The 57671-nt window shown below is 60.8% G+C and carries 50 protein-coding genes, 1 pseudogene and 1 riboswitch (1 of these 52 only partly in view); of the genes and pseudogenes, 22 read left to right on the forward strand and 29 right to left on the reverse strand.

What is annotated here, in order from left to right:
* Positions 1-5325: the 5' portion of a two-partner secretion domain-containing protein gene (locus M1E16_RS22565; protein WP_458128422.1), read on the reverse strand. Its footprint begins 780 nt before the window's first position; the window shows 5325 of its 6105 coding nt (coding positions 1-5325); the start codon lies at positions 5323-5325; its stop codon lies off the left edge, out of view.
* Positions 5326-5626: 301 nt separating this feature from the next.
* On the opposite strand from M1E16_RS22565, the gene M1E16_RS22570 reads away from it, so the two are divergent.
* The 5 genes from M1E16_RS22570 (at position 5627) to M1E16_RS22590 (ending at position 9806) form a co-directional block, all read left to right on the forward strand.
* Positions 5627-6031, forward strand: coding sequence for a DUF488 domain-containing protein (locus M1E16_RS22570; protein WP_458128423.1), 405 nt, complete (start codon positions 5627-5629; stop codon positions 6029-6031).
* 207 nt (positions 6032-6238) lie between these two features.
* Positions 6239-7741, forward strand: a complete 1503-nt coding sequence (locus M1E16_RS22575) for a hypothetical protein (protein WP_458128424.1) — start codon at positions 6239-6241, stop codon at positions 7739-7741.
* Positions 7742-8044: 303 nt separating this feature from the next.
* Complete coding sequence (locus tag M1E16_RS22580; protein ID WP_458128425.1) at positions 8045-9322, forward strand: colicin E3/pyocin S6 family cytotoxin; 1278 nt, start codon at positions 8045-8047, stop codon at positions 9320-9322.
* Complete coding sequence (locus M1E16_RS22585; protein ID WP_434655821.1) at positions 9319-9552, forward strand: DUF7683 domain-containing protein; 234 nt, start codon at positions 9319-9321, stop codon at positions 9550-9552. Before M1E16_RS22580 ends, M1E16_RS22585 begins: the two co-directional genes overlap by 4 nt.
* Positions 9549-9806 (forward strand): pyocin S6 family toxin immunity protein, encoded by a 258-nt coding sequence (locus M1E16_RS22590; protein WP_458128426.1) that lies wholly within the window; start codon positions 9549-9551, stop codon positions 9804-9806. The genes M1E16_RS22585 and M1E16_RS22590 overlap by 4 nt, the downstream gene beginning before the upstream one ends.
* An 85-nt stretch (positions 9807-9891) precedes the next feature.
* Here the strand turns inward: M1E16_RS22590 and M1E16_RS22595 are convergent, their stop codons facing one another.
* The 6 genes from M1E16_RS22595 to M1E16_RS22620 form a co-directional block, all read right to left on the reverse strand.
* Positions 9892-10593 carry a hypothetical protein gene (locus M1E16_RS22595; RefSeq protein WP_458128427.1) on the reverse strand — a complete coding sequence of 234 codons (702 nt, stop codon included), beginning with the start codon at positions 10591-10593 and terminating at the stop codon, positions 9892-9894.
* Positions 10594-10717: 124 nt separating this feature from the next.
* Complete coding sequence (locus M1E16_RS22600; RefSeq protein WP_305498941.1) at positions 10718-10954, reverse strand: Rieske (2Fe-2S) protein; 237 nt, start codon at positions 10952-10954, stop codon at positions 10718-10720.
* Positions 10938-11795, reverse strand: coding sequence for an iron-containing redox enzyme family protein (locus tag M1E16_RS22605; RefSeq protein ID WP_458128428.1), 858 nt, complete (start codon positions 11793-11795; stop codon positions 10938-10940). Before M1E16_RS22605 ends, M1E16_RS22600 begins: the two co-directional genes overlap by 17 nt.
* Entirely contained in the window at positions 11792-12595 is an 804-nt protein-coding gene (locus M1E16_RS22610; RefSeq protein WP_434655806.1) for a dihydrodipicolinate synthase family protein, read from the reverse strand. Before M1E16_RS22610 ends, M1E16_RS22605 begins: the two co-directional genes overlap by 4 nt.
* Positions 12585-13103 (reverse strand): DUF6190 family protein, encoded by a 519-nt coding sequence (locus M1E16_RS22615; protein ID WP_434655803.1) that lies wholly within the window; start codon positions 13101-13103, stop codon positions 12585-12587. The genes M1E16_RS22610 and M1E16_RS22615 overlap by 11 nt, the downstream gene beginning before the upstream one ends.
* On the reverse strand, positions 13096-14271 hold the full coding sequence (locus M1E16_RS22620; protein WP_434655801.1) for a pyridoxal phosphate-dependent aminotransferase: 1176 nt from the start codon (positions 14269-14271) through the stop codon (positions 13096-13098). The genes M1E16_RS22615 and M1E16_RS22620 overlap by 8 nt, the downstream gene beginning before the upstream one ends.
* 231 nt (positions 14272-14502) lie before the next feature.
* Between M1E16_RS22620 and M1E16_RS22625 the strand changes: the two genes are divergently transcribed.
* Positions 14503-15171, forward strand: a complete 669-nt coding sequence (locus tag M1E16_RS22625; RefSeq protein WP_434655798.1) for an acyl-homoserine-lactone synthase — start codon at positions 14503-14505, stop codon at positions 15169-15171.
* Here the strand turns inward: M1E16_RS22625 and M1E16_RS22630 are convergent.
* Entirely contained in the window at positions 15141-15869 is a 729-nt protein-coding gene (locus M1E16_RS22630; protein ID WP_434655795.1) for a helix-turn-helix transcriptional regulator, read from the reverse strand. The two genes, M1E16_RS22625 and M1E16_RS22630, sit on opposite strands and share 31 nt — an antisense overlap.
* A 210-nt stretch (positions 15870-16079) precedes the next feature.
* The gene (locus M1E16_RS22635) at positions 16080-16718 is read right to left on the reverse strand and encodes a glutathione S-transferase family protein (protein ID WP_458128429.1); all 639 of its coding nucleotides are present in this window, start codon (positions 16716-16718) and stop codon (positions 16080-16082) included.
* A 95-nt stretch (positions 16719-16813) separates the two neighbouring features.
* Between M1E16_RS22635 and M1E16_RS22640 the strand changes: the two genes are divergently transcribed.
* Positions 16814-17914: a transketolase-like TK C-terminal-containing protein gene (locus tag M1E16_RS22640; protein ID WP_434655790.1), complete on the forward strand. Its 1101-nt coding sequence runs from the start codon at positions 16814-16816 to the stop codon at positions 17912-17914.
* 10 nt (positions 17915-17924) lie between these two features.
* On the opposite strand, the gene M1E16_RS22645 is transcribed toward M1E16_RS22640, so the two are convergent.
* Positions 17925-18377: a MarR family winged helix-turn-helix transcriptional regulator gene (locus M1E16_RS22645; protein ID WP_434655787.1), complete on the reverse strand. Its 453-nt coding sequence runs from the start codon at positions 18375-18377 to the stop codon at positions 17925-17927.
* Positions 18378-18551: 174 nt separating this feature from the next.
* On the opposite strand from M1E16_RS22645, the gene aceE reads away from it, so the two are divergent.
* Complete coding sequence (gene aceE / locus M1E16_RS22650; RefSeq protein WP_458128430.1) at positions 18552-21221, forward strand: pyruvate dehydrogenase (acetyl-transferring), homodimeric type; 2670 nt, start codon at positions 18552-18554, stop codon at positions 21219-21221.
* A 343-nt stretch (positions 21222-21564) separates the two neighbouring features.
* A complete protein-coding gene (locus tag M1E16_RS22655) occupies positions 21565-22614 on the forward strand; it encodes a hypothetical protein (protein ID WP_434655782.1) in 1050 nt (349 codons plus the stop codon).
* Positions 22615-22683: 69 nt separating this feature from the next.
* On the opposite strand, the gene M1E16_RS22660 is transcribed toward M1E16_RS22655, so the two are convergent.
* Positions 22684-23397, reverse strand: coding sequence for a FadR/GntR family transcriptional regulator (locus M1E16_RS22660; RefSeq protein ID WP_458128431.1), 714 nt, complete (start codon positions 23395-23397; stop codon positions 22684-22686).
* Positions 23398-23493: 96 nt separating this feature from the next.
* On the opposite strand from M1E16_RS22660, the gene M1E16_RS22665 reads away from it, so the two are divergent.
* A complete protein-coding gene (locus tag M1E16_RS22665) occupies positions 23494-24237 on the forward strand; it encodes a FadR/GntR family transcriptional regulator (protein ID WP_458128432.1) in 744 nt (247 codons plus the stop codon).
* A gap of 124 nt (positions 24238-24361) precedes the next feature.
* Here M1E16_RS22665 and M1E16_RS22670 read toward each other — a convergent pair whose 3' ends face one another.
* The 7 genes from M1E16_RS22670 to M1E16_RS22700 form a co-directional block, all read right to left on the reverse strand.
* A complete protein-coding gene (locus M1E16_RS22670) occupies positions 24362-25084 on the reverse strand; it encodes an oligogalacturonate-specific porin KdgM family protein (protein WP_458128433.1) in 723 nt (240 codons plus the stop codon).
* A gap of 130 nt (positions 25085-25214) precedes the next feature.
* Entirely contained in the window at positions 25215-25982 is a 768-nt protein-coding gene (locus M1E16_RS22675) for an ABC transporter ATP-binding protein (protein ID WP_458128434.1), read from the reverse strand.
* 10 nt (positions 25983-25992) lie between these two features.
* Positions 25993-26832 (reverse strand): ABC transporter ATP-binding protein, encoded by an 840-nt coding sequence (locus M1E16_RS22680; RefSeq protein ID WP_458128435.1) that lies wholly within the window; start codon positions 26830-26832, stop codon positions 25993-25995.
* Positions 26833-26842: 10 nt separating this feature from the next.
* Positions 26843-27751: an ABC transporter permease gene (locus M1E16_RS22685; RefSeq protein ID WP_434628431.1), complete on the reverse strand. Its 909-nt coding sequence runs from the start codon at positions 27749-27751 to the stop codon at positions 26843-26845.
* Complete coding sequence (locus M1E16_RS22690; RefSeq protein WP_458128436.1) at positions 27751-28788, reverse strand: ABC transporter permease; 1038 nt, start codon at positions 28786-28788, stop codon at positions 27751-27753. Before M1E16_RS22690 ends, M1E16_RS22685 begins: the two co-directional genes overlap by 1 nt.
* Before the next feature lie 35 nt (positions 28789-28823).
* Positions 28824-30446: an ABC transporter substrate-binding protein gene (locus tag M1E16_RS22695; protein WP_458128437.1), complete on the reverse strand. Its 1623-nt coding sequence runs from the start codon at positions 30444-30446 to the stop codon at positions 28824-28826.
* 69 nt (positions 30447-30515) lie between these two features.
* A complete protein-coding gene (locus tag M1E16_RS22700) occupies positions 30516-31670 on the reverse strand; it encodes a mandelate racemase family protein (protein WP_434571916.1) in 1155 nt (384 codons plus the stop codon).
* Positions 31671-31920: 250 nt separating this feature from the next.
* Here M1E16_RS22700 and M1E16_RS22705 point away from each other — a divergent pair, with 250 nt between their 5' ends.
* Complete coding sequence (locus M1E16_RS22705; RefSeq protein ID WP_458128438.1) at positions 31921-32337, forward strand: VOC family protein; 417 nt, start codon at positions 31921-31923, stop codon at positions 32335-32337.
* 42 nt (positions 32338-32379) lie between these two features.
* On the opposite strand, the gene M1E16_RS22710 is transcribed toward M1E16_RS22705, so the two are convergent.
* A complete protein-coding gene (locus M1E16_RS22710; protein WP_305498907.1) occupies positions 32380-32751 on the reverse strand; it encodes a PH domain-containing protein in 372 nt (123 codons plus the stop codon).
* A gap of 199 nt (positions 32752-32950) precedes the next feature.
* On the opposite strand from M1E16_RS22710, the gene M1E16_RS22715 reads away from it, so the two are divergent.
* The 5 genes from M1E16_RS22715 (at position 32951) to M1E16_RS22735 (ending at position 39086) form a co-directional block, all read left to right on the forward strand.
* Entirely contained in the window at positions 32951-33946 is a 996-nt protein-coding gene (locus M1E16_RS22715; protein ID WP_458128439.1) for a TRAP transporter substrate-binding protein, read from the forward strand.
* Between the two features lie 126 nt (positions 33947-34072).
* Positions 34073-35068, forward strand: coding sequence for a C4-dicarboxylate TRAP substrate-binding protein DctP (gene dctP / locus M1E16_RS22720; protein ID WP_458128440.1), 996 nt, complete (start codon positions 34073-34075; stop codon positions 35066-35068).
* 66 nt (positions 35069-35134) lie between these two features.
* Complete coding sequence (locus M1E16_RS22725; RefSeq protein ID WP_305498904.1) at positions 35135-35767, forward strand: TRAP transporter small permease; 633 nt, start codon at positions 35135-35137, stop codon at positions 35765-35767.
* Entirely contained in the window at positions 35764-37047 is a 1284-nt protein-coding gene (gene dctM / locus M1E16_RS22730; protein ID WP_458128441.1) for a C4-dicarboxylate TRAP transporter large permease protein DctM, read from the forward strand. The genes M1E16_RS22725 and dctM overlap by 4 nt, the downstream gene beginning before the upstream one ends.
* Positions 37048-37178: 131 nt before the next feature.
* Entirely contained in the window at positions 37179-39086 is a 1908-nt protein-coding gene (locus M1E16_RS22735; protein ID WP_458128442.1) for an alkaline phosphatase D family protein, read from the forward strand.
* Positions 39087-39140: 54 nt separating this feature from the next.
* Here M1E16_RS22735 and M1E16_RS22740 read toward each other — a convergent pair whose 3' ends face one another.
* The 6 genes from M1E16_RS22740 to M1E16_RS22765 form a co-directional block, all read right to left on the reverse strand.
* Positions 39141-39641 (reverse strand): methylated-DNA--[protein]-cysteine S-methyltransferase, encoded by a 501-nt coding sequence (locus M1E16_RS22740; RefSeq protein WP_434571899.1) that lies wholly within the window; start codon positions 39639-39641, stop codon positions 39141-39143.
* A gap of 161 nt (positions 39642-39802) precedes the next feature.
* Positions 39803-42538: a LuxR C-terminal-related transcriptional regulator gene (locus M1E16_RS22745; protein WP_434655746.1), complete on the reverse strand. Its 2736-nt coding sequence runs from the start codon at positions 42536-42538 to the stop codon at positions 39803-39805.
* A gap of 211 nt (positions 42539-42749) precedes the next feature.
* On the reverse strand, positions 42750-44114 hold the full coding sequence (locus tag M1E16_RS22750) for a DUF1329 domain-containing protein (RefSeq protein WP_458128443.1): 1365 nt from the start codon (positions 44112-44114) through the stop codon (positions 42750-42752).
* A 25-nt stretch (positions 44115-44139) separates the two neighbouring features.
* On the reverse strand, positions 44140-45996 hold the full coding sequence (locus M1E16_RS22755; protein ID WP_434628401.1) for a DUF1302 domain-containing protein: 1857 nt from the start codon (positions 45994-45996) through the stop codon (positions 44140-44142).
* 287 nt (positions 45997-46283) lie between these two features.
* Complete coding sequence (locus M1E16_RS22760; protein WP_434571892.1) at positions 46284-47966, reverse strand: fatty acid--CoA ligase; 1683 nt, start codon at positions 47964-47966, stop codon at positions 46284-46286.
* A gap of 145 nt (positions 47967-48111) precedes the next feature.
* On the reverse strand, positions 48112-48741 hold the full coding sequence (locus tag M1E16_RS22765) for a LysE family transporter (protein ID WP_305498896.1): 630 nt from the start codon (positions 48739-48741) through the stop codon (positions 48112-48114).
* Between the two features lie 128 nt (positions 48742-48869).
* Between M1E16_RS22765 and M1E16_RS22770 the strand changes: the two genes are divergently transcribed.
* The 3 genes from M1E16_RS22770 (at position 48870) to M1E16_RS22780 (ending at position 51716) form a co-directional block, all read left to right on the forward strand.
* Positions 48870-49835, forward strand: coding sequence for a 2-hydroxyacid dehydrogenase (locus M1E16_RS22770; RefSeq protein WP_458128444.1), 966 nt, complete (start codon positions 48870-48872; stop codon positions 49833-49835).
* Between the two features lie 34 nt (positions 49836-49869).
* Positions 49870-50868, forward strand: coding sequence for a methyltransferase (locus tag M1E16_RS22775; protein ID WP_434571887.1), 999 nt, complete (start codon positions 49870-49872; stop codon positions 50866-50868).
* Positions 50869-50918: 50 nt separating this feature from the next.
* A riboswitch (yybP-ykoY riboswitch) is annotated at positions 50919-51041 on the forward strand.
* 90 nt (positions 51042-51131) lie between these two features.
* Positions 51132-51716, forward strand: a complete 585-nt coding sequence (locus M1E16_RS22780; protein ID WP_305498893.1) for a TMEM165/GDT1 family protein — start codon at positions 51132-51134, stop codon at positions 51714-51716.
* Positions 51717-51842: 126 nt separating this feature from the next.
* Here the strand turns inward: M1E16_RS22780 and M1E16_RS22785 are convergent, their stop codons facing one another.
* The gene (locus M1E16_RS22785; RefSeq protein WP_434628390.1) at positions 51843-52658 is read right to left on the reverse strand and encodes a M48 family metallopeptidase; all 816 of its coding nucleotides are present in this window, start codon (positions 52656-52658) and stop codon (positions 51843-51845) included.
* A 1393-nt stretch (positions 52659-54051) separates the two neighbouring features.
* On the opposite strand from M1E16_RS22785, the pseudogene M1E16_RS22790 reads away from it, so the two are divergent.
* Positions 54052-54108, forward strand: a pseudogene (locus M1E16_RS22790) (hypothetical protein); the annotation flags it as partial.
* A 201-nt stretch (positions 54109-54309) separates the two neighbouring features.
* Positions 54310-55014: a methyl-accepting chemotaxis protein gene (locus M1E16_RS22795; RefSeq protein WP_434700674.1), complete on the forward strand. Its 705-nt coding sequence runs from the start codon at positions 54310-54312 to the stop codon at positions 55012-55014.
* 175 nt (positions 55015-55189) lie between these two features.
* On the opposite strand, the gene M1E16_RS22800 is transcribed toward M1E16_RS22795, so the two are convergent.
* Genes M1E16_RS22800 through M1E16_RS22810 form a run of 3 tightly spaced genes read right to left on the reverse strand, consistent with a single transcriptional unit; the run spans position 55190 to position 56303 of the window.
* Entirely contained in the window at positions 55190-55813 is a 624-nt protein-coding gene (locus tag M1E16_RS22800) for an SOS response-associated peptidase (RefSeq protein ID WP_305498889.1), read from the reverse strand.
* 36 nt (positions 55814-55849) lie between these two features.
* Positions 55850-56110, reverse strand: a complete 261-nt coding sequence (locus M1E16_RS22805; protein WP_305498888.1) for a putative signal transducing protein — start codon at positions 56108-56110, stop codon at positions 55850-55852.
* A 10-nt stretch (positions 56111-56120) separates the two neighbouring features.
* Positions 56121-56303, reverse strand: a complete 183-nt coding sequence (locus M1E16_RS22810) for a CPXCG motif-containing cysteine-rich protein (RefSeq protein WP_434558602.1) — start codon at positions 56301-56303, stop codon at positions 56121-56123.
* A gap of 139 nt (positions 56304-56442) precedes the next feature.
* On the opposite strand from M1E16_RS22810, the gene M1E16_RS22815 reads away from it, so the two are divergent.
* Positions 56443-57609 (forward strand): 1-acyl-sn-glycerol-3-phosphate acyltransferase, encoded by a 1167-nt coding sequence (locus M1E16_RS22815; RefSeq protein ID WP_458128445.1) that lies wholly within the window; start codon positions 56443-56445, stop codon positions 57607-57609.
* The last annotated feature ends 62 nt before the right edge of the window (positions 57610-57671 follow it).

Raw genomic sequence — 57671 nt, forward strand, 5'->3', positions numbered from 1 at the left:
CGCCCGACCACCAACGCCGGTGGACACGGTCACGCCGGCATCAGCCTTCACATCACCGCCCGCGGCCACGCCCGCCGAAGCCGATTGGCCGGCGTTGAGCACGATCGCATCGGAAGCGTTACTGGTGGTGCTGACGTTCTCGGCCAGGGTGATGTTGCCGGTCGTCGTTACGACCTGGACCTTGCCGGTGTTGCCGATGCCGACGATCTGGTCCAACTGGGTGCCGTCCAGTGCCGTCTCGGTCAACCTGCCGACGGTGACGTCGCTGCGGTTGACGAAGTTGACGTCCTTCGCTCGGCTGGCGATATCGCCGACCCAGTTGCTGGCATTGCGCAGGTCGAAATCACCACCCTTGAGGGCCAGGCCGTCGGCGGTGATGTTGCCGTTGCCGTCCTGGGTGGTCTTGCCGCCGATGTTGAGGAACACGTTGCCGCTGGTGGCGAGCCCTTCGTTGATTGCCAGATTGCCTTGGGTGCCGATGCTCACGTCACCGCTGTTGTTGACGCCGGTGGTGGTCTTGACCACGTTGCCGTTGCCATCGGTTTCAGTCAGCGTGCCGACCTTCAGGTTGCCGGTGTTGTTAAACGCAACCTTGCCCGCCTCACTGGCGATGTCGCCGACCACGTTGCCGTTGTTGCGCAACTCGAAGTCGCCGCCGTTAAGCGCCAGGCCATCGGCAGTGATACTGCCGTTGCCGTCCTGGGTGGTCTTGCCGCCGATGTTGAGGAACACGTTGCCGCTGGTGGCGAGCCCTTCGTTGATAGCCAGATCACCTTGGGTACCGATGCTCACGTCGCCAGTGTTGTTCACGCCGGTGGTGGTCTTGACCACGTTGCCGTTGCCGTCGGTTTCAGTCAGCGTGCCGACCTTCAGGTTGCCGGTGTTGTTGAACGCAACCTTGCCCGCCTCACTGGCGATATCACCGACCACGTTGCCGTTGTTGCGCAACTCGAAGTCGCCGCCGTTGAGGGCGAGGCCGTCGGCAGTGATGTTGCCGTTGCTGTCCTGCGTGGTCTTTCCGTCGACGTTGAGGAACACGTTGCCGCTGGTGGCTAGCACTTCGTTGATTGCCAGATTGCCTTGGGTGCCGATGCTGACATCACCCGTGTTGTTCACGCCGGTGAGGCTGGTTTGCGTGCCGTCGGCATGGGTCGCGGTCAGCGTGCCCACCTTGAGGTCGCCGCTGTTGTTGAAGCGGACTTTGCCCGCCTCGCTGGCGATATCGCCGATCACGTTGCCCGAATTGTTCAACTCGTAGTTGCCGCCCAGCAGCACCAGGCCACTGGCATCCAGCTTGGCCCCGACGTCGCTGGACTGGGTGGTGTTGCCCCCTACTTCCAGAGTGATGATGTCGTCGGCACGGGTTTCGCCATTGTTGGCGTCATCCCGTGGGCCGTTTTCGATGGTGATGCCTTTGGCCAGCGTCAGGTCGTGATCGGTTTTCAGGGTGACCGCCTCATCGGAGGTAATCCCCACGGTACCGTCCACGACGCCCACCGTCAGGTCGCCGTTGCCGGCGAATTTCAGGCTGCCGACATCGGCGGCGATGACACTCACGTCATGCCCGCCCTTGCCCAGGTTGAAGTCACCTTCGCCGCGCAAGGCCAGTTCGTCCGCAGTGATGGTCGCGCCAGTTGCCTGGGTCGCGCCTTTGCCCGCGTCGACGCTCAGGGTCAGGCCCTTGCCGGTGGCGCCGTCCTCATCGCTGCCTTCGGGGTCCTTGAGCGCCAGATTGCCCAGCAGGTCCAGGACGCCGTTGGCGACCAGGGCCAGGTCGTCCTTGAAGGTCGCGCCTTCATCGTCGACGGTGATGTTGCGCGTCTTGTCGTTACCGATGACGACCTTGTCGAAGCCATCCTGGATATTGGCCAGGTCGGCGTCGGACAGCACCAGCGGATCGTTAGGCCCGGTGACTTCCGGATCGTCGCTGCCGCCCAGGTGGATATCCAGGCCATCGGTCTTCTGCTGCAGGGTGAGGCTGCCACCACCGGCGACGCTCGCGGCGAGATCGATTTCGTCGGCGGTCAGGCTCGTATCGCCCTGGGTGACCAAGGCCTGGCCGACGGTGAGGGTGTCGGAGACAAGGTTCAGATCACCGGTCTGGGTCATGCCGGCAACCGGTACGCCTTGCGGGTTTGCCGAAGTCTGGCTGTCGGGAATGGTCACAACGCCAACGGTCAGGTCATCGACATCGGCAAAGCTGACCGTGCCGGTGTTGCTGGCGATGGTATTGACGTCGTTGCCGGCGTTGTCCAGATCATGGACGGCACCGTTACCCAACAGCACCAGGCCATCGGCAACAATGGCGCCGCCAGCGGTCTGGTCGATCTTGCCGCCATTGCTTTGCAACGCCAGGACCGGAGCCGGTTTGTTGTCATCGTTACCGGTGCCCGGTGCGTCCGCCACGGTCAGTTGGTCATTGATGTTGATATTGCCGGTACCGGCATCGAGGACCAGGCTGTCATTGAAGCGGGTTTGCTCGATGACGTTGATGTCACCGGTCATGTCGGCGCCACCGATCTTGACGGAAGTGAACCCGTCGCTCAGCGCGCCGATGTCGGTGCCGGTCAGCTCCAACGCTCCGGGGGCATCGCCGGTGCTGCCGCCCACGGCAATGTTCTTGCTCGGGGTGTTGGTTTCAAGGGCGATGCTGCCGTTGCCGGTGACGCTGCCAACCCCACCGTTGAAGTTGATATCGTCCGCCTTGATGGCCAGGTTGTTATCGGTGCTGTTGAGGCTGCCGTTGAACGTGATCGAACTGCCCTGCAGGCCCTTGCTGCCCGAGGTGTTGGTCTTGATGTTGTCGACGTACAGCGAGCCACCGACCTGCTTGCCGGCGGTCTGGTCGAAGCTGCCGGAAACGAAGACGAACTTGTATGTGCCAGCCCTATCAGCCGTTGCCGTGCGGGTTTGCCAATTCACCGCGCCGGTACCGTTACCCGTTTCGTTCAGGATGATCTGGTATTCGCCGGTGTTTACGTTCAACAGATAGCCGAAGACATCGTAGGTGTCGCCACCAGCGACCGGTTTGTAATCAAAACTGACCGCTTCCCCTGCCGCCAGCGAAACCGTGCCCTCGCTCACGACCGAAGGGCCGCGCATGATGCAACCGGCGGGCGCGTTGAGGCAGTTGGAATTGTTCTCGGTACCCAGCAGCAGCGCAGCGCCGCCGTCCTTGCCCTGGCCAGCGGCGGCAACCGGGGTGAGCGGTTTGTAGTTCATGTCGCCCTGGTCGCCAGGCGAAACACTCGGCGCATTGCCGTTGGTTGGCGAGGTGGTCGGGAGCGTCGGGTCATCTGGCGATACCACGCCGTCGACCACGGTGACGCCGGTGAAAAACTGGGCGATGGACGTCTGCCAGCCGACCAGGCCGTTTTCGAAGTCGGCGTTCAGGAACTGCGAAGTGCCCAGCTCGACGGCGCCGGTGTAGACCTGCTCGCCGCTGGTGAAGACTTTCGCGCCGTTGATATAGGTTTTGCCGGCGCCACTGGTGGTCGCGTATAGCGAGCCCAGCGCGCTGTTACCGCCGACCATGTCACTGAAGATGATCGAACCTGAACCGGCATCGACGCGCAGTTGGCGGTTGTTGGCCACCGCGTCGGAGTCCACCACGCCGGCAAACACGACGTTGCCGCCATTACTTTTCAGGCTCACATCGGTGTTGAGCGCGACTTTGCCGTTGAGAATCAACGCGAGGCTGTTGCCATTGCCGGCGCCACTGGCGTCGATATCGCCATTGAGGAAAATATTGCCGAAGACGTAGCGGCCGGTTCCGCCGTCGTTGTGTCCGGACTGCAGGGTCAGCGTCCGCTCGCCGCTGATGCTCGACGGGGTGTAGTCGCCATTCCAATGGATGCTGTTGTCGGCCTTGATCGCGACGTCGGTGCCGCCGGCCAGGGCCGTATCGATCGCGTTGAAGCCAACCGTGGCTTCTGTCCCGTTGGCGCCGCCGGTCAACCCTCCGTTACCCGGCCCCACCGTGACGCTGTCCGGGTCGAGCAACCACAAGCCGCCCTTGCCGTTTTTAGCCGAAGCATCGGCCGCCTTGCTCACCGCCAGCTTCGCACCGCTGGTTTCGATCTTGCCGCCGTCGCCGCCCTTCGCGCCGCCGGTGGCTTTCAGGGTGCCGTCCACGCGGGTCACGCTGCCCGCTTTCTTGACATCCGACCAGGCCACCACGGTACCGCCCTTGCCGTTGTCGGTGGCCGATGCGTCGAGCACGGCACCTGCGGCGATGGTGGTCTGGCTGGCCTGTTTGATCGACGGGTCCTTGCCTTGCCAGCTGCCGCCCACATTGATTTCGCCACCGCCCTTCGCGCCGGTGGCGTCGAGCCCGGCGCCTGCCTTGATCGCCACGCGCTCGCCAGTCACGACGATCTTGCCGCCCTTGGCGGTGTCGGAGGACACATCGATACGCCCAGCGACTTGCACATCGCCATGGTCCCCCATCAGCGTGACCAGGCCGTTTTCACCGATGTCCAGGGAGCGTGCTTCGATCAACCCGGTGTTGTTGATGACGGTGCTTGCGAGGGTTTCCGCCGCACGGGCGGTCAGCAGGATGCGGCCGGCATCGGCACGAATGGCGCCGCCGTTTTCGATCAACGCTTGAAGCGCGCCTTCTTTCACTTCCAGTTGCACCGGCCCGCCCAGGTCGAGCGTCACGACACTGCCGGCGCCGAGCAGGACATTGCCCTTGTGCGCGGTGATATTGCCTTCGTTGACGATTTTTGCGGCGATCAAGGCAACGGTGCCGCCTGGCGCTGCATTGATGTTGCCCTGGTTGACCACCGAGGCGGCACTGTTGCCACTGAAACGGTAGTTGCCAGCGAGGAAATCTTCGGTGCTCAAGTTGAGCGTGGAGGCCACCAGGCCGCCCACATCAACCTGTGCGCCAGGGGTAAACAGTACGCCGTTGGGGTTGACCAGGAACACCTGGCCGTTGGCTTTCAGCGCGCCCTGGATTACCGACACATCCGAGCCCAGCACACGGTTCAAGGCCACCGACGCCTTGCCAGGCTGGACGAATTCGACGGTGTTGCCTTTGCCGACGGAAAAGCCCTGCCAGTCGATCGCGAGCTTGTCGCTGCCCTGGTGAATGGCCATGTTGTTGCCATTCTGCTGAATGCTGCCGTTACCCGCGACGATGTTCCCTCCGGTGGGCAACGCTCCCGCCGCCGCTACCGAGGCGAAAAGTCCGCCGCCCACGCCGATGACGAGGCTGAGCGAGGTACGGCTTTTATCCTTGCCGTGGCTCTTGACCAACTCGGATGCCACCTGCCATGCGCCCATCACGGCATTCCAGACGACTCGGTAAACTCTGTTCATTTTTGTTCACTCATCCTTAATACGGCGGGCCGTGCCATGACGACCAGGCGGTTCGCTGTCGACAAATCAAATGGAAAACCGCCTCCGGACGGACGACGGCTCGAAAATCCCCACAGTGCTCCGCGCCATCATCTCTGCCGCCTGCGGAGCGCACCTTTGCTTGAGCGCCCGCGGCTTTTGATTGAAGGGGTCGAGTGAACTTTTTTTCATAAAGGGTGGGTAAAGTGCGCTGGAAGGAGGCTGGTCGCCTCGTCGTGGGCGACCTATGCTGACGCGGTCCCACTTCGACAGGCAGACGTTGATGATCCGATGCAAGCGCGCCTACGAAACCGCCAGTGCCGAGGACGGCGTGCGGGTTCTGGTTGATCGCCTGTGGCCGCGTAATTGCCGCAAGGATGCGCTGGCATTCGATACATGGCTGCCAGAAGTTGGGCCTTCTCATGAGTTGCGCAAGGCGTTCAAGGCGGGGACGGTTTCGTTTGCCGAGTTCGATGTGGCGTATCGACGAGAGCTGGCGGCCCGGCCGGAACATTGGTGGAAGTTGGTGGATATTGCGAGGGACGGGACGCTGACGTTGGTGTATGCGGCCAGGTCGCCGGTTGAGAATAATGCAGTGGTGTTGGCGCGGTGGCTGGAGGACGAGATGGAGAAGCGGGCGGATTCGAGTTCGCCGGTTTGTTATCTGGGGGAGTTTCCGGAGCTTTGAGTCACTGAACTACCTGTGGGAGCGAGCCTGCTCGCGAAGGCGGTGGTACATCCAACACCTTTGCAAGCTGACCCACCGCTTTCGCGAGCAGGCTCGCTCCCACAGTAGTCTGTGCCCGACCAATCAATCAAAATCGGCTTATTGGCTTGCTTGAGGTTGGTGGTGTGCAGCTGGGATACGCAGAGAAACCACGAGGAAACAGGCGTGATGGCAGCTCGTTTTGATCCATTGGTTCATATCGATTGGAAAACACCGGGCAGCGACTTGCTCGGGCTGTTGCAGCATTACTATCCCGACGTCGGTGTGTTTGCCGGCCCGGAATTCGAGGCGTTGTTGGATGAGCTGTCCAACGAGATGCCCGAGGTCTGCTTCGAGGCGTTGGCACCGGTGTTGGCGGGTCAGGGTTATGACTTGTGGAACCTGGATGCCGGTGGCGACGATTATCGGCCGGTGATTTTTCCTTCCGATCAGCGTGAGGCGTTTGCCCAGCATTGGCAAAGCCCTCGCGGGGAGCCGAGGTTCACGGCGACGTTGATCGAGCCACCTGCGGTAAAAGCGCGCAAACCGGCCAAACCCATGCGCGGCAAAGTCAAGTGGTTGCAGGAAGTCCATGACTATCCCGGCCCCACCTATGTGCATGCATACAACTACCGCAACGGCTGGGCCGCGATTACCGAGCAGGACGAAGACCGTTGGCTGTGCTTCCTGATCGACTACAACCAATGGCCGCCCGCCGAACAGGACATGCTCGATCAGCGCGCCGATGGCGTGGACGGCGCCGATCTGCGGCTGATCGACGCCAACGCCCAGCGCAGCCTGTGGAGGCGCCAGATCAAACACGGCGATTACAGTGCGGATGATCGGTTCAAATACGAGGTCCTCCGGGGCGATGCCATCAAGGATTTCGGCCCTGCCGAAATGCAATGGCAGGCATTCGAAGAGCCTTGTGTCGTGATGGATGAGGAGATTTTCGAACGTCAGCGCATTTACCAGCCCGAGCATCTGACGCGAATCTGGCGGATCACGGGGGACAGCAGCGAGGTGATCTTCGAGGATTCGGAGGAGCTGACAATCCTGCCCATCGGCCCTCGTCGATTGCTGTTCATGCAGCACAACGGCAAGCGCTGCTGGGTCTGGAACCTGGACCCGCCGCACCGGGCCATCGCCGCCAAACCGATGCCAGCCGAGGCCTACAAGCTGCGGCCAGCCACGGCGCATCTGGGCGGTGACGAGATTCTGCTGTTCAGCGAGGGCGCGCGGCAGAACGTCGAGCATCCGGGGTATCAGGAGACAGTGTTGCTGGCGTGGCGCTTCAACTTCATCACCGGCGCCAAGACCCAGGCGACGCTGGACGGCTTCGGCAGTGAGCTGCGCCAGGACACCCGGCTGCTGGTCACCCAGCCCAAACAGGTGATCACGTTGCGCACGTTTCATGGACAACTACACGTCGCGCGTGGGCATGGCGACTGGTGGGTTTGGAGCTATCGCGCCAACACTTTCGGCACACACACGCTGGCGTGGTTCTGGAACCAACGGAGCAACCAGGTGCTGAAGCTGACGTCCAAGGACCTGCCGCGGATCAAACCGGAGATTCGTTATGTGCCGGCGCAGGATCGGTATCTGGCGTTCGAGACGGAGTTTGTGGCGCGCTTGCCGGTATTCAGCGACATGGTCGAGGCCAAGGGTTGCGAAGCGTTGAGCTTCGAGTGAGCCACCGCTGCCGCACCGTGATCCGTTGAACCACATTATTCCCGTGGCGAGGGAGCTTGCTCCCGCTCGGCTGCGCAGCAGCCGCAAACCTGCCAACCTTTTTTTCCTGACACACCGCCAGGGGGCTGCTGCGCAGCCCAGCGGGAGCAAGCTCCCTCGCCACGGGGGATATGTGCTGCCTAGCAACCCGCGAACCCGCGCGCCGGTGCGACTGGCCCGACATATGCCGCAACGGTCCTTGCATTGCTGGTCATGGAACGCCTCACCAGAATGGCCCGCCTACTTGAAACGCAAAGGAACGCAATGCGCTTGATAAGGTGGGAGGAAAAAGGCTTTGAGTCGACCGTGGCTGCCGATGTTGCCGCGCTTACGGTCGAGAGCGCGCTGATGAACGGCCTCACCGTCTATGGGCCGGATCAGTATCTAATACACTCGAGACTCCACGGAGGCATCGATATCGTCAAGGCCGTCAGGAACGGCGACTTGTTATTGGTGAGCATGGCGTTCGGCGGTTCAAGCGGCGGTTCCATGCCACGCCAGAAACCGGAACCTGAACCGGTTCGCAGGCCCCCGGAACGATGGCCGCAGCCCAAGCCACGCGAAGACCTGGTGTTCGCCAAATCCTGCAGCGCGGAAAACTGGTGCCGGACAGGCGCCGGCGTCATCCGCGAACCGGCCTCGAACTTCGGCCGGATCATGGTGGCGGGCGCCATGCTCATGCCCTCGGCGAGTACCGCCATTGCCTCGGCCCTTGGCGCTGACCTGGCGCTGGGTCGCATCGCCGGCGGCGGGATCATGCAACAGCGCCTGACCTGGGCGCTACGCGGCGCCGGCGGCCCAGCCAGCGTCTTCGTCCTGGGCATGCTCCCGGCCAAGATGAACGACGGCACGCTGTACACCGATGACCAGCTACGCCGCCTGAGCCACGCCACCACCCGCGTGCGCTTCCAATTGCGCCGCGATGCCGAAGGCGTGCTCCAGGTATATGGCATCCACAGCGGCCCATCCGGCGACGACTCGGTGCGCACCGTACAGGTGACTTGGAACGCCGACCAGACCGCCATGGAAGCCAAGCTCAACGACGTCACCCTCATCTGGACGCCACAGCAAACCCCGCATGGCTCGCTTCCGCCGCTGAACTATCCGGAGGATATTAGCAAACAGCTGGACACGATCTTCGTCCATCCGATAGAGGAGGATGTCGACAGCCAGATTGATGGGCTGCCCGGGGAAGACATCACGGCCGAAGACTGGATTCTGGTGTTTCCGGCAGATACGGGGCTGAAGTCGCTTTATGTGGTGCTTTCAAAACCCGCTCAAGGAGATCATAAATACTACCCACCTCCAAAGGGGCTTATTGCGTTTCCTGATGCAATAATCGCCCCCCGTAAGACGCCTATAAAAGGCGGAGGTGGCCTGCGGAAGCGATGGAAAACAAAGGATGGGACTATTTACGAATGGGATAGCCAGCATGGGAGAGTCGAAAAATACAATAAACGTGGAAAACACCTCGGGGAATTCAATTCCGTAACAGGTGAACAAACCAAAGAAGCGGACGATACACGCGAGGTGGAACCTTGAAATACATTGTTGAGGCTTTTGACAGATCGAGCGAGTTCTTGGCTTTTGAGGTTGAGCTCCCCGAAAACTGCGACGTACCACTGAAACAAATCATGGGGTGGACGGCGCCGCAGCGTGGCGATGAAGGTTATGACCTGAGCCCCAGCCAAGCCGCCGCTATTGAAGCACTAGTCGGCAAACCATTTTACGACCACGATCATATTTTCCAGCTCTCCTGCAACATTGATTGAAGAAATACGTACCGAGTGATTTGGAAATTATCGGCTTTTTTAATGAAGACCACGAGGACGATTTTATTCAGTTCGAACTCGACGTGGATTCCAAATTTGAGCCAGCGATCATGGATATTTTGGGCTGGGAGAGCTTGGCGAACGAGGTCGTCGGCGAGTTGCCCTTAAGCATTGCGCAGGTTCGACAAATAGAACGCGTAATACAGCAACCACTACCTGAAAATCTCGACTTGTTTATCGGGGTACGGCCATAACATTGGGGCTGCTGCGCACCCCAGCGGGAGCAAGCTCCCTCTCCACGGGTAACGGCAATCATGCCGGATCAGCTTTTGCCCACCACTACCGCACCGCCTCCCCCTGTGGATAAACATCACTGACATTCAGCGATAACTGCGCAGCCACTTCGTAGCCATCGGCCTTGGTGAAGTTCAACTGGAATTCCTGGTACGCGGGGCCCTTGGTCCAGCGGTTGACTTGCAGGTCCTGATACCGGGAGCTTTCTCCCGGCGCAAGCTGGCCGAACTGTGGATAACCCGCGTCGGCAAAAATCCTGTCTGCGTCGAACCAGTCCAGTTCTTTTCCGAGACTCACCGCGGGTCCCACCGCCGCCCACGCCTCTGGCGTGACTTTCTGGCCAACGTCGAGGAAGAGCACTTTGCTTTCTTTCGCAGCGATCAGGAATGGCAAGGTCATCGGCGTTCCCGTGGAATCGAGCAGCTTGGATTTCATGCCGATGTACTGCCCGCCGCCCTCCTCCCGGCGCTCCCATATTCGCCAGTCAATGACGCTTTCCGGATTGAAGCTATTGTTGGTGAGGATGATCTTGTAACGCTGTTTGAAGAGTACCGGGAAGTCGGCGTGGGGCTTGAAGAACGAGATTTTGTCGTGTTCAGCACCGACACGGACAATGATCGGTGTCTTGCGACTGGCGATGCCGTCCTGGTATTGCTGGTAGCTGAAGTAGGCGGACGCGATGGAGACGACCAAGGCGAGTGTTGCAATGACATCCGTTCGGGTGAGGGTCTTGAACCATTTGATCATGGGTGGGCTATCCGGGCATGGGCAATCGGTGGGCTGGCGCGCAACTGCCAACCTTGACGGAAACCGCCGCATCCCCAAGAGGACGCGGCGAACGACAGTAATACCGCACCGTCAACTCGGGTGCCTAACTCAAGCGCTTGACCTCAAGGCGCCCACAGGGCGGCCCACTGAGTTGCTCGCCCGTTTCCAGGCTGAACACCGAAAAGTGCAAGGGGCAGGTGATGCTTTTACGCTGCTGATTGATCACCCCGTGCTCCAGCCATCCGGCGCGGTGTGGGCAAGTATGCGGCACTTCAAAGTGCTGATCGTCGATTACGACGGCGAACGTGCCCGGACGATAGAATTCAGATGGCTCGCTCAATCATGCGCTCCTTGTCGAAGTGTTTTTGGCGCCTCGCCTTATCGACGGCCGCATCAAACGCGGCGTTAGTGATGTCACGTCCCATGCAGATGCCCTCCCACGCCTTGACAGGATCGAGGTCGCACGCCGTGTCCATCGCTTTGAGCAACCGCTGGCCTTCAATGGCGTGGAAAACATCAATATGGACATGCTCGGAATAGTAGGTGTGGGCTTTGATCTGCAACCGCGAGCAGATCGACGTGTAGCATTCAAAAAAGAATGGCACGACGGTTTCGAAGTAGGTGATGACGCCTGCGAAGTACGACGGATCATCCGCCCTCATCGTCAACCAGCAGAACATGTTGGGAAACGAGAAACCGGCCGGCGCGTTGACGTCGATGTAGAAGGCCAGGTCAGTGGGCATCTGCAACTCATTGAGCAGATCGATATACAACGTGGTGTGGGACCGTTTGAGGTTACCGGACCCGAACTCGTCGATCATCATGCGTAACATCGGCATTTGCGCGGCCAGGCTGAGACGGGGCATGAGGTGGTAAAAAACCTGCGCCTCGGTCAAGCCATCCAGGGCGAATTCCTGCACCAGGATCTTGAATTCCTCAAGGTTCATATGCTCGCTGACATACACCGCGCTGGGCGGCACCTCGCTGCGGTCCATCTCCACCAGTTCAGCCAGTTGCTTGCGTAACGTGGCGAGATCAGTCGGCGGATTGGCGGTCCGCGTCTTGTCGATGGTCGACTCGATCCAGTCACGCTCGAAGGCCAGGATATGGTTTTCCAATGGCTTGAGCTGCTTGATGCAGGCGCGATTCGCCAGGAACAGTTGTTTCTGCAGGTCGCTCATGCCATGACCTCCTGCTCTGCGAAGACACGGTCGGTGCTGATGACGCCGCGTGCCTTGAGTTCCTTTTTGACATGGGCGTACCAATCGTCCGCAGCCAGTTCGAATTGCTCATTGAGCGTCGCCACCAGGCCACCGACCATGGTTTGTCGGGCACCGATCGCCAGCCGGCAAAGCGCTGGCTCAAGATTGGCCAACGACACGACATTGCCGTCGGACTCCAGCTCTCTCGCCAACAGCATTTCCCAACCGATGAAGTAATCCAGCCCCTCGTTGCGCAGGCGCTCGATTTCACTCTGGACGCGCGGCTGGGAAGGTGAATCCTTGATGCCGATGACTCTCGGTAACTGGGCGATGGCAAGCAAGGTGTCGAAGCTTTTTTCATTACCTGAGAGGGCCGACTCGTTGTAGATGAAGATATCCAGTGAGGTGGCGTCATGGACCGCCCGGTAGTGATCGATCATGTCTTGCTGGCTGGTGCCTGAAGCGAAAGGCGAAGTGAACATGACCGCCTGGGCCCCAAGGGTTTGCGCCAACCGCGCATATTCGATGACTTCGGCGGTGGTCGCCCGTTCAATGCCGGCGATGACGGTTTTATCTTGTGCGTGCGCCAGCGTCAGCTCCAGCATGCGCTGCCAGTCGCGCTTTCCAAGCCGCCAGCCTTCACCGGATGTCAGGCACGGAATGTAGCCATCGACAAACGGCCGCGAGCTATGCAGCAACCTGCGCACGCTGGCTTCGCAGACATGCGAATGCTCATCGAGGGGCGTAATCAACGGTACATAGATGTGCTTAGCCGACATGTTGGAAGTCCTCCTGGCCGATGGTCATTTCCATGGACTGCTCATACAAGCGCTGAAGTTTTTCAGGAAATACGGATTGCGAAACCGAGGGAGGAAATGTCTGCAGGAATGGCTTGAGTAAACTGACCTCGCGCAGCGACTCGTCATGGGTGAAAAAAGGTTGTTGGTGCTCAACGACATGAGCCACCAATAACTTTTTTTCCACGCTCAGGTGCGCCCAGTCAGGCTCCAGGCAGGCGCGTTTCAAAACCTTGTTGCAATAGCCCTGACGCTGGATATCCATGTCCGTATGGAGGACATCCATGAAGGGGTAATAAACGTCCTGCAAGTGCCGGCTTTTTTTCCAGATGATGGCATCACAGATACCAATCTGACCGAAACTCATCTGCACCTGATGCGAATAAAACGCGCCGAAAAAACCCAGCGACCTGGCCCGAATCTCAGGGTCGCTATGGTGCATGCCCATGAAAACAGTAGCGTCGATAACCGCAATGGAAGCTTCAGCCATGATAGTTCTCCAAAGCGCGTGCGATGGTTTCGACCGCCTGTTCGAACTCCTCGGGCTTGCGTGCCAGTGCCAGGCGAATATATTTCTGCCCCGCCTGCGGCTGGCTCCAATAAAAGTACTTGCCCGGCAGGACGTAGACTTCGTACGCCATCAGGTAGGCCTGCAAATCATCGGCAGTAACACCGTCATGCAGGATCTCGAACCAGGCGACACTGGTTTCGATCTTGGGCGTCAGGTAATTCAGGAAGCTCCCCTGCAGATGGCGTCGGGCGGCAGCGCGGTTAACGTCAAGTACCGAACGCACCGATTCGAAATCATCATCACTGCTATCGCGAATGTATTGAGTCACGACATTCAGGATGAAGGGCGACACGTTCAACAATACGCTGGTCACGATGCTGTAGATGTCAGCGTTGATGGCCTGGCTGGACATGATCGTGGCGCATTTGGTGTCCTGTAGCGGCCAGGTTTTCCCGGTGTCTTCCATGATGATGTACTGGGTGCCGATGTCATCGAGGATGGCATAGGCATCAACGCGACTGCCCCCGGCCGCCTTGATAAACGCCGCGAAGCAGAAGTCCAGAATGAGCAGCTTGCCGTGGTCCTTGCAATAGCGCGCCACTTCAACAAAGGTGTCGGCGCCCTCGGCGAACATGCTGGTACCGGTCGGGTTGTTGGGATCGACCAGGAAAATCGCATCGACATTTACGGCCGCCAATTGAAGCTTCGCATAGACATCGGTTGACGATTGCAGAAGGGCTTCGTCCAGCGGCGTCAACGGCACTTCCATGTGCTTGAGCAGGTCATGCAGGTTGTCGAAGCATGGTTCGATCAAGCCGACACTCATGTTGCGTTTGCGCAGGTAGGTCGCGGTGATGTGCATCGCGATCGAGGCTGCGTAAACCAGATAGATTTCATCATGGCGCTTGAGCGCATGCTCCTGGCCATGAAAGGTAAAGAACGCCTGGATGAATTCCTGCTCGCTCTGGTACTGGCTTTGGCCTTGAGCGCGGTACCAGAGTTCGGGAAGCCGATTGACGATCTCCTGTTGGGTAACACTTTGGTCCTGATGGGTGTGGGCGTCAGCAAGATTGAAGCGTGTCTTCAAGGCAGAAATTTCATGTTGGGTGATATCTTCTTTATCATCCAGACGGGTCATGACACTCATGTTGTTATTCCTATAGGTGCTAAAGATGCTTATCCCACTTGGCTGGCTCACGGCGCCGTGGATAAACCCTGTTCTATAGTTAACATTGTTTTATTGTCCGACAACTGTACTTGGGTGCAGCTTTAATTTTTGCGCCTGTATCTAGGTACAGCTGCTTTTTTTGAATGATGTGCCATGCTCTGCGCGCGCTAACAGCTCAAATATCAAATACGCAAGGACATTGCAGGGCATATGGACAAGGTCAGCTTTCACGCCATCAACTACTCAGACGCCTCGGAAGACTTACTGGCTGACCTGTATGGCTTGAGGAAGGAAGTTTTTTCCGACCGACTTGACTGGCGAGTCACCACTCACCTTGGCAGGGAGATCGATGAATATGACACTGCCTGCGCAACTTACCTGGTAGGTTTTTACGCGGGCCGCCCCCTGAGTAGTTTGCGCCTGATCAATACGTTGAATCCTTATATGGTCGAAGGTCCATTCCGAAACTTCTTCAACTGCGAACTTCCTAAAGACCAGGCGATCGCCGAGTCCAGTCGTTTTTTTGTTGATAAGACCCGCTCCCGAGCCATGGGACTGAGTCAGGTGCCGCTCACCGAAATGCTGCTTCTGGCCATGCACGATCATGCTGCCCGGCAGAACCTGGATTCGATCATAACGGTGGTCAGCCACGCCATGTCGCGCATCGTCCAAAGAGCGGGTTGGCACTACGAGGTGTTGGATACCGGCGAAGCTTCCCCCGGCGAAAAGGTCCTGCTGCTCAACATGCCGGTGCGCCCCGAGAACGACTGGAGCCTCAGGCAAACGATAGAGGCAAGGCAGCGTCGTGGCGTATCCGCTGCCGAAAAACCGCCGCTGACCTGCCAGATTCAGACCAACCCCAGGCTGACCGCTTTGTAGACGGCTTGCTTGGCGTTGCAAACGCTAAGCTTGTCGACAATGTTCGCCATATGGAATTTCACGGTGCGCACGGAAATGGCATGAATGGCGGCGATTTCGCTGTAGGCCTTGCCCATGACCACCCATTTCAATACGCCAAGTTCCCTGTCCGACAGACCGGCCTCAGTCAACTCGGGAAACAGCTCGCTCAAGGAAAAACAATCAGTCAACCTGTGTTGAAACTGAATGAGCGTCATCTGGATCTCTGCCGCCCTGCGCATCATGGTTTGCTCAAAATCCTCACGCCGCTCGGTGTTGCTGATGCTCAGGGCAGCGAACAAGCCATTGGCATCATGCAAGTTGAACGTAAAGCCGTCGGATATCTGATATTTCTCCGAGGATGCGAATACCGCCTGGCCTTGATCCGTCGCCTTGGAGTCAAGCGCTTCATGCCAGAAGAAAGGTGCTATGCACTTCAAACCGTGCTTGATGACCGGGTCGACAAGATGATAATTCTCGGCCTTGTACACATCGAGCCAGCGTTTGGGGTAGTTGGAGAAAATCCTCGGCTTTACCTCTCGTCCCTTGTACATGACAAAGTAAGCATAATGGCATCCGTCCAACGGACGCAGGCATTTCTCAAATGTACTCTTGAGTCTTTCATCCAATTCAGACCCGGTATTTATGACTCGCCGGCCTTTTACAGCTTGACTGCTCATAAAAATTCCCTTTTTTATGGGTTACTTATTGTCTTGTTTTTCCTGTTGTCGCGTGATGGGAAACATTCAATCCAAGTATCAATTCGTAGTAAAGCCAAATCACTACTACATACTCGGTGATCCGAACGAAGCAAGACTTGAGGCTGCTCAACTCTGGGCGGAGTCACCTTTTCTTGCCGGTCAGGCGACTCGCTCCAGCGCAGCAAGCCATCAACTTGCAGGTGTTTCTCGAGACTCTGCCAGCCCGGCTTGCACAGCAGGGCGGGACTCGATCATTTTGAGCCAGCCCAGCACGTGAGGGAACGGCGTGATATCCAGTTCCAGTTCTTCAGAGGTGCGCAGCCAGGGGAACGCCGCGATATCGGCAATGGAATACTGGTTGCACGCCAGGTAGCTGCGCGCGGCCAATTGCTTGTCCACCACGCCATACAGACGCAAGGCTTCTTTGCGATAACGCGCGATCGCTTCCTCGTTATGCGTGGTGCTGCCGTGCAAGAACCACCAGAGCTGGCCGAGCATAGGGCCGATGGCCCCTACCTGGAAGAACAGCCACTGCTGGACTGCAAGCTGGTCGGCAGCGGTATCAGGCAGCAGGCAAGCGTACTTCTGCGACAGATACCCCAGGATGGCGGCGGATTCGAAAACCGAAACCCCAGCTTGGTGATCGACAATGGCGGGTATTTTCCCGTTGGGATTTATGGCGAGGAACTCCGGTGAATGCTGCCGTCCTTCAGCCAGGTTGAGCTTCACCAATTGGTAATCGATGCCCGCCTCTTTCAAGAAAATACTGATTTTCTGCCCGTTGGGTGTATCAGCCGTATACAGCGTGATGGGGGAAGCCGCGTTCATGAGGAACTCCATTCCAGGTCAATTTCATTGCATTTGCAATCATATTGAGCCGTACCGTATGGTGCAAGCACGACGGAACGCACGGAGATTTTGGAATGATCGGCTTTTCCAGCTTCAGTAAAACACCAGAGACCCGCCTGGCCGCTCAGGCCTGTATCGATAAGATCCGAACGCTTTCAGCGCTGCACATGGATGGTTTCTCCTCACCGCTCTACACCATGATCGACATCGCCAATCGCCTCGAAAGGGACCCTGGAACAGCCAGGCATGTCTGGGTGATCCGCGCCAACAAGCAACCCCAGGTCGAGCACTGTCACACCCGCATCAGCGCCTGGCCCCTGCGCCTGAGTCCCGACGCTCGTGCCAGTGAAAAACCGTTGCTTTACCTGACCAGCTCGGCAACATCGGCCGAACTTTGCGCGCTGTCGAACGAGTCCGCGAACCGTGGAATCTTGTGTAACGACATCGAAACCCTGCCCTCGCGATGGCCCAAGGGGGCTCACCCGTGGTTACCGCTCTGGCTGGCGGCCAACCCGCAATGCCTGCCGTTCGACCCGGCCAGCGGTGCCGAAGCGCACGCCATTGCCCTGGCCGCTTTGGAGAGCCTTTACGTGGAGGGCAAAGACGGTTTTTATTACATGGCGCTTCACGATGAGCCCAACGATTTCCTCGGCCCTGTTGGCAACATCAGTGCAAGCCAGGCGCTCAAGGGGATGTACAAGCTCACCGAGATCGAGACGGAGTTCGGGGCGCCCCAGGTTCGCTTGCTGGGTGCCGGGCTGGCATTGCAGTCGGTGGCGAACGCGGCGCAAATGCTGGCTGAACACTGGGGAGTGGCAAGTGAGTTGTGGAGTTGCCCCAGCTACACCCGCCTGGCCCGTGATGCGGACACCGCACGACGCTGGAATCGACTGCATCCCGAGAAGCCGAAGCGCTCGTCGCATTTGCTCGATTGCCTGGGCAAAACGGGCAGCCCGGTCGTCGCGGTGACGGGTTACGCCCAACACGTTGCCGATCAGATTGGCGCGCACGTCACGTCACGGTTCGTGGCACTCGGCGCCGATTCGGCCGGAGTCTCCGCGCAAGCCGTGGATAAACACTGGGTCGTGGTGCTGGCCTTGCAGGCGCTGGCTCAGGAGGGCGTCATCGAACAGGCCTGCGTCAAGCAAGCGATGAGTCGATACCTGCTGCAATGACAGCCCGCGCCTATTTCCTCCGACCACTGCTGCGCGCCGCTGTGGCCGCACGCTCCAGCGCTTCGCTGAAGACTCGCTGCTGGTCGTCGTCGAACTGCGCCAGGAACAATTCGTCCACCGCCTCTTCGTAGATTTTCCACATTTTCTTGCGCAGCACTTTCCCGCTCTCGGTGATGGCGGCGTACGCACCTCGGCCGTCATCACTGGCGCGGCTACGGGTGACCAGGCCTTCCGCCTCCAGGCGGTCCACCAGGCGGGTGAGGTTGTAGCGCTCGATGGCCATGACATCGGCCAGTTCGCTCATCCGCCGGGCGCCGTCGGGGCCGCTTTCCAGGCCCCATAACGCGTCGTACCAGGCGTAGGCCGGCAGCCCGGCGGCCGCCAGCCGACGCTCGATTTCGCGGATCAGGCAACGGTGGGCCCTGACGAATCTGAACCAGGTATCCGGCTCGCTGGATGACATGCAGCACCTTTCTCAAGAAATCGATTTAGTTGCAATTGTAGCGCGCGGCAGGCTAAGTTCTCGCACGTAGTTGCAAGTGCAACTACAAAATTCTCGAAGGTTGGCGTCGACCCACGCCCCTTAGTCAGGCACCAAACGACTCGGTGCTGCTGCACTGTCCAGGAGACGACAACGATGGCACAACAATCCATGTTTCTCGACGAGGATCCACAAGAGACTCGCGAATGGCTCGAATCCATTGAATCGGTGGCGAGTATCGAAGGGCGCTCTCGTGCCCACTACCTGATCGATCAGATGCTTGATTTCGACGCCAACCGCCACGGTGATTTCTACGGGCGCGTGACGACGCCCTACGTCAATACCATCCCGGCCGACCGCCAGCAGCCCTACCCCGGCGACCTGGCCGTGGAGCGCCGGATCAATGCCTATATCCGCTGGAACGCGCTGGCCATGGTGCTGCGCGCCGGCAAACATTCGAACGTCGGCGGGCACATCGCGTCCTACGCGTCGGCGGCGGTTTTGTATGACGTTGGCTTCGAGCATTTTTTCCGTGGCCGCACCGAGCAGTTCGCCGGTGACATGGTGTACATCCAGGGCCACTCGTCACCGGGCATCTATGCACGCGCTTATCTGGAAGGACGCCTGAGCGAAGAACAGTTGGATAACTTTCGCCGCGAGACCGACCGCGACGGCGTTTCGTCCTATCCGCATCCACGGCTGATGCCTGACTTCTGGCAGTTCCCGACAGTGTCCATGGGGCTGGGTCCTATCACGGCCGCGTATCAGGCCCGGTTCATGCGCTACCTGGAAGATCGCGGCCTGAAGGAACACCAGGGCCGCAAGGTCTGGGCGTTTCTCGGTGATGGTGAAATGGACCAGCCCGAATCCCTGGCGGCGATTTCCCTGGCGGGCCGGGAGAAGCTCGACAACATCATCTTTGTCGTCAACTGCAACCTGCAACGCCTGGACGGCCCGGTGCGTGGCAACAGCAAGGTGATCCAGGAATTCGAAAGCCTGTACCGGGCGGCCGGCTGGAATGTGATCAAGGTGATCTGGGGCAGCGGCTGGGATGCCCTGCTCGATAAAGACAAGAGCGGCCTGCTGCGCCAGCGGATGATGGAGTGCGTGGACGGCGATTATCAGAACTACAAATCCCAGAACGGCGGCTATGTGCGCGAGCACTTCTTCGGCAAGTATCCAGAGCTGCTGGAGCTGGTCAGCGACCTGAGCGACGACGATATCTGGAAGCTGTCTCGCGGCGGCCACGACCCGGAAAAAGTCCACAACGCCTATGCCGCCGCCATGCGCCACACCGGCGGGCCGACCGTGATCCTGGCCAAGACCGTGAAGGGTTTCGGCATGGGCGAAGCCGGTGAAGGCCAGAACATCAACCACCAGCTCAAGAAAATGGGCGACGACGCGGTCAAGGCGTTCCGTGATCGGTTCGGTCTGGAACTCAGCGATGACCAGCTGGGCGACATGCCTTACCTCAAGCCGGCCGCGGACAGCGTCGAGGCGCTGTACCTGCAAGCCAGGCGCAGCCAGTTGGGCGGCTATATCCCGGCCCGTTTTAATGCCGTGGCGCCATTACAGGTCCCGCCCTTGTCGGCGCTGGATACACAACTCAAGGGCACTGGCGAACGGGCGATCTCTACCACCATGGCGTTCGTGCGCATCCTCGGCACACTGCTGAAGGATCCGAATATCGGCAAGCTGATCGTGCCCATTGTCCCGGACGAATCACGGACCTTCGGCATGGAAAGCCTGTTCCGCCAGATCGGTATCCATTCCCATGTCGGCCAGCTGTATACGCCGCAAGACGCCGGCCAGTTGAGCTATTACAAGGAAGCCCGAGACGGCCAGATCATGCAGGAGGGGCTGAACGAGTCCGGCGGGATTTCTTCATGGATCGCCGCGAGTACGTCCTACAGCACCCACGGCGTGATGACGGTGCCCTTCTACATCTTTTATTCGATGTTCGGCTTCCAGCGCGTCGGCGACCTCGCCTGGGCCGCCGGTGACGCCCGGGCTCGCGGCTTCCTGCTCGGCGCCACCTCCGGCAGGACCACGCTGATGGGCGAAGGCCTGCAACATGACGACGGCCACAGCCATGTGCTGTCCTCGACCATCCCCTGCTGCGTGTCCTACGACCCGACCTACGCCTATGAATTGGCCGTGATCATCCAGGACGGCATGCGGCGGATGTATGCCGAAAACGAAGACATCTTCTATTACATCACCGTACTCAACGAAAACTACGCCCACCCTGCAATGCCCGAAGGTGTCGAGCAAGGCATTCTCAAGGGCATGTACCGGCTCTCGGCGCCTGAAAAGCCTGTCGAAGGCAAGCATGTCCAACTGATGGGCTGCGGTTCGATTCTTCAGGAAGTGGTCGCGGCGGCGCAGTTGCTGGAACAGGACTTTGGCGTCAGCAGCGAAGTCTGGAGCGTAACCAGCCTGACCGAACTGCGTCGCGACGGCCAGGAAGCCGAACGCTGGAACCTGCTGCATCCCGAGCACGCGCCGCGTATCGGTTATGTGGAAAGTTGCCTGCAGGACAAACAGGGGCCGGTGGTGGTCGCGACTGACTATATGAAGATATTCGCCGACCAGATCCGCCCGTTCGCACCCAATCGACGCTTCGTAGCCCTCGGCACCGACGGTTTCGGCCAATCGGATACCCGTGAGTCATTGCGCAGGTTTTTCGAAGTGGATCGTCACTTCATCGCACTGGCGGCGTTGAAGGCCTTGGCCGATGACGGGAAAATTCCCCGGGAAAAAGTAGCGGAGGCAATCAGGCTCTACGGTATCGATCCGCAAAAGCAGAACCCTGCGAAGGTTTGATCTCCACAAGAGACCTGCAGGAGCGAGCTTGCTCGCTCCACGGTTTGCTGCATTCAGTTTTGGAGTTATGAACCACCCCGCAGCGCGCTCTCCAACGGAACGGTAGATTCCTTTTCTCTCTGACTATTCAAGAAGACTTCAGCCTCGCTTGAGTCAATTTTTCAGCACGCTATCAGCCATACTGATAGCGTGCTGAAGTGTTGTTTCAAGTCCTGCCTAGAGGCATGAGCGCGTCATCTGCGGGAAAGAAGAGGGTATCGCCTGCTGTTCAGCGGCAGGTGATGGACGCAATAGTGGCGTTTTAGTAGCATTCGCCACTTTATCGATCCTTCAAGGATGACCTATGCTCGCCCTGCCTCGCTGTCCTGCCCCGTTGCTAGCATTGTCCGCGTTGTTTTTATTGCTCGGCGGTTGCAGCGTCAATGGCAGTTACCCCGATGCCATCGAACCGGACGCCGCCAAGTTGAGGTTCGTCGCCAATACCAGCAACGCCACGCTGGATTATTTCGACGCGGCCCATTGCGACGGACAAACCACGGGCATCCTCAACAATATGCTGTTGAGCGATACCGCGCGGCGGGTGGGGATGAGCGTTCCGGCGCCCAAGGATGCCAGGGGTTATCTGGAAGTCAAACTCAAGCCCGGTGAGCAGATTCACCTGCGCACCAACATGAACAGCGGTTATGCCGTGTGTGGCAAGGGCTTCAACTTTACACCCGAGGCCAATGCCGAATACGAGGTGACGTTCAAGTCCGAGAAGAACTTCTGCCTGACTCAGTTGCAACGTTTGCAACGGGTCGACGGCAAGGACGTGCGCACACCGATCCCGATCCTGAAAAAAGACTTTCCCGCCTGCTCCGGCCGCAATGCGCTGTTCCCCAAGACCTACCCGGACACACCCCATCGCCTGGAATTGATGAGCCGGGTCATCGATAAAAGCCTGGTCGTCACGGTGAAGACGGATCCGGCCAAGGAAAAAATCGAAAGTTATTCGCCAGAGAAACTGGACACCCTGATCAGCGAACGCAAGGCCAAGCTCGGTTTCGACCTGCCGGCTGACTACTGGACGCTGTACCGGGAAAACCTGAAGTCGTTTGGCGATGACATGGCGCAGAACAAGACGCACTCGATGGAACGTTTCAAGGAGGAATACCAGACGCGTCTACGACAGCTGAAGGACGAGCAGTTGGAGCAATGGGCGTTACCCAAAACCGCCAATGCCAAGCCGGAGAAAGCCGAGATCGACCTGGACGTTGCGATGATGGTGGAGTACTTCCGGATCGGGAATGGGGTGACGGTCGAAGCGGTAACTCGTCACCTGGAAAGGATGGCGCAGATGGACGAGCATTACGGGGTATGTGCGCGGTTTACGGAGTGCTGGAAGCGCAATTAGCAAGAGGATGGGCCGGCCGCCTTCGCGAGCAAGCCCGCCCGCCTGCCCCCGCAGGGTCTGTGGTGCGAATTATTGCTTCGCCAATTCTACCGCGCCCCGGACCCGCTGCTGCATGTTGATCAGATGCAACCGCATCGACGCCCGCGCCGCTTCGCCGTCCCGTCGCGCCAATGCCGCGTAGATCTGCTCGCGTTCGCGCACCATCAATGCTCGATTTTCAGTTGCCATCGCTGGCACCGCCTGCTGGACCACGGCGATCAGGGTATTGCCGACGTGCGCCATCGCGTCGATAAAAAAGCTGTTGCCGGTGCATTGGGCAATCTGCCGATGAAATTCGAAATCCGTTCGGGCACTGTTGTCGTCCGTTGCGTCGGCGGCATTCGCCGCATCCAGCGCTTCGCGCATTGCCAGCAACTGCTCCGGCGTGACGCGTTGCGCAGCGATGCCGGCCGCTTCCACTTCCAGGCTCAGGCGCAGTTCGATGACGGCCAGCGCGTCATGGGCGCCGCCCTTGATGTGCTTGCCGCCCTGGAAATCACCCGGGCGCGCGGTGTCGACGACGAAGGTGCCGATGCCATGGCGCGTCTCGACCAAGCCTTCGGCCTGCAGCCGCGACATGGCTTCGCGGACCACGGTCCGACTGACGCCGCGCTCTTTGATGATCACCTGTTCGGTTGGCAGTTTGCTGCCCGCCGGCAGCTCGCCTGCGAGTATCTGCTGCGTCAGGTCGACCACCAGTTGCTGAGTCATGCTCAGGCGTCGATCGGTTGTGACACGCTCCATTGCACCTATCCATCAAGCCAGACGATCGCGGCATTATAGCCGCGACCTTGGGCCAAAACTCACTATAATGCCCGCTGATCACACTAGAGCACGCCGATGACGGACCAAGCGTTATCTCCATTGAACAAGCCGCGCCGCCTGGCCGAAACACTGGTCGACCGTTTTGCCCAGCGCATGCGCGACGGCATTTTGAAATGCGGCGAAAAGCTCCCCACCGAAGTGCACATCATGGAAGCCGAGGGCGTCAGCCGTTCGGTGGTGCGCGAGGCGCTGTCGCGCCTGCAGGCGGCGGGGTTGGTCGAGACCCGCCATGGCGTCGGTACGTTTGTCCTGGATATGCCGGCACCGGAGGGGTTCACCCTCGGGCCGGCGACCATTGCGACGTTGTCGGACGTACTCAATTTGCTGGAGTTTCGCCTGAGCCTGGAAGTGCAGGCCGCCGGCATGGCCGCCGAACGCGCCACGCCCGAAGCCCTGGCCGAACTGGCCCAGGCGCTGGAGGCGTTGCTGCAAGGGCCGGAAAAATCCGGCACCACGATCAACGCCGATTTCCAGTTCCATCTGAAAATCGCCAAGGCGGCCGGCAATTACTACCTGATCGACATCATGAAGCACCTGGGTACAAAGCTGATCCCGCGTACCCGGATGAACTCCGCCTACTCCGGGCAAAGTGATCGCAGCGCCTACCTGCTGGGGATCAACGCCGAACACCAGCAGATTTTCGATGCCATCGCCAGCCGCAATGCCGACGCGGCGCGGGCGGCCATGTACCTGCACTTGAGCAACAGCCGCATGCGCCTGTGTGAAACCCAACAACGCCAGGCGTTCTACAACGAATAACCTTTGTTCCCTGTGGGAGCGAGCCTGCTCGCGAAGACGGTGGCACATCCAACATCACCGCCCATGACAAACCGCTATCGCGAGCAAGCTCGCTCCCACAAGTTGATCCCGGTGATTTCGCGACTTAGAAAAAGTTGTATTGAATACCCACCCGCAAGCGCAACTGCCGATCACTGTCCACCGAATTGACCTTGATGTCACCTACCTCAAAGAACGGTGCCCAACGCTTATCCCACTTGTACTTGACCACGGCATTCTGCTCATAGTCGTCAGTACCGCCGTTGTAACGAATGTAATCGGCATCGAAGTAAGTCAGTTGGTATTCATAGGCCCACGGCCCCTGGTTCGCATAGTTGATGTAGACGTCGTAGCGATGGATCGTCTGGTCGTCCTGGCCATTGTCCGGCACGTCGCGATCCACCTTGTCGCGGTCCAGTTTGCTGGCGTCGTAACGGTAACGCCCGGCGATGCTCAGTTCCTTGGTGATCTTGTAGCCCAGGCGCAAGCCCATCTTGTAGGTGGTGGACTCCTCGTCGCTTTCCATGGCGAACGAAGGCGTCAGCGTCCAGCGGTCGTCGATCTTGTGCTGGTAGTTGACGGTGAACTCATGGCCGCTGCCGACAGTGTTGTCGAAGGCGACATCTTCCCGATCCCCGGCGGTCTTGTATTTGAGTTCCCCTTCCAGGCCCACACCGTTATCCAGCCTGATGCCGAACTTGGCGCGGTCGGCGTGCATGCGGGTCTTTTCGGCGTATTGATGGCGAACGTTGATGTAACCGGTATCGGCCTGAGCGACAACCGAAGTGAACAATGAAGCGATCGACAAAACGGTAAATATCTTTTTCATGTTTTTTATTCTTGTTGGTTGAAATCAATAGTTGGGGTTAACGTCAAATCGCAGGCGAGCGCGTGCGCGCATTGAAACTTGCGGTTCAACGTGTGCTGCGGTTTAAAACAGTTACAGCGGCTTGGTTACTTCATACGGCGATGGGTATTCGCTGTATGTCGCGACTGGCTTGCACCAGCAAACGGGTGTACTCGTGGGCGGCGCCATCGCTCGCCAGCAGCTGGCTGTCGAGGGTTTCCACCACCCGGCCCTGTTGCATCACCGCCAGCCGATCACACAAGTGCGCAACGACGGCCAGGTCGTGGGTCACCATCAGGTAGGTCAGACCTTCCTGACGACGCAGATCAGCCAGCAGATTGAGAATTTCCGCCTGCACCGAGACGTCCAGCGCCGAGGTTGGCTCGTCCAGCAGCAATACCCGCGGCCGCAGGATCAGCGCCCGGGCAATCGCCACGCGCTGGCGCTGGCCGCCGGACAACTGATGCGGATAACGAAAGCGGAAGCTGTCGTTCAAGCCGACCTTGCGCAGGATCTCGCTGACCTTTTGCCCGCGCCCGTCGATGCCGTGAATGCGCAGCGGTTCCTGCAACGCGGCGTCGATGGTGTAGCGCGGATGCAACGAAGCGTAGGGATCCTGGAAAACCATCTGCACGGTGCGGTAGTGGTCCAGCGGCAGCTTGCGCGTCACCGCCCTCCCGGCGATCTGCAACCGCCCCTTCCAGTGCTGGTACTGTCCGGCCAGGCAACGCAGCACGGTGGTCTTGCCCGAACCGGACTCCCCTACCAGGCCGAATGCCTCGCCTTCGCCAACGCTCAGGTCGACGTCGTGCAACACCGCGTTCAGTGCGGCGCCGGTACCAAAACTGAGGTTCAGGCCGGCGATTTCGATCATGTTCATGACAGGCTCCTCAAGCGTTCAACCAACGTGGGTCGCGCTGCAGCACCGGCAGCGTGGCGCGCGGGTGGTCCAGGCTTGGCAACGCGGCCAACAGGCCTCGGGTATAGGGATGGGTGGCGTTATCCAGGTCAGCGGCGGCAATCGACTCGACCACCCGGCCGGCATACATCACCAGCACGCGATCACAGAAATGCCGCACCAGGTTCAGGTCGTGGCTGATGAAGATCAGTCCCAGGTCACGCTCGCTGACCAACTCCTCCAATACGTTGAGCACCTGCCGGCGCACCGACACGTCCAGCGCTGAGGTCGGCTCGTCGGCGATGATCACCTGGGGATCGGTAATCACCATCATGGCGATCATGATCCGCTGCCCCATGCCACCCGAGACTTCATGGGGGTACAGGTCATAGACCCGTCGAGGGTCGCGGATGTGCACCTTGGCGAGCATATCCAGGGCCCGTTCCCGGGCTTGGTGATGGGGCACCTTGTGATGGGCGAGATAGGCTTCGGCGATTTGCTCGCCGACTCGCACCACCGGGTTCAGCGAGTACTTCGGATCTTGCATGATCATCGACATGCGCGCGCCACGAATCGCCTGGATCTGCTTTTCGCTGGCCTTCAGCAAATCGATGTCGGCAAAACGCAGGGTCTTGGCGGTGACCCGCGCCGTCGGCGGATGCAAGCGCAACAGGCTGCGGCCGACGGTGGATTTGCCCGAGCCGGATTCACCGACGATGGCGAGTTTTTCCCGCCCCAGGTTGAACGATACGTCACGCACCGCCAGGGAAGTTTTGCCCGCGTTGCGAAACTCTACGCACAAATCCTGCACGGCCAGTTTTATCTCAGTCATGGGAGGTTCCTCAGGATTGGCTGCGGGGGTCGAGGACGTCGCGCAAGCCGTCGCCCAACAGGTTGAAGGCCAGGCTGACCAGCATGATCGCCGCACCCGGCGCCGCCACCAGCCACCAGCTTTCGAGCATGTAGCGCCGGCCGGTGGAGATCATCGCGCCCCACTCCGGCAGCGGTGCCTGGGCGCCGAGGCCGAGAAAGCCCAGGGCGGCGGCGGTGAGGATGATGCTTGCCATGTTCATGGTCAGGCGGATGATCACCGACGACAGACACATCGGGATGATATGGCGCAGGATGATCCGGGCACTCGACGCGCCCTGGAGCTGCACCGCGACGACAAAGTCGGCGTTGCGCAGCGGCAGGGTTTCTGCGCGAGCCAATCGGGCGATCGGCGGCCAGGCCGTCAGCGCGATGGCAATCACCGCGTGCTCCAGGCCCGGGCCAAGCGCCGCGATGAAGGCCAGCGCCAGCACCAGGCTCGGAAACGAGATGAAGATGTCGGTGATGCGCATGAACAAGCTGTCGACCCAGCCGCCGAAGTAACCGGAGATGGTCCCGACCAACAGGCCAATGGGACCGACGATCACCGTCACCAGCAAGACGATGTACAAGGTGATGCGCGAGCCGTACACCAACCGGGCGAACACATCGCGACCGTATTCATCGGTGCCGAACCAGTGCGCGCTGCTGGGCGCTTGCAACGCACCGGCGAGGTTCTGCAGCAACGGGTCATGACCGGCGATCCATGGCGCGAACGCCGCGACCACCATCAAGGTCGCGACGACAACCAGGCCGGCGAACGTCATCGGGTTGCGCAGCAGAAAGCGCAGCAGCCGGGCGGCGCTGGCGACCAGCGCTGCCGTACTCGAAGCGGGCAGCGCGGTATCGCCGGCTGCGCTCGAAGCAAGGGGCAGATTCATTAGCGGGTCCTCGGGTCGAAGAGCTTGTACAGCGCATCGCTGATCAGGTTCAGCGTCACGAAGATGAGGCCGATCAGCAGCACGCAGGCCATCACTGCGTTCATGTCGCCGAGCAAAAGACTGCTCGTCAGGTATTGGCCGAAACCCGGCCAGGCGAACACGGTTTCGATCAGCACCGCGCCCTCCAGCAGCCCGCCGTAGGCCAGCGCGACGATGGTCAACAGCTGCACGCGGATGTTGCCGAAGGCGTGACCCCAGACAATCTTGCGTTGGGACAGACCCTTGACCCGGGCAGTGATGATGTACTCCTGGAACAGCTGCTCGAGCATGAAGCTGCGAGTCATGCGGCTGATGTAGGCGACCGAGTTGAAACTGAGGATCACCGCCGGCAGCAGGATGTGCCGCAGGGCACTGCGAAAGGCTTCCCAATCGCCGGACCAGGCGGTGTCGATCAACAGCAGCCCGGTGTGCCTCGGAATCAGCCCGTCGTAGGCCAGGCCGATTCGCCCGACGCCACCGGCCCAGCCCAACCAGGCGTAAAACACCAGGAAGGCCATCATGCCGATCCAGAAGATTGGCGTGGAATAGCCGAACAGCGTGATCAACCGCGCGACATGGTCACCGGCGCGGCCCTGATGAGTCGCCGCGTAGACACCCAGCGGCAAGCCCGCCAAGACGCCGAACAGAATGGCCAGGGTCGCCAGTTCCAAGGTGGCCGGGAAGACCCGGGCGATGTCGCTGATGACCGGGTTGCCGGTCAGCAAGGCCATGCCGAAATCACCGTGGAGCAAGTCGCCGAGGTAGATCGCGAACTGGGTCCACAGTGGCTTGTCCAGGCCCAGCTCCTGATAGACCTGGGCGTAGGCCGAGGCGTCGGCGTCCGGGCCAACGATTGCCAGCACCGGGTCCAGCGGCATCACCCGGCCGATAAAAAAGGTCAGCAGCAGCAACCCCAGCAGCGTCACCGCCACCGAACCGCCGCGCCGGGTCGCCGAAGCGGCCCGGGTTGTCCAGATTGAAAAGGATGCAGTCGACATGTTCATTTCCTGCCTTGGCCTTGAGGCCGTCGATTTCAGCGCTGCTTGTAGACGTCGCGAAGACGCGTGGTGGCGGCGGTGTGGCCGATGTAGTTGCGCACGTCGGCGTGAACCACCACCTCGTCCACCATTTGCGAGACCGGCATGATTGCCCCGGCCTGTTGGTCATAGAGGGTCTGGATCTGGGCATACATCTGCCGCTGCCGTTCGGGGTCGCGCTCGCGCTCGGCCTGTTCGATCAACTGATTGAGCTGCGGGTTGAAGAACGAGGTGCGCCAGCCCTGGAAGTTGCTCAACTTGGCTTCGCTGCGGTTGTCCGGGTTGTACACCAGGGCCCGCAGGCTCGAATGCGGATGGCGCTCCGCCCCACCACCGCCACGCCCCACGAGGATGTCGAACTGGCGGTCGCGCATCGCCCCGTAGATCTGGTTGCCGGTGCCGGTGATGATCGTCGCCTGGATGCCCGCCTGGGCCAGCGTCGCTTGCAGGCTGGTGGCGATGTTGATGAAGGGCGGGTCGGTCAGCGAACGGATGCTCACCTTGAAGCCCTCGGCGTGACCGGCTTCTGCCAGCAGGCGGCGAGCCTCGGCCACATCCAGGCGATAACCCGGATCGTCCAGGCGTGCCGGCAAGCCCAGTTGCATCGGGCGCTGGTTGATCACGCCGTAGTGCGGCATCACCACGTCGTTGATGCCCTGGTAGTCGATCAGCAGACGGATCGCCTGACGCACCCGGATGTCCTGGAACAGCGGCTGCTGCATGCTCATCGCCACGTAGTACAGCGTGCCGCGGGCGATGCTTTGGATGCGCACCGCATCCACCTTGCCCAGCGCCTTGATGTCGGTCGCCGCCATGCCGCGGGCGACATCCAGGTCACCGCGCTCGACCATCAGGCGCAGGGCCTGGGACTCGGTCATGTTGCGCATGATCACCCGGCGCAACTTCGGCGCGCCGCGCCAGTAGTCCTCGTTGCGGCTCATCAGGATCACGTCGTTGGCGCGCCAGATATCCAGCTTGAATGCACCGGACCCGGCGGTGTGCGTCGCCAGCCAGGCCGCGCCCTGGTCGTCACCGACCTGATGCTGCAAGGCCACCGAGCGGTCGATGATGAATGCACTCGGCGAGGTGGCCAGGGTGTTGAGTACCAACAGCGGGTCGGTGACGCGTGGCAGTTCCATGACGAAGGTGTGCGGCCCTTCGGCGCGCATCAGCCGGGCGACGTTGTCGGCCGTGAAACCGTAGGCTTTCCAGGTGGACGCCAGGGCGCGGTTGAGGGTGACCACACGTTGCAAGGACCAGGCGACATCTTGCGCAGTGAGCGGCGCACCGGAGTGAAAACGGACGTCGTCACGCAACTGGAAGGTAAGACGCATGCGGTCCGGGCTGACTTCCCAGCTTTTCGCCAGGGCCGGCACCAGCGTGTCCGGCTGCGCCGCGTCCTGCTCCAGGAGCATGTCGTAGACATTGGCGTTGACCTCGGCCACTTCCAGGCCGGTCGCGGCCGCCGGGTCCAGGGACAGCAGGTTGATCATACTCATGCCCACCACCAATTGGTCGGCGGGCGTTTCGCCTTGGGCCAGGCTGACGGGCACCTGCACTGCGCACAGGGCCACGATGACACACAGCAGCCTGGTCAGGCGCTTGGGCCAGAGTTTCATGGTTCAGTCCTTTCTTATATTTATAAAGACTTGTCGCCCGGGCCGCTCAGCCTCGGACGTGGTGCGCCATCAGTGTCGAGACAAGGTGTTGGCTTCGATATACGCGAAGTTGATGTCCTCGCCCAACCCCGGCCGATCAGACAGATGCACGTAACCGTCGGCATCCATCGGGTCGACAATACTGTTGAGGTGCGCCGGCACTTCCTCGTAATCGAGGAACGGGTGCAGCAGGCCGCGCTCGTACCACCGGCAGTTGCTGATCGCGCCCACCACCGCCAGGTTCGCCGCGCCGTTGCCGTGGACCTCGCAATCCATGCCGAACGACTCGGCCAGGTGCGCCACTTTCAGGCAAGGGCCGATACCGCCTACGCCAGCTACGCCGGCGCGCAGGATGTCACAGGACTTCTGCGTCACCCAACTGGCGCGGCTGTGGAATTTTCCGGCAATGCTTTCCGGGCCCAGCACCGGGATGTCCAGATTGGCGGCCAGCCAGGCGTATGACTCGGCGGAGTCTTCCATCATCGGTTCTTCGAACCAGGCAAAATTGAGTTTTTCCAGGGCCTTGCCAATGGTCAGCGCATCCATGCGGCTGTACCAGTGGTAGCCATCGAGCATCAGGGCGATGTCCGGGCCGACCGCCTCGCGCACTGCCGCGCAGGCCTGGATGTCCATTTGCGGATTCGGCGCGAAGGAAATCGGCGGCATCCAGGTGTGCAGCTTGATTGCCTTGTAGCCGCGCTTGACGAGCTTTTCGGCGAACTGGCCGTACTCATCCGGCGTCGACAGACCGCCCGGCAAATCGTCGCCGCACATGGTCGAGCCGTAGGCCAGGACTTTGTCACGGTAACCGCCGATGAGCTTGTGCACCGGCAACTTCAGCTTGCGCCCGGCCAGATCCCATAAGGCTTGCTCAACCAGCGCCAGCGCGCGGTCGGTGAACTGGCCGGCGCTGCCGCGCTGCCAGTGCGCCAGGTCTTGCCAGATGCTCTCACGGTCCATCGGGTCGCGGCCGATCAGCACCTTGCGCACGAACGATTCGATGATGTGTGGACGAATCAACTCGGGCGTACCGAAGGCGTAACCCTCCGAGCCATCGTCGCAGCTGATGCGCAGCAGGGCCATCTTGATCATGACTTCGTCGCCTGGATGGGCGTGGCCGGCGCTGTCCTGGGCGCGGCGCGACGGGGTGGAAAAGATTTCGACGTGAACGCCTGTGATTCTCATAAGAAGGAGCCACCGTGTGGTTATTTTTATTTGTATGTCGTCATACAACGTGGCGGATTATTTGTACGTTTACTCGGAGCTGTCAAGCCTGTACATCAGCTAAATATGAGGTTCTTCGGATAGGCTCTATTTTTGAAAAGATGATGACTTAAAATGTCGTCATACCACGCCGTGATGATAAGCTCGTTTCCCTTGGGAAATTCTGGCTACAGTGACGTGGCCCATTTGTGCCCGCCTTGTGGAGACCGGTATGAAAAATTTCACCATCGAGCGCATCGACCACGTCGTACTGCGCGTGACGAACATCGAGCGCAGCCTCGCCTTCTACACCTCGGTGCTCGGTTGCGAACTGAAGAAGCGGCGGGACGATCTGGGGTTGGTCCACCTCGGCGCCGGGGCGTCGATGATCGATCTGGTGGATGTCGAAGGACCGCTCGGCCGTCAGGGTGGCGCGGCGTCGGGTAGGCAGGGGCACAACGTCGATCACTTCTGCCTGCGCATCGAACCGTTTGACGAACAAGCCCTGCTCGCTCATCTGGGCGCAGCCGGGCTGGAGGTCGAGAAGGCACAGATGCGCTATGGCGCGGAGGGGCAAGGCTGGTCGATCTATTGCTTCGACCCGGATGGCAACCAGATCGAGTTGAAGGGACCGGCGCTGGAGCCTTGAGCTCCAGCGGGACTTACGCTGCCGGGGTGCGCTTGTATCGACTCAGACCAAAAGGTGTCTGGAAATGACCTTGGAGATTTCGACGATGCCGGTCTTGCCGGTGAATTCGAACTTCACCTTGCCCAGGGACGAAAAATAAATCTCCAGTTCGGAATCCAGGTCGAAGGTGCCGGAGGTTTCCACCGAATACGCAACGATATTCTTGTAGGGCAGCGAGGTGAAATCCTTCTTGCTGCCGGTAATGCCCTGCACGTTTACCGCGATGATGCGTTTGTTGGTGAACACCACGCCATCACGCATCGACTTGTAGGCGTCGATCACCTGTTCACCGTCCAGCAACAGATCCGAGACGCGTTCGGCGTATTCGTTGTTTTGCTTGAGCTTGAAGAAGCCTTTGTTGTTGAAATCGATCATCGTTGAGTCCCTTGTTGAGTTTTTTGAAACGTCCTGTCCACTGATCCCGGGGGCCAAGCCTGACAGACGCGGCTGGTTCTCCTCCAGGATCCGCAACTTTCCGGCAGCCCGCATTTTTTGCTCCTAGACTTGCCAGTGTTTGCAGTTCGCCGGGGCTGGAATGAGCTCGTACGATAAACATAAATCGAAGGGATACGCCATGCTCGAACCTTTATGGAAAGCGCTCATCTGCACCCTGGTTTTCAGCGCACTGGGCAGCGCCTACGCAGCCGACCCCATCGTGATCAGGTTTTCCCATGTAGTAGGCGAACAGACCCCCAAGGGCCAGGGCGCCCTGATGTTCAAGAAGCTGGTGGAGGAGCGGTTGCCTGGCAAGGTCACTGTGGAGGTTTATCCCAACTCCACGCTGTATGGCGACGACAAGGAAATGGAAGCGTTGCTGCTGGGAGACGTGCAGGTCATCGCGCGGTCACTGGCCAAGTTCGAGCAGTACACCCGCAAGGTGCAGTTGTTCGACTTGCCGTTCCTGTTCGATGACATTGCCGCGGTGGACCGTTTCCAACAGAGCCCCGAGGGCCAGCAACTGCTCAAGTCCATGGAGAGCAAGAACGTCACCGGCCTGGCCTATTGGCACAACGGCATGAAGCAGCTGTCGGCGAACAAACCCCTGCGCACGCCCGAAGATGCGCGCGGCCTGGTCTTCCGTGTGCAGACTTCCGCGGTGCTGGAGGAGCAGTTCAAGGCGGTGAGTGCCAAAGGCCAACCGATGATTTTCTCGGTGGTGTATCAGGGCTTGCGTACGGGCCTGGTCAACGGCACGGAAAATACCTATTCAAATTTTTACAATCAGAAACTGCATGAGGTACAGAAATACGTTACCGAGTCCAACCACGGCATCCTCGACTACATGCTGATCACCACGTCGGATTTCTGGAACGGCCTGCCGCCGGATATCCGCGGTGAGCTGGAAAAGATCGTGGTCGAATCCACCGCTCATGCCAACAAGGAAGCGGAGCGATTCAACCAGCTGGACAAACAGCACGTCCTGGACGCCAAGACCACCGAGATCATGACCCTCACGCCGCAAGAGCGGAATGCCTGGCGAGAGAAAATGAAACCGGTATGGGCGAAGTTCGAAAAGGATATCGGCCCGGAGCTGATCAAAGCCGCCGAAGCGTCCAACAAGACGCAGTAAAGCCCCGAACTTGATGTCAAAATGCCCCGGCAAGCTGTTTTTCTGCCTAGACTTGCAAGTGTCCCACCGTGCGTCGTGTTTTGAATGAGCCCGCACGTGAAAAACTAAAAATAAAAGGAACCCCCTATGTTTAAACCTATGTGGAAAGCACTCGTCTGCACATTGGCCCTCAGCGCGCTGAGCAACGCCATGGCGGCTGATCCGGTGGTTATCAAGTTCTCGCACGTGGTGGCCGAACAAACCCCCAAAGGCCAAGGCGCGCTGCTCTTCAAAAAGTTGGTGGAAGAACGGCTGCCGGGCAAGGTTAAGGTCGAGGTGTACCCCAACTCGTCGTTATTCGGCGATGGCAAGGAAATGGAAGCCCTGCTCCTGGGTGACGTGCAAATGATCGCGCCATCGCTCGCCAAGTTCGAGCAATACACCAAGACGGTGCAGTTGTTCGACCTGCCGTTCCTGTTTGATGACATCTCTGCCGTGGACCGTTTCCAACTGAGCCCTGAAGGTCAGAAACTGCTCAAGTCAATGGAAAGCAAGAACATCACCGGCCTGGCCTATTGGCACAACGGCATGAAGCAACTCTCCGCCAACAAACCGCTGCGCGAACCCAAGGATGCCCGTGGCTTGAAGTTCCGCGTGCAGGCGTCTGCCGTGCTCGAAGAACAGTTCAAGGCCGTCAATGCCAACCCGCGCAAGATGAGTTTCGCCGAGGTGTACCAAGGCCTGCAGACCGGCGTGGTCAACGGTGCGGAAAACCCCTACTCGAACATCTACAGCCAGAAAATGCATGAAGTGCAGAAGTACATCACCGAGTCCAACCATGGCTTGCTCGACTACATGCTGATCACCAACACCAAGTTCTGGAATGGCCTGCAGCCGGACGTACGCAGCGAACTGGACAAGATCCTTGTGGAAGTCACCGCCCATGTGAACAAGGAAGCGGCGCAACTGAACCAGAACGACAAGCAGCGCATCCTCGACGCCAAGACCACCGAGATCATTACCCTCACGCCTGAAGAGCGCAACGCATGGCGCGACAAGATGAAACCGGTCTGGAAGAAGTTCGAAGGTGACATCGGCGCTGACCTGATCCAAGCCGCCGAAGCCTCCAACAAGGCTCAGTAATGGGTTGGTCGGCGCTGCCGCCGTGGCAGCGCCGGCCTGTCGTCCTCCCTGCAGGAGATGCCATCCATGAACGCCCTTCGGCGCACCTGGGAACATTTCGAGGAAGGTTTCATTGCCTTCCTTCTGGCCGCCATGACGTTGGTCACTTTCGTCTACGTGGTCCTCAACAACCTTTATGCAGTGTTCTACAGCCTTGGCGATAACTGGCCAGCCGCCAGCGAACCGATGTTCGCCATTGGCGACGGCATCATGGGCATGGCCCAGGCCATGACCTGGAGCAGCGCGCTGACCAAGGCGCTGTTTGGCTGGCTGATTTTCTTTGGCCTGTCGTATGGCGTGCGCACGGCCGGCCACATCGGCGTCGACGCGTTGGTGAAACTGGCGAGCAAACCGCTGCAGCGCATTATCGGCGTGATCGCCTGCCTGTGCTGCCTGGCCTACGCCGGGTTGCTGGCCGTGGCGAGTTACGAATGGATCAATACCTTGATGATTGCCCAGATCGGCGCGGAAGACCTCGGCCATTTCGGCATCATGCAATGGCACGTAGGGCTGATCGTGCCGGTAGGTTTTGCCTTGGTGTTTATCCGCTTCGCGGAAATCCTGGTGCGCATCCTGATGAACCGTCAGACAGGCCTGGGTCTTGCCGATGAAGCGGCCGAAGCGATCAAACTGACCGAGATCGAGGAAGACAAGCCATGACCATTGCCTTCCTGTTCATCGCGCTGTTCGTGCTGATGTTTATTGGCGTGCCCATCGCCATTTCCCTCGGGCTGGCCGGTTCGCTGACGATCATTTTCTTCAGCCCCGATTCGGTACGCTCCCTGGCAATCAAGCTGTTCGAGACATCCGAGCACTACACCCTACTGGCGATTCCATTCTTCCTGCTGGCCGGTGCGTTCATGACCACGGGTGGCGTGGCACGACGGTTGATCGACTTTGCCAACGCCTGCGTCGGACACGTTCGCGGTGGCCTGGCGATTGCGGCGGTGCTGGCGTGCATGTTGTTTGCCGCGTTGTCCGGTTCCAGCCCCGCGACGGTGGCAGCGGTGGGTTCGATTGCCATTGCCGGCATGGTGCGCTCAGGTTATCCCCAGGCGTTTGGTGCCGGCATCGTCTGCAACGCCGGGACTCTGGGCATCCTGATTCCGCCGTCGATCGTCATGGTGGTCTATGCCGCCGCGACCGAAACCTCGGTAGGCAAATTGTTCATGGCGGGTGTACTACCGGGCCTGCTGCTGGGGTTCTTCTTGATGGTGGCGATCTACATCGTCGCGGTTAAGAAAAAACTCCCGGCGATGCCTCGGGCGACGCTGCGTGAATGGCTGAGCACGGCACGCCAGGCCATCTGGGGCTTGCTGCTGATGGTGATCATCCTCGGTGGGATCTATTCGGGGATGTTCACGCCCACCGAAGCAGCAGCAGTGGCGGCGGTCTACTCAGCGTTTATCGCGCTGTTCGTCTACAAGGACCTGACGTTCCGCGAAACCCCCAAGGTGCTGCTGGAGTCGGCCAAGCTGAGCATCATGCTGATGTTCATCATCGCCAACGCCATGCTCTTCGCCCACGTGCTGACCACCGAGCAACTGCCGCAGCAAATCACTGCGTGGGTGATCGAGGCCGGGCTGACGCCAGTAACCTTCCTCCTGGTGGTCAACATCGTGCTGCTGATTGCCGGTGCGTTCATGGAACCGTCGGCGATCATCCTGATCCTGGCGCCGATCCTGTTCCCTATCGCCATGAAGCTGGGCATCGACCCGATCCACTTGGGCATCATCATGGTGGTGAACCTGGAGATCGGCCTGATCACGCCGCCGGTGGGCTTGAATCTGTTCGTCACCTCGGCGGTGACCGGCATGTCGCTGACGGCGACCATCCGCGCGGCCATGCCGTGGCTGATGATTCTGCTGGCGTTCCTGGTGCTGATTACCTATGTACCGTGGATCTCGCTCGCGCTGCCTAACTGGTTGGGGATGAGCTGATTATTCCGAGTTGAACATACCGCCCTGTGGTGAGGGAGCAATGCTCCATTGCCGCAGGTGCGCATGCCCCCTCCCAGCGTACGCATGCGTTATGATCCCTGCTTTATTCTGAAGCAGAGCTTTTCCCACGCATGTTGCCGGCCCCTTCCGATACCCCGATCACCCTCCCCCCCGTCCTTGTCGGCCCACTCTTGCGACGACTGGAGCCGACGCGGCTGGTGATGTGGCTGGTGGGGACACGAGCGTTGGCGTTGACGCTGAGTATCGACGGCGTCGGCGACCTGGCGCTGGATGCGTCGCGCTGCACCGTGGTGCCGGTGGGGCAACGAGCGTTTGTGCATTTGATCGATGTGACACTCGATACGCCCCTGCCCCAGGACGTGGCGATTGACTACGACCTGCTGGTGGACGGCGCCCCCATTGCCGAATGGGCGCCGCATTTGTTGTACGGCGACGCAAAGCGTCCAAATTTCATGCTGCATTCGCGTATCGAACAGCTGGTCCACGGCTCGTGTCGTAAACCCCATTTCCCGGCCAATGATGGTTTGCTCTGTGTCGACCGCTTGTTGGCGCAGTCTGCGGAGCAGCGTCCGGCATTACTGATGATGAGCGGCGACCAGGTGTACGCCGACGATGTCGCCGGGCCGATGTTGCGGGCGATTCATGCCCTGATCGAGCGCTTGGGCCTGTTCGAGGAGTGCCTGGAAGGTGCGGTGGTGGAAGACAGCGCCAAACTCTACCAACACCCGGCCAGTTACTATCACCGCGCGGATCTGTTACCGGCGCTTGAGAGCAACGAAACCCTGCGCGAACGTTTTTTCGGCGGGGCGCGCAAGCCGATCTTCACCAGCAGCAGCGCCGACAACCATCTGGTGACCTTCGCCGAGGTCATGGCGATGTATCTGCTGGTGTGGTCGCCCGTACCGTGGACCCTGATCGATCCACAACCGCCTGAATTGACCGCCGAACGGCGCCAGCGCTACGACCTCGAACAGCAGCGCATCGAGGCATTCAAGACCGGACTGGATGGCGTGGCACGGGTATTTGCCTATCTGTCGTGCCTGATGATTTTCGACGATCACGACATCACCGATGACTGGAATCTGTCCGCGCAATGGGAGGAAACGGCCTACGGCCATCCCTTCTCCAAACGCATCATCGGCAACGCGCTGATCGCCTATCTGCTCTGCCAGGGCTGGGGCAACAACCCGGATGCCTTTGGCGAAGTGATCGAGCAGACCATGGCCTTGAGCGACACCGCCCGGGACCGCTACATCGACAGCGGGCCCCAGGATGCGTTGATCGACACCCTGCTCGGTTTCCAGCAATGGCATTACGTGTTGCCGAGCACGCCGGCGCTGGTGGTGCTCGACACCCGCACCCGCCGCTGGCGCAGCGAGAACAGCCTCAAGCAGCCGTCGGGCCTGCTGGACTGGGAAGCCCTGAGCGAACTGCAGCAGGAACTGCTGGACCATCCCTCGGCGATCATCGTCTCGCCGGCGCCGATCTTTGGCGTCAAGCTGATCGAGACCGTGCAGCGGCTGTTCAGCTGGTGCGGCTACCCGCTGTTGGTGGATGCGGAGAACTGGATGGCCCACCGTGGCGCGGCCCAGGTGATCCTGAATATTTTCCGCCACTCGCGCACGCCGGGAAGCTACGTGGTGTTGTCCGGCGATGTGCATTATTCCTTCGTCTACGAGGTGCTGATCCCACACCGCAAGGGCGGCCCACGTGTCTGGCAGATCACCAGCAGCGGTATCAAGAACGAGTTCCCGCCGGCGCTGCTGGAATGGTTCGATCGGCTGAATCGCTGGCTCTATTCTCCACGCTCGCCCTTGAACTGGTTCACCAAGCGCCGCAGCATGCGCATCGTCCCCCATGTCCCGGAACACGCCGAAGCCGGGGAACGGCTGTGGAACTCGGCGGGGATCGGCCAGGTGTTTTTCAACGAACAGGGGCAACCGGCGCAGATCTATCAACACAACGCCAACGGCAAGCCGCCCACGCGTATGCTGGCGCCGAAGTCGCCCTTGAGCTGAACGGCTACTTTCGCGAGCAGGCTCGCTCCCACAGGGATTGGGCAGGGTCAGGATTCAGAACGCCAGTTGCAGGCTCTGTTGGCCTTCGAGGCTCAGCAGGAACTGTTTGGCGGCAAGGCCGCCGGCGAAACCGGTGAGGCTGCCGGAGGTGCCGATGACCCGATGGCAGGGCGCGATGATCGAGATCGGGTTGCGTCCGTTGGCGGCACCGACCGCGCGCGTCGCGGTCGGTTGGCCGATCTGGATGGCTATGTCGCGATAGCTGCGGGTTTCGCCGAACGGGATGGTCAGCAGAGCCTGCCAGACCCGCACCTGGAAGTCGGTGCCGGCGAAATCCAGTTCAAGCTCGAAACGGCGGCGTTGGCCAGAAAAATATTCCAGCAGTTGACGCTCGGTTTCCTTGAGGGTCGGATGATCACTGTCCTGCTCCAACGGTCCCAGGCGCACCCGATTGAGCCGCTCGTTCTCCCACAGGATGGCCGCCAGCTTGGTGCCGCGGGCGACAAGGATCAGCTCGCCTACGGGGGATTGGATGGTTTGGTAAAGGGGCGGCATTCAAGTGGTTCCTTGGCTCACGCTCATTGGCTTTTGTGGCGAGGGGATTTATCCCCGCTGAGTTGCGGAGCAACTCATAGCTTGCCACACCGCGCTGTCAGATCTTAGGGTCGCTTCGCAACCCAGCGGGAGCAAGCTCCCTCGCCACGGGAGTAAACAACTCAGCCCAACAACCCCAAGGCCTTCGCCCGCGCTACGGCCTGGGTGCGGCGTTCGACGCCAAGTTTGCTGTTGATGTGGCTGGCATGGGTTTTTACCGTGTGCAGCGAGATGAACAACTGCTCGCTGATTTCCTGATTGGAACATCCCTGGGCGATCAGTTGCAGCACTGCCCTCTCGCGGCTGCTGAGGGTTTCGACCGGGACCGAGGGTTCGATCGCTGGCGTCGCGGTCGACGGCAAGCATTCGAGCAAGTGCTGGCGCACGTCGCTGGGCGGCGCGTGCAGCAACTGTTCGCGCAGCCATTCACGATGCTCTCGCAACAACCATTCGAAAGGCTGCAACACGCCGCCGATGGCGGCATCGAACGCCTGGGCCAGGGTGCTGCGGGCCTCGGGTTCGCGGCCCAGGCGCAGCAGCAAGGCCACCTTCTGGTTGAGCACCATCACACTGAGCATCTGCCGCCCGGTTTGCTGTGCGTGCTCAAGCAAGGCATCGAGGCGCCCCTCGGCCTGCATCGGTTGGCCCTTTATGGATTCCAGCAATGCCTGCTGCAGCTCGACATGCAACGGCAACTGCGGGTGGAATTCCGGTGGCGCGGCGGCCCGTTCGCCGGTGTAGGTCTGGCCCAGCCGCGCCAGCCAGGCTTCGGCCAGCTCGGTACGGCCCTGGGCCAGCCAGAGCTCGCATTTGACCAGGGTGATCATCGCCAGGTAGTAAACCGGTGGTACATCCCAGATGTGCATCAGGCGCTCGGCCTCGGCCAGCTCGGCGAAGGCCCGGGCGAATTCGCCGTTATAGCCTTCGACCCGGGCAATCACGCAGTGGCCGATCAACACACTGATATCGCGACAAGCCCGGGCTTCGGTCAAGCCGGCCTGCAACCGTGCCAATCCGGTTTGGGACTGCATGCGCAGCGTCAACAGGAAACCTTCGTACAGCACCAATCGCGCGCGCACCGCATACAGCCGTTGCGGCGACAATCCATGCAGCCGCTGCAGCCCCTGCTTCACTTCATCGAGCGCGCGCAGAATCTCCCCTCGCGCCTGCAACACCCGCGCACGATCGTAATGGGCCAGCGCCTCGAACAACGGATTGCCGACCCGCTGCGCCAGTTCGAGGGAGTCGCGGTTCAGCGCGCGGGCGCGCCACAGGTCACCGTCGGCAATCGCCAGGTTCGACAGGGTGGACAAGCACATCAGGCGCTGGCCATAGCGTTTCTGCGGCAGGCTTTCCAGGGCTTCGGTGCAATAGCGCAGCGTGGCCTCTCGGTCGCCACGCCCGCGGGCGACGATGCCGCTCAGGGCCAGCCACTGGGCAAGCATGGATTTTTGCGCGGTGGCCGACGGCGCCGGCAGGAAGCGACTCAAGTGGGCGGCCAGTTCCTCGGCGGCATCCAGTTGGCTGGCCAGGCCCAACGCCCAGCTGTAGAGCACGATCAGCCGTGGGGTGCTGATGAGCAGGCTGTCAGGCAGGTCCATTTTCCAGCGCAGCAACATGCCGACGTTCTGCTCGGCCAGCAGTTGTTCTTCCGAAAGGTTCTGCACCAGGTTCGCCGCCACGTCCAGGTGCCCGGCACGCAACGCCTGCTCCACGGCTTCGTCGATCAGGCCCTGGGCATTGAACCAGCGACAGGCGCGCAAGTGCAGAGTCGCGGCCGGCACCATGGCCGGTGCGCTGGGGCGGCTGCGCAACAGGTCGGAAAACAGGTGGTGGTAGCGATACCAGTGGCCGTGCTCGTCCAGCGGCACCAGAAAAACCTGGTGGGCGGCCAGGTACTGAAGAATTTCGTGACTGTCATGGGCGTCGCGCACCGCATCGCACAGTTCGCTGCAAAAGCGCTCCTGTGGTGCGGTGTCGTAGAGAAACGCCTGCACCTCGGGGGGCAGGCAATCGATGACTTCTTCGAGCAGATAGTCGCGAATCAGCCCTTCACCACCATGCAGGGCCTGGGGCAGCCGGCCTTCGCTACCTGCCTCGGAAGCGGCCAGCAGCCAGAAACGCAGCCCTGCGACCCAGCCTTCGCTGCGCTGGATCAGGCTCTCCAGTGCCTCGCCGCGCAGCGAGCTGCTGTGGTGCTGGAGCAAGGTCAACGCTTCGTCATGGGTCAGGCGCAGGTCCTGCTCGTTGAGTTCGAGCAATTGCCGCGACAGGCGCAGGCGCGCCAGGTGCCAGTCCGGACGCTGGCGGCTGGTGACCAGCACCAGCAACCCCTCGGGCAGGTGATTGAGGAAAAACTGCAGGCAACGATCCAGCACCGGACTCTGGGCCAGGTGGTAATCGTCGAGTACCAGCAACAGCGGGGCGCGGGAGGAAAGGTGGCTGGACAGTTCATCCAGCAAGCCGTCGAGCCACTCCTCGAAAGCAAAGGGCTGGTGCCGCTGGCGCATTTTCAGCAGGCCCAAAGCCCGTCCGCCCAACTGCGCATAAAAGGCCTGGAGCCCTTCGAGCAGCCGCTCCAGGAAGCGACCCGGATCGTTGTCCCGGGCACTGAGCCCCAACCAGAGACTCCGCCAATGGGCCGGCAGGCTCTGGCAGAACTCCACCGCCAGGGAGCTTTTGCCGAACCCCGCCGGTGCACTCACCAGCAACAAGCGACCGCCGAGCCCAGCGCTCAGACGCTCGCACAACCGCGGCCGCGGGACGTGACCGTCGGGCAAGGGCGGCCGGTAGAAACGCCCGTCCTGTACCGCGATGGCTGCGCGGGCAGAATCCGCAGGTGAAGACAAATCAGTCATGGCCGGCTCTTGTTGGAATGCGGGTGGCGGCGTTGCAGATGTCCGCAGACTAGCGGTAAACGCGGAGGTATTGAAGGGAGTGCTACAAATGGCTACAAAAAGGCTACAAGCGGTTGGCCGCTATTGTGGCCAGGGAGCTTTTTTTCAGGCAAAAAAACGCCCCGAACCAGTCGGGGCGTCTTTTCGAGGATGCGGCCTCGGGTAGAGCGCTTTAGCGGATGCCGTCCTGACGCAGGGCGTTAGGCGTGAAGTCGGCGGTAGTGGCGGTGAAGCCGAAGTCGTAGGCCGATTTTTCTTCGTTCTTCATGCCCAGGGCCAGGTAGCGACCGGACTGCAGGTCGTAGATGGTTTCCAGGGCGTACCACGGCACTTGCTTGTCGTAGTAGTTCTCGGCATGGGCCTCGGCTACGCGCCACAGTTGGCCACGACCGTCGTAGTGGTCGATGACCGCGGCTTGCCAGGTGTCTTCGTCGATGTAGAAGTCACGCTTGGCGTAGATGTGGCGCTGGCCTTCCTTCAGGGTCGCGGTCACGTGCCAGACACGACGCAGCTCATAGCGCGTCAGGTCCTGGTTGATGTGGCCGGCCTTGATGATGTCCGCGTACTTGAGCTGCGGCGAATCGATCTCGTGGCTGTTGGAGGCGATGTACAGCTCTTTTTTGCCTTCAAGCTTCCAGTCGTAGCGGTCCGGCGCACCGTTGTACATGTCCAGGTTATCGGAGGTACGCAAGCCATCGGCGGCGGTACCAGGGCCGTCATAGGACACTTGCGGGGCGCGACGCACACGGCGCTGGCCGGCGTTGTAGACCCACGCCGAACGCGGTTCCTTCACCTGGTCGAGGGTTTCGTGGACCAACAGCACGCCGCCAGCCAGACGCGCCGGAGCGGTCACTTGCTGCTTGAAGTAGAACAGGATGTTGCCAGGGTTGGCGGGATCGAAATCCTTCATCTTGTCGCGGAACACAAACTGGTCACGGAAGTACACCAGGCTGTAGGAGCCGTTGGGCTGCGGCGTGGCCTGGGTCACCAGGCGAGTCACGCTGCCGCCGCGATAGCGGGTGATGTGGTTCCAGATCACTTCGACGCCACTCTGGGGAATCGGGAACGGCACGGCCGTCTCGAAATTCTCCAGGCCGTTGCCACCGGACACCAGCTTGGTGGTGACCGCATTTTTCTTGATGGAAGCAAACACTTCGTCCGGCACGGTAGCGCCGCGATGGGTCGGGTAGACCGGCATCTTGAAGGTTTCCGGGTAGCGCTTGAACATCGCGTACTGGCCGGGCGCAAGCTTGGCCTTGTACTGCTCGACGTTCTGCGCGGTGATGGTGAACAGCGGCTTCTCACTGGCGTACGGGTCGGAGAGGAAGCCTTTGCCGTCGACGCTGCCGGCGTTCTTGGCCATGGGTTTCCAGGCGGAAATCGAACCATCGGCGTTGCCGGCCATTTCGGCGCCCATCGGCGTCAGGCTCTTGCCCAGTTTGTCGGCTTCGGCGGCAGGCACGGCGGCCATGACGCTGGCCGCCAAAAGCGACAGCCCCAGCACACCGACTTGCAACAGATTCTTGGTTATTTTCATAGTGTGTCGTCCTGAAATACGGTGCTTAGAAGTTCACGCCGACGCTGAGCGCCAGGAAGTCGCGATCATCCACGGTGCTGAAGTCGCCACCAAAGAAGTTGGTGTAGGCCAGGCTCGCGTTGTAAGTGTTCTGGTACTCGGCATCCAGCCCGAGGCTGACGGCTTTGCGGCCTTCCTCGAAGTTGGCGCCAGGACCTGGCGAGTAACCCTTGACGTCATGGGACCAGGCCACGTTGGGCTTGAGGTTCACACCGGCGAAGACATCCGGGTATTCCCAGATGGCGCGAGCGCGGTAGCCCCACGAGGTCGACGTGGTGAAGCCGTCGTTGTTGCAGTTGCTGTTCACCCCGCTGATGGTCTGGCCGCCACCTGCCGCAGTCGAGGTGTTGAGGGTATTGCAGAAGCCGTTGGGCAATTCGCCCGGGCCGAACACCGGATCACGGCCGTAGCGCGCTTCGGAGCGGCTTTCCAGGCCGCCAACGTGGGTCACGCCCAACTCACCGACGAGGGTCAGGCGGCTGGCGCCCATGACCTGGTCGAGGAAGTGGGTGAAGGTGGTCTGGAACTGGGTGATTTCCTTGCGGCGATAGCCATGCAGGTCCTGACCCGGCGCGCCGTCCAGTACGGAGGCGTTACCAAAGCCCGGAATTGGCGTGACACCGGCGAACAGGATGTCGGTGGTGCTCAGTTGTACCGGAGCGTTCGGCCGATAGCTCAGCTCACCACTCCACGCGGTGCCGGTGGGCAGCGTGGTGGAAAAGCTCAGGCCATAGAGCCGGATGTCTTCCGGGTACTCGACGAAGTAGTTCGAGTTACCCGCCACGATCACCGGACGCAATGCGGCCAACGGCCCCAGCGGCTGGGTATAGAACCGTGACGCGGCGCCCGTGGCGCTGAAGATTGGCGCCCGGCTGTGGTAGTTCATGAAGTAGGCGCCGAACTCGGTGTCCAGCGGCTCGAAGTTGTATTTGAACGACAGGCCCCACTGGCCGCTGTCACGGGCATCACGGTCGGGACCACGGCGAACCAGCACGCCCTCCTCGTTCACGTTGACGCCCAGGGCGGTCAGGGTCGGCAAGGCAGCGCCCGGAATCCGCGAACGTTTGTTCAAGACGCGCAGGTTATCGTCACAACCGTCGGCGATGACGTCTGGCTGCGAGAAGAACGTGCCGCAGTTGTCGACGACAGTCTGGTCCCATTCCAGTTGGTAGAACGCTTCGGCCGACAGGTTGTCGGTCAGGCTCTGGGACACGTAGAACATGTTGACCGGGATCAGCCCTTCCTTGACCTCGGCACCGGGGCGACGGAACGCGGACACGTCGACCGGGTTGATGGCGTTGATACCGCCCTGGATAAAGGTACTTTCACCCCAGCTGACCACTTGCTTGCCGAGGCGGACCGAGCCCGGCTGATCGGCGATATCGTAGTTGTGGTAGACGAACGCATCGAGGATCTGCCCGCCGGACGACTTGGCGCCTTCCTTGCGGTTGCTGTCGCTGATGTCCTTGTACAGGCGGTTTTCGTCCTTGAGTTCGAAGTCGTACCAGTACTTGCCACGTACAAACACACCGGTGTCGCCGTACTTCAGCTCCAGGTCATGGATACCCTTGAAGATCTTCGAGAAGGTCTCCCCGCGCTTGAAGTTCAAGTGACCGTCGTCGGAGGTCTGGGACAGGCCCTTGCCACCGTTGTTGACGCCGATCAGGTCGCGGTTGGCCTTGGCCGTGGACCAGCTTGCGCCGACCGACAGGGCCGAGTCGAACTGGCCTTCGATTTCACCGATGTTGAAGCTGACGCCGAATGCCGGGCCGGCGAGCGAAGAGGCAAGACTGACGGCCAGAGGCAGTTTTGCCCGGCGCCAGAAAGTGTTTGCTGAGGTCATCGACGCAACTCCATGTGTTTTATTGTTATGGCAGTGGGCATTTCCGGAAACCCTTCGCCGTGCTGGCACGCGCGTCCCATTCCGAAAATCCTTGAGCGGACTATAGCCAGCAGGTAGTACGGCTTGATCCCTCTAAAGTGTGATTTGCAGCCTTCGACCACTCTGGAACAGTCCTTCGCCAGGCCGACGGATGTCGGCACGGCAAGGATGGCTGAAATTTCCGGTTTGACAAGACAAGCGCTTGCCGGGTGGGCCTGCCGTGCCCTTTTCAGGCACGGCGGGTACGCTCAGAGCGTCGAGAGGAAGGTGCTGTTGTTGCTCTGCCATTCGCTGATGTCGACGCGGATGCGCTTCTTGTCGAGCTTGCCGACGCTGGTCTTGGGAATTTCCGTAACAAGGGCGATCTGGCTCGGGATTGCCCACTTGCTCAAGTGCCCCAGCTCGACAAATGGCTTGAGGTGTTCCTTGAGCTCGCGAGCCCCGAGCTGGTGCCCTTCGCGAATGACCAGCAAGGCGAACGGGCGCTCGCCCCACTGCGGATCGGGGATGCCGACCACTGCTACTTCGCGTACCGCCGCATGACGGCTGATGAGGTCTTCCAGGTCCAGGGACGAGATCCATTCGCCGCCGGTCTTGATCACGTCCTTGATCCGGTCGCGGATATCGATGAAGCCCATGCCGTCGAGCGTGGCGACGTCGCCGGTGTGCAGCCAGCCGCCCTTCCAGAGCTCGGCGCCTTTCTGCGGTTCGTTGAAATAACCTTCGGTGAGCCACGGCGCGCGCAGCACCAATTCGCCCTGGGTCTCGCCGTCCGCGGGCAGGAAACAGCCCTCGCCGTCGACGATCGCCGCTTCCACCAGCGGCCCCGGCACACCGGCCTTGATCCGGTAGGTGATGCGTTCGTCTTCACCGCCGGCCATCAGCTCGTCGTTGAGGTGCGCGCAGGATACCAGCGGCCCGGTTTCGGACATGCCGTAGGCGGCCGTGAGCTGGATGCCCTTGGCCTTGGCCGCCTCGTACAGGCTGCGGTTGAGGGCGCTGCCGCCGATGACGATTTTCCAGCCGCCGAAATCGGTTTGCTGGGCGCCCTTGGCGTTGAGGACCATCTGCAGGATGGTCGGCACGCAATGGGAAAAGGTGACCTTTTCCTTGCGCCACAGCTCGACCAGGAACTCTGGATCGTAACGCCCGGGGTAGACTTGCTTGAGCCCGAGCATGGTCGCCACGTACGGCAGGCCCCAGGCATGTACGTGAAACATCGGCGTGATCGGCATGTACACATCGTTGGTGCCCAATAGCCGCACGCTGTCGATGGAACCCATGATGGTCGACACGCCCAGGGTGTGCAGCACCAGTTGCCGATGGGTGAAGTACACGCCCTTGGGATTGCCCGTGGTGCCAGTGGTGTAGAACGTGGTGGCGACGGAGTTCTCGTCGAAATCCTGGAAGTCATGGGTCGGGCTGGCAGCGGCCAGCAGTTGCTCATACTCGCCCACGAGGTCCGGCAGGTCGGCGGTCTTGTCCGCCAGGTCGGTCAGCAGCAGCGTCTTCTTTACCGTGGTCAGCTGGCCGGCGATCGCCTGGTAGAGGCCGACGAACTCGCTGTTGACCAGCACGAAGCGGTCCTCGGCGTGGTTCATGGTGTAGAGGATCTGCTCCGGTGACAGGCGCACGTTGATGGTGTGGATCACCGCGCCGATCATCGGGATCGCGAACATGCATTCCAGGTAGCGATGGCTGTCCCAGTCCATCACCGCAACGGTGTCACCGGCCTTCACCCCGGCCTCGGTCAGCACGTTGGCCAGCCGCGCGACGCGCTCGATCAGCGTCGGATAGCTGTAGCGCAACTGGTCGCGGTAGACGATCTCGCGGGTTTTCTCGTAACGCGCACCGGACATCAGTAGCCGTTTGATCAGCAACGGGTATTGGTAGGCGCCTTCGGCTGGAGGGATAACGCGAGTCTGCAACATAAGGGTCCCTTTTCTGACTGCACGGTCTTGGCTGGAAGGTAAGCACTCTAAAGTGCCTGCCCGCGGATCAAATCAGCCGAAGGAATGATTTGATCCGCCCGCAAATACTAGCCTTGAGCCATCTCAGGGACATGTTCAGGCGCGGTCAGTGCGCCTCGGTGAAGGCCAGTTTCACGCCAATGGCCACCAGCACGGCGCCCATGGTCCGGTCGAACCAGTGGCCCATGCGGGCGAAACCGGCACGCACCCGCGCCTGGCTGAACAGCATCGCCACCATGCAGAACCACGCCGCCGTGGCGATCGCCAGGTACACGCCGTAGCCGGCCTGGATCGCCAGCGGCGTATGGGGATTGATCACCACGGTGAACAGCGACAGGAAGAACAGCGTTGCCTTGGGGTTCAGGCCATTGGTGACAAAGCCTGCGGTGAACGCACCGCGAGCGGTACGCTCGCCAGCCTCCTTGTGCAGGTTTTCTCCAGAGGCCTTGGCCGGTTGCGCGCGCAGGGCCTTGAAGCCGATGTACAGCAGGTACGCGGCCGCGGCCCACTTCAGCGCGTTGAACAGCACGATCGATTGGGACACGATCAGGCCGATGCCCAGCAACGAATACCCCACATGCAGGAAAATCGCCGTGCCGACGCCCAGCGCCGTCCAGGTCCCGGCACGTCGGCCATGGGTCACGCTTTCGCGCACCACCACGGCAAAGTCCGGACCGGGGCTGGCGACCGCCAGCAGGTGGATCAGGGCGACGGTGAGGAATTCGGTGAGGTACATGGTGGGCTCCTTGCGACATCTCTTGGTGAATGAAATCCCGTGGGCCAGGGAGCTTGCTCCCTCGCCACGATTCATCTGATAGGCTCGCCACATTACGCCTTCGGTTCTTTACATGACAGGTACAGCTGATGACGAACACCGCCCGCGCCGTTTTTCTCGACCACCCTTCCCTGGACCTCGGCGACCTGGACCTGGGCCCGTTGCGCGATTGCTTCGGCGAACTGCAATTGTTCGCCGGGACCCGCCAGGACGAGGTGACCGAGCGACTCAAGGGGGCGACGGTGGCGATCACCAACAAGGTAGTGATCGACGCGGCAGCCATGGCCGCCAGCCCTGAATTGAAGCTGATCCTGATCAGCGCTACCGGCACCAATAACGTCGACCTCGCCGCTGCCCGCCACCACGGCATCACCGTGTGCAATTGCCAAGGCTACGGCACGCCGTCGGTGGCCCAACACACGATCATGCTGTTGCTGAACCTGGCGACGCGCCTCGCCGACTACCAGAAAGCCGTGGCTGAAGGTCGCTGGCAACAGGCTTCGCAGTTCTGCCTGCTGGACTATCCGATTGTCGAGCTGCAAGGCAAGACCCTGGGTTTGCTCGGCCATGGCGAACTGGGCGGCGCCGTCGCCCGGCTGGCGCAAGCCTTTGGCATGCATGTGCTGCTGGGGCAGATTCCCGGGCGTCCCGCCCGTTCTGATCGTGTGCCGCTGGATGAGCTGTTACCGCAGATCGATGCCCTGACCCTGCACTGCCCGCTCAACGAGCACACCCGCCACTTCATCGGCGCGCGCGAACTGGCGCTGCTCAAGCCCGGCACGTTCGTGGTCAACACCGCCCGTGGCGGCCTGATTGACGAACAGGCCCTGGCCGACGCCTTGCGCAGCGGTCACCTGGGCGGCGCGGCCAGCGACGTGCTGAGCGTGGAGCCGCCGACCCAAGGCAATCCCTTGCTGGCAGGCGACATTCCGCGGCTGATCATCACCCCGCACAACGCCTGGGGCAGCCGCGAGGCGCGGCAGCGGATCGTCGGCCAACTGACGGAAAACGCCCAAGGCTTTTTCAGCGGTACAGCGCGCCGGGTCGTCAGTTGATAAACTGCCGCACTTTTTTTACAAGGAGCAGACCATGGATCCGCGCAGTGAAGTACTGCTTCGTCAGCCCGAATTGTTCCAGGGCCCGGTCCTGCTGGCCGGCCTGCCCGCCGACGATCTGCTCGGCCGTTTGCCCGAGGCCCATGGCTGGTGCTGGCATGCCGGCGACCAGGCCGCGCTGGATGCGCGCTTTGCGCAACGTAGCCACTTTGGCGTGAACGTACCCGAGCGGGAATTCGAAACGGCCGTGGTGTTCCTGCCCAAGGCCAAGGACCTGACCGACTACATTCTCAACGCCGTGGCCGCACGCCTGGCCGGTCGCGAGGTGTACCTGGTGGGGGAAAAGCGCAGCGGCATCGAAGGTGCTTCCAAGCAGCTCAACCCGTTCGGCAAGCCACGCAAGCTCGATAGCGCGCGGCATTGCCAACTGTGGCAAGTCACCGTCGCCAACGCCCCGCAGGCCAAGCCGCTGGAAAGCCTGGCGCAAACCTACGAGCTGCCCCTGGCCGAAGGCCCGTTGAAAGTGATCAGCCTGCCGGGAGTGTTCAGCCATGGTCGGCTGGATCGCGGCAGCGCGTTGCTGTTGGAGCACCTGGACAAGCTGCCCAGCGGCCATCTGCTGGATTTCGGTTGTGGTGCCGGTGTACTGGGCGCGGCGGTCAAGCGCCGCTACCCGCACAATACCGTCACCCTGCTGGACGTGGATGCCTTTGCCGCCGCCAGCAGTCGCCTGACCCTGGCCGCCAACGGGCTGGAAGCCGAAGTGTTGACCGGTGATGGAATCGATGCCGCGCCCATGGGCCTGAACGCAATCCTGAGCAATCCACCCTTCCATGTCGGCGTGCACACCGATTATCACGCCACGGAAAACCTGCTGCGAAAAGCGGCCAAACATCTGAAAAACGGCGGCGAACTGCGCTTGGTCGCGAACAGTTTCCTCAAGTACCAGCCGCTGATCGAGGAGCATCTGGGCACGTGCACGATCAAGGCCGAAGGCCAGGGTTTTCGCATCTACCGAGCCAAGCGCGGCTAAGGCGTTTTTGAAAAACAGCGCTTGCCCAAACGGATTTGCCTAGGCAGAATCCGCTCCGTCCTAGGGGAGTAGTCTCCCGCGAGCGCCATGCTCGCCCGGCATACGTCAACATACTTGGTCAGCAGACCATGGCGTATGCGGCCCAAGCGTCCACGCAGATGGTCGCTGGGTTTGACAAGACCTATGACACGCACACCTTACCCGGGGCGGGAAGGCTGTACGTGTCATAGCCGTGTCGACCCGCCCCTCTTAGGAATCACCTGATGCTGGACTCTTTCCTGGTACCCACCGCCATCGTTGCGCTGGCCGAAATCGGCGACAAGACGCAATTGCTCGCGCTCATCCTCGCCGCACGCTTTCGCAAACCCTGGCCGATCATTGCCGGCATTGTCGCCGCAACCCTGGCCAACCATGCGGCGGCCGGCGCGGTAGGTGCCTGGGTCAGCGGGTTCTTCTCCGACTCGGTGTTGCACTGGATCCTCGCGGCGAGCTTTGCCGCCACCGCGCTGTGGACCCTGGTGCCGGACAAGCTGGACGACGAGGAAGCCAATACGGCTCGCAGGTTCGGACCTTTCCTGACCACGCTGATCGCGTTTTTCCTGGCGGAAATCGGTGACAAGACCCAGATCGCCACGGTGATGCTTGCCGCGCAGTACCCGGAGTTGTGGCTGGTGATCATCGGCACCACCGTGGGTATGTTGATCGCTAACGTGCCGGTGGTACTGGCGGGCAATTTCGCCGCCGAGAAACTGCCGCTCGCCCTCATCCGCCGCCTGGCCGCCTCGGCGTTTTTCATCCTGGCGATCGTCGCGGTGTACAAGGCAATGCAGAGTAGTGGGTGGGTTTGATGCTGTTGTGGCGAGGGAGCTTGCTCCCGCTCGGTTGCGCAGCGACCGCAATATTTTGGGGCCGCTTCGCAGCCCAGCGGGAGCAAGCTCCCTCGCCACAAAAACAGTTTCACCGCATGACGATGATTACTTCCTGGCCTGCTGGTAAAGCGGCATCACTTTCGGAATCGCCGCCTGCAACGAGGCGATCCGGCTGGTCGACGAGGGGTGGGTGCTCATGAATTCCGGTGGTGCCCCTTCCGAAGCCTTGGCCATCTTGTTCCACAGGGTGATCGCCGCGTTCGGGTCGTAGCCGGCCCGGGCGGCCAGCTCGAGGCCGATCAGGTCGGCTTCGTTCTCGTTGCCACGGCTGTTAGGCAAGGTCATGCCGTAGTTGGCCACGGTGTCGGCCAGCGCCAGGCTGTCCTGACCCAGGCCGAATATGGCACCGGCGCCCTGCTTGGCCATTTCGATGCCATAGGCCTTCGACATCGCCTCACGGCCGTGCTCGCGCAAGGCGTGGGCGATTTCATGGCCCATGATCGCGGCGATCTCAGCGTCGGTCAGCTTCAACTGATCGATCAGGCCGCTATAGAACATGATCTTGCCGCCAGGACCGCAGTTGGCGTTGAGCTCATCACTCTTGATCAGGTTCACCTCCCAGTTCCATTGCGCCGAGTCCGGGCGGAACACAGGCGCCTGGGCAATCAGACGGTCGGCAATGACCTGCAAGCGCTTGGCATCGCTGCTGGTCTTGTCCAGGGCGCCTTGGGAGCTCGCCTCACCCAACGTCTTCTGATAGGACTGCGCATACATCTGGTTGACCTCAGCGGTCGACAGCATGCTGAACATGTACTGCTTGCGTTCCACCCCCACGGCTCCGCCGCTGGTGGTATTGACCGATTGGCAACCGGCGAGCAGCAGAGCCGCGCCCAGAGCGCTCACCATCAAAGTCTTGTTCATACAAAAGAAGCTCCATGGAATCGTGGGCGTATCCTAGGCCCTGATTGGTATCGGCGCCAGATACGAAGCGAGGGATTACCGATTTTCGGACAAGTCCCCCTTGGCCCGATTGCGACACCGGTCTAGCCAAAACAGTCATCCGACGAACAGTGCCTCATGCCATGCCCCGGAAACGCCGATAAAAAGTCCAGACGTCACTTCCGCGTCCGGAGCCTTTATGAAATTCAGATCGATCCAGTTTTCCGTTGCCGCCCTGGCTGGTGCCATCGTGCTCAGCGTGGTCGGCGCCCTGGTGCTGTACGCATTGTTCGCCGGCGCCCGCACCCAGGACATGGTGCAACAGCGGACCAAGGCGCAGTTCGAACAACTCATCGAACAACGCCTCAGTGCGCTGGCCCGCACCCAGGCCAGCCTGATCCAGCGCGAACTCGAAGCGCCGCTGCTGCTCGCTCGTGGGCTGGCCACCAGCAACGCCTTGATGGGCATGAACGGAACGGACGGCAACCCGCAACTGAACATCCCGCGCGAGCAGATGATCAGCCTGCTGCGTGAAACCGTGGTGCGCAACCCGAAGATTCTCGGTGCCTACATCGCCTGGGAACCGAACGCCATCGACCACGACGACGCCCGCTATGTAGACAGCCAGGTGCTGGGCATGGAAACCAACGGGCGCTTCCTGCCGTGGTGGTTTCGCAATCAGGACGGCACCCTGGGCCTGGAAAAACTCGCCGACGTGACGGACCAGAAACTGCTGTCCACCGGCATTCGGGCCAGTGAATATTACCTGTGCTCCCAGGACAGCAAAAAAGCCTGCGTGATCGATCCCGCGCCGTATCGCGTCGGCGACACCATGACCATGCTCGCCTCGTTCATCGAGCCGATCCTGATCGATGGCAAGTTCCAGGGCATCGTCGGCGCCGACCTGTCGGTGAATTTCATCCAGGACATGCTCGTCGCCGCCGACGCCAAGCTGTACGACGGCGCCGGGGAAATGGCCCTGCTCGCCAGCAACAACCGGCTGGTGGCCTTCACCAAGGACCCAGGCAAGCTCGGCGAGAAAGCCAGCGACCTGCTGGACGCCAACGAACTGGATAACCTGACCCGGCTCGGCATTGGTGAAGTGCGTTACGACATCGATGAAGAACACGGCCACATCGAGGTGTACATGCCTTTCGGTATCGGCCAGGCCGAGGCGCGCTGGACGTTGATGTTGCAATTGCCGCTGAATGCCGTGATGGCGGATCTGCAAGCCTTGCAGAAAGACCTCGATGACCAGCGCGAAACCGACATCTTCGGCATGGCCATGGTCGGCCTGGCGATTGCCGCGATCGGCCTGCTGGTGATCTGGCTGGTGGGCCACGGTATCGCCCGGCCGCTCAAGCAAATGGTGGCGATGCTCGACGACATTGCCCAGGGCGAAGGCGACCTGACCCGCCGGCTGACCAGCGACCGCGCCGATGAGTTGGGGGCCATCGCCAAGGGCTTCAACACGTTCCTGAGCAAATTGCAGGGGATGATTACCCAGGTAGTGACCTCGGTGCAGAGCGTCAGCGATTCGTCGGAGCACACCGCCGACATCGCGATCCGCACCAACCAGGGCGTACACAAGCAGATGTCGGAAATCGATCAGGTTGCCACCGCCGTGCACGAGATGACCGCCACCGCCCAGGACGTGGCGCGGAATGCGAGCCAGGCAGCCCAAGCCGCCAGCCACGCCGACCAGGCCGCCAGCCAGGGCATGCAGATTGTCCGCGACACCTCCACGTCCATCGGTGCCTTGGCGGTGGAGATCGGCAAGGCCGTGGGCGTGGTGCAGACGTTGGCCAAGGACAGCGAAAACATCAACGCGATTCTCACCGCCATCCGCGGGATCGCCGAGCAGACCAACCTGCTGGCGCTCAACGCGGCCATCGAGGCTGCACGGGCCGGTGAGCAGGGTCGGGGTTTTGCCGTGGTCGCCGATGAAGTGCGCAACCTGGCGCAGAAGACCCAGCAGGCCACCGAAGAAATCCAGTCGATGATCCAGCAGCTGCAGCAGGGTACGCGGGACGTGGTACGGGTAATGGAAGACAGCCGGCAGCGTACCGATGAAAGTGTGCAACACGCGGCAAAAGCGGCTCAGGCCCTGGAGACGATTACCCAGGCCGTGTCGGTGATCAGCGACATGAACACCCAGATCGCCAGCGCTGCCGAGGAACAAAGCGCGGTGGCCGATGACATCAACCGTAACGTGATCAACATCGGCCAGGTGGCAAACGAAGTGGCAAGCGGCGCCGACGAGTCCAGCGCGGCCAGTGCCGGGCTGACCAGGCTGGCAGAGCAGCAGCGGCGGTTGATCAATCAGTTCAGGGTTTGAGCCGAACCCTGTGGGAGCGAGCTTGCTCGCGAAGGCGTCGTGTCAGGCAACTTCACTTTGCCTGATGTACCGCATTCGCGAGCAGGCTCGCTCCCACAGGAGGATTGCGGGTTGCCACATTTTTTTTGTGGGAGCGAGCCTGCTCGCGAAGAGGCCAATGCTGTCGCCAAAGAACTCAGGCCGGGGTCAGACATTCCGGCCCATTGAGTTTCGGGTCGTTGACCATGTTCGCCAGCACCCGCTCGCGCAGCTGCCCTGGCTCGCTCGCCAGCAACCCTTGCAAGGCATGCAAGGGTGTCTCGGGGTCGAGCCACAGGCGCTGGCCCTCTTCATCCAGAATCAACGGTCGGCGCTGGCCGGCCGCCGGCTGGGTGATGACCGCCGTGCTCAGCCACACCTGTTCCTGCACCGGGTACGCTTCCCAGATCGCCGCAAAGAACAGCGATGAGCCCTCCCCCGGCGTCAGCCAGTACGGGCGCTTGCGCGTGCCGCCGCGCCATTCGTAAAAACCATTGGCGGGCAGCAGGCAACGACGCAAACGCAGGGCTTCGCGGAACATCGGTTGCTCGGCCACGGTTTCGGCGCGGGCGTGCGCCGGGGTGCGGGACAGATCGGTCAGCCACGGCGGCGTCAGGCCCCAACGCGCCCGTGCCAGTTCGCGCTGGCCATCGGCGCCGGCGCGCAGCATCAGGACCGAGTCATTGGGCGAGATATTCCATTGGGCCTTCTGGTCGGCGGGGAAGCCGGGCAAGGCCGCGAAAGCGGGGTTCCAGCGAAACAGGGCATAACGTCCACACATGGGGCAACACGACTCTTGTATCAAACGGCCGCCAGCCTAACAGACCAGCGTACCGGGGTAACTGTCAGGCTCATCGCCCGGCACCGGCATTGCGGCATTGTAGGCGGCGATCAGCTCCCGGGCGTACTGCGCCTGCTCGTCCTCCACCGCCAGCCCCAGCAGGCCGTACATTGGCAGCTCACCCGCGCCGCCCACCAGATCGCGGCCCACCAGGTGCGCCGTGATGCCTTCGCTGGCGAGCATGCCCTGGAGCAATTCGCCTTCCATCAGGTTTTCCAGCTCGTAGATTCGCTGCATGGCCGCCCCATCATTCGTTTTCGCTGAAGACCTCAAGGTGCCATTCGTCTTCGTGGACCTGCAGGACGAAAGTAATCGGTCGGCAACAGACCTGGCAGTCTTCGATGTAGGTCTGGTCGCCGCCGGACAAATCCACGGAAGACTCCACCTCTTCCCCACAATACGGACATTCATAATGAGCAGCTTCCAGCATCGCGGTCTCCCAAGTGACTTGTGCGTATAATCGCCGGTCTATTTGCAGGGCTATTTTTGCCTGGACTATCTTCCAGGTCGTGCCCCGTCGGTTTTTCGATCGAACCTTTACTTACCCTAGCCGTTTCCAACAAGAGAGCATGATGGGCGAATTCGATGCCATCCGACCTTACAACGACAGCGAAGTCCCAGCGGTGCTGGCACGGCTGCTCAGCGACAAGGCGTTTCTAGATATCCTCACCCACTTCCGCTTCCCGCGCCTGGCCGGCGCTTTCGGCTGGATGCTCAAACCTCTTATAGCGCAGAAGTTGCGTCGAGAGTTCGCCGGTGTGACCTCCGTTGCCACGTTGCAGGACAAAGTCGAGTTCTACGTCGACCACACCATCGAGCGTGCCACCGATGGCGTGACCTACACCGGGGTCGAGCAATTCAAGTCCGGCAATGCCTACCTGTTCATCGCCAACCACCGCGACATCGTGATGGACCCGGCCTTCGTCAACTATGCCGTGTACCACGCCGGCCTGCCGACGCCGCGCATCGCGATTGGCGACAACCTGCTGCAAAAGCCCTTCGTCAGCGACCTGATGCGCCTGAACAAGAGCTTCATCGTGCACCGCTCCATCACCGGTCGCCGGGAAAAAATGGCGGCGTACCAGTTGCTGTCGGCCTACATCAACCACTCGATCCGCAACGATTGCGCCTCGATCTGGATCGCCCAGGCCGAGGGCCGGGCGAAGGACGGTGATGACCGGACCGAGTCGGCGATCCTGAAGATGTTCCACATGAGCCGCAAGGACGAGCCGTTCGGCGAGGTCATCCGCTCGTTGAACCTGACGCCGGTGTCGATCAGCTACGAATATGACCCGTGCGACCAGGCCAAGGCCCGCGAGCTGTACATCCGCGCCACCACCGGCACGTACACGAAGGCGCCGGGCGAGGACGACGTCAGCATTGCCAAGGGCATCACCGGTTACAAGGGCCGGGTCCACGTGAACTTTGCCGCGCCGATCACCGAACTGTTCGAGGACACCAAACAACTGGCCATGGAGATGGACCGGCAGATACTCGGCGGCTATCGCCTGTTCCCGGTGCATTACCTGGCCTACGCGCAATGGGCCGATGCCGACCCGCAGTTGCAGGTTCCGTCGGCGGCCGAGGTGTTCGGTGCCGAAGAACTGGCCAAGGCTGAAGAAGAATGGCAGCGCCGGCTGGAAGCCTGCCCGGAGGAACACCGACCGTTCCTGGTGCTGCAATACGCGACGCCGGTGCGTAACCAGTATCGGGTCAGGGCGGGGCTGGCGCTTTGACGCGGAATCTTGTGGCGAGGGAGCTTGCTCCCGCTCGATTGCGCAGCAATCGCAAAACGGAT

This window comes from Pseudomonas sp. Z2-11 (genome assembly GCF_054161305.1).

Excerpts from the sequence above, each read along its gene's own strand:
- M1E16_RS22570 (WP_458128423.1), top strand. The coding sequence starts at position 5,627 with ATGATCCGATGCAAGCGCGCCTACGAAACCGCCAGTGCCGAGGACGGC.
- M1E16_RS22575 (WP_458128424.1), top strand. The coding sequence starts at position 6,239 with ATGGCAGCTCGTTTTGATCCATTGGTTCATATCGATTGGAAAACACCG.
- M1E16_RS22580 (WP_458128425.1), top strand. The coding sequence starts at position 8,045 with ATGCGCTTGATAAGGTGGGAGGAAAAAGGCTTTGAGTCGACCGTGGCT.
- M1E16_RS22595 (WP_458128427.1), bottom strand. The coding sequence starts at position 10,593 with ATGATCAAATGGTTCAAGACCCTCACCCGAACGGATGTCATTGCAACA.
- M1E16_RS22605 (WP_458128428.1), bottom strand. The coding sequence starts at position 11,795 with ATGAGCGACCTGCAGAAACAACTGTTCCTGGCGAATCGCGCCTGCATC.
- M1E16_RS22610 (WP_434655806.1), bottom strand. The coding sequence starts at position 12,595 with ATGTCGGCTAAGCACATCTATGTACCGTTGATTACGCCCCTCGATGAG.
- M1E16_RS22615 (WP_434655803.1), bottom strand. The coding sequence starts at position 13,103 with ATGGCTGAAGCTTCCATTGCGGTTATCGACGCTACTGTTTTCATGGGC.
- M1E16_RS22620 (WP_434655801.1), bottom strand. The coding sequence starts at position 14,271 with ATGAGTGTCATGACCCGTCTGGATGATAAAGAAGATATCACCCAACAT.
- M1E16_RS22625 (WP_434655798.1), top strand. The coding sequence starts at position 14,503 with ATGGACAAGGTCAGCTTTCACGCCATCAACTACTCAGACGCCTCGGAA.
- M1E16_RS22630 (WP_434655795.1), bottom strand. The coding sequence starts at position 15,869 with ATGAGCAGTCAAGCTGTAAAAGGCCGGCGAGTCATAAATACCGGGTCT.
- M1E16_RS22635 (WP_458128429.1), bottom strand. The coding sequence starts at position 16,718 with ATGAACGCGGCTTCCCCCATCACGCTGTATACGGCTGATACACCCAAC.
- M1E16_RS22640 (WP_434655790.1), top strand. The coding sequence starts at position 16,814 with ATGATCGGCTTTTCCAGCTTCAGTAAAACACCAGAGACCCGCCTGGCC.
- M1E16_RS22645 (WP_434655787.1), bottom strand. The coding sequence starts at position 18,377 with ATGTCATCCAGCGAGCCGGATACCTGGTTCAGATTCGTCAGGGCCCAC.
- aceE (WP_458128430.1), top strand. The coding sequence starts at position 18,552 with ATGGCACAACAATCCATGTTTCTCGACGAGGATCCACAAGAGACTCGC.
- M1E16_RS22655 (WP_434655782.1), top strand. The coding sequence starts at position 21,565 with ATGCTCGCCCTGCCTCGCTGTCCTGCCCCGTTGCTAGCATTGTCCGCG.
- M1E16_RS22660 (WP_458128431.1), bottom strand. The coding sequence starts at position 23,397 with ATGGAGCGTGTCACAACCGATCGACGCCTGAGCATGACTCAGCAACTG.
- M1E16_RS22665 (WP_458128432.1), top strand. The coding sequence starts at position 23,494 with ATGACGGACCAAGCGTTATCTCCATTGAACAAGCCGCGCCGCCTGGCC.
- M1E16_RS22670 (WP_458128433.1), bottom strand. The coding sequence starts at position 25,084 with ATGAAAAAGATATTTACCGTTTTGTCGATCGCTTCATTGTTCACTTCG.
- M1E16_RS22675 (WP_458128434.1), bottom strand. The coding sequence starts at position 25,982 with ATGAACATGATCGAAATCGCCGGCCTGAACCTCAGTTTTGGTACCGGC.
- M1E16_RS22680 (WP_458128435.1), bottom strand. The coding sequence starts at position 26,832 with ATGACTGAGATAAAACTGGCCGTGCAGGATTTGTGCGTAGAGTTTCGC.
- M1E16_RS22685 (WP_434628431.1), bottom strand. The coding sequence starts at position 27,751 with ATGAATCTGCCCCTTGCTTCGAGCGCAGCCGGCGATACCGCGCTGCCC.
- M1E16_RS22690 (WP_458128436.1), bottom strand. The coding sequence starts at position 28,788 with ATGTCGACTGCATCCTTTTCAATCTGGACAACCCGGGCCGCTTCGGCG.
- M1E16_RS22695 (WP_458128437.1), bottom strand. The coding sequence starts at position 30,446 with ATGAAACTCTGGCCCAAGCGCCTGACCAGGCTGCTGTGTGTCATCGTG.
- M1E16_RS22700 (WP_434571916.1), bottom strand. The coding sequence starts at position 31,670 with ATGAGAATCACAGGCGTTCACGTCGAAATCTTTTCCACCCCGTCGCGC.
- M1E16_RS22705 (WP_458128438.1), top strand. The coding sequence starts at position 31,921 with ATGAAAAATTTCACCATCGAGCGCATCGACCACGTCGTACTGCGCGTG.
- M1E16_RS22710 (WP_305498907.1), bottom strand. The coding sequence starts at position 32,751 with ATGATCGATTTCAACAACAAAGGCTTCTTCAAGCTCAAGCAAAACAAC.
- M1E16_RS22715 (WP_458128439.1), top strand. The coding sequence starts at position 32,951 with ATGCTCGAACCTTTATGGAAAGCGCTCATCTGCACCCTGGTTTTCAGC.
- dctP (WP_458128440.1), top strand. The coding sequence starts at position 34,073 with ATGTTTAAACCTATGTGGAAAGCACTCGTCTGCACATTGGCCCTCAGC.
- M1E16_RS22725 (WP_305498904.1), top strand. The coding sequence starts at position 35,135 with ATGAACGCCCTTCGGCGCACCTGGGAACATTTCGAGGAAGGTTTCATT.
- dctM (WP_458128441.1), top strand. The coding sequence starts at position 35,764 with ATGACCATTGCCTTCCTGTTCATCGCGCTGTTCGTGCTGATGTTTATT.
- M1E16_RS22735 (WP_458128442.1), top strand. The coding sequence starts at position 37,179 with ATGTTGCCGGCCCCTTCCGATACCCCGATCACCCTCCCCCCCGTCCTT.
- M1E16_RS22740 (WP_434571899.1), bottom strand. The coding sequence starts at position 39,641 with ATGCCGCCCCTTTACCAAACCATCCAATCCCCCGTAGGCGAGCTGATC.
- M1E16_RS22745 (WP_434655746.1), bottom strand. The coding sequence starts at position 42,538 with ATGACTGATTTGTCTTCACCTGCGGATTCTGCCCGCGCAGCCATCGCG.
- M1E16_RS22750 (WP_458128443.1), bottom strand. The coding sequence starts at position 44,114 with ATGAAAATAACCAAGAATCTGTTGCAAGTCGGTGTGCTGGGGCTGTCG.
- M1E16_RS22755 (WP_434628401.1), bottom strand. The coding sequence starts at position 45,996 with ATGACCTCAGCAAACACTTTCTGGCGCCGGGCAAAACTGCCTCTGGCC.
- M1E16_RS22760 (WP_434571892.1), bottom strand. The coding sequence starts at position 47,966 with ATGTTGCAGACTCGCGTTATCCCTCCAGCCGAAGGCGCCTACCAATAC.
- M1E16_RS22765 (WP_305498896.1), bottom strand. The coding sequence starts at position 48,741 with ATGTACCTCACCGAATTCCTCACCGTCGCCCTGATCCACCTGCTGGCG.
- M1E16_RS22770 (WP_458128444.1), top strand. The coding sequence starts at position 48,870 with ATGACGAACACCGCCCGCGCCGTTTTTCTCGACCACCCTTCCCTGGAC.
- M1E16_RS22775 (WP_434571887.1), top strand. The coding sequence starts at position 49,870 with ATGGATCCGCGCAGTGAAGTACTGCTTCGTCAGCCCGAATTGTTCCAG.
- M1E16_RS22780 (WP_305498893.1), top strand. The coding sequence starts at position 51,132 with ATGCTGGACTCTTTCCTGGTACCCACCGCCATCGTTGCGCTGGCCGAA.
- M1E16_RS22785 (WP_434628390.1), bottom strand. The coding sequence starts at position 52,658 with ATGAACAAGACTTTGATGGTGAGCGCTCTGGGCGCGGCTCTGCTGCTC.
- M1E16_RS22795 (WP_434700674.1), top strand. The coding sequence starts at position 54,310 with ATGACCGCCACCGCCCAGGACGTGGCGCGGAATGCGAGCCAGGCAGCC.
- M1E16_RS22800 (WP_305498889.1), bottom strand. The coding sequence starts at position 55,813 with ATGTGTGGACGTTATGCCCTGTTTCGCTGGAACCCCGCTTTCGCGGCC.
- M1E16_RS22805 (WP_305498888.1), bottom strand. The coding sequence starts at position 56,110 with ATGCAGCGAATCTACGAGCTGGAAAACCTGATGGAAGGCGAATTGCTC.
- M1E16_RS22810 (WP_434558602.1), bottom strand. The coding sequence starts at position 56,303 with ATGCTGGAAGCTGCTCATTATGAATGTCCGTATTGTGGGGAAGAGGTG.
- M1E16_RS22815 (WP_458128445.1), top strand. The coding sequence starts at position 56,443 with ATGATGGGCGAATTCGATGCCATCCGACCTTACAACGACAGCGAAGTC.